We start from the raw sequence: 56,008 nt of genomic DNA, 5'->3' as shown, positions 1-56,008 counted from the left end.
AGGCGTACCTCCGCCTTCGCTCCGGCCATGCGCGGTCAGGGGACGGACTTCGTCCGACTGCGCCTGTCAGGCGTACCTCCGCCTTCGCTCCGGCCATGCGCGGTCAGGGGACGGACTTCGTCCGACTGCGCCTGTCAGGCGTACCTCCGCCTTCGCTCCGGCCATGCGCGGTCAGGGGACGGACTTCGTCCGACTGTGCCTGTTAGGCGTACCTTCGCCTTCGCTGCGGCCGTGTGCGGTTTGGGGACGGACTTCGTCCGACTGCGCTTATTAGGCGAACGCCTGCTCGGTATGCAAGGGGTCGCTGCTTTCGGATAGGTGCCGTCCGGTCCGACCGGACCGGGCGGCAAGCAGTTGCGCGGCGATCGAGACCGCGACCTCGGCGGCGGTCCGTGCGCCGACGTCGAGTCCAGCGGGGGAGTGCAGGCGGGCCAGGGTGGCATTGTCGAAGCCGCCCGCCTGGAGGTCTTCGATGCGCCGGACGTGGGCAGCCCTCGAGCCGATCGCTCCGAGATAACCGAGCTCGGGTAGTCGCAATGCCACTGTCAGCAGCGGGATCTCGAACTTCGGATCGTGCGAGAGCACGACGATCCCGGTGCTGCTGTCGATTTCACCCGCCGCCGACAGGGTGTTGAGATAGCGGTGCGGCCAGTCGACGACCACCTCGGCGCCGGGGAACGCGTCAGGGGTGGCGACGGTGTCACGCGAGTCGCAGATGGTGACGCGATAGCCGAGCAGGTTTGCCTGCACAGTGAGCGCCGCGGCGAAGGCGTTGGCGCCGAAGATGAGCAATCGCGGCGGTGGCGGGAATGAGGCGACGAACAGATCCGATTCGGGCAGCGCGACCAACTCGGTGGCGTGCCGCTTGTCGGTGACCAGATGCTGGCCGATCAGGTCCGCGTCCGGATTCCACACCACCGTGAATACGGTGACCCGGCGCTGGGCCGCGATTTCGGCTGCGACAGTGGGGAATTCGGGAAAATCCCGGCGGGAGAACGGTTCGATGAACACATCGATCATGCCGCCGGAGTCCAGGCCCGCCTCACCGATGGGAACGCCGAAACGGTGTAGCCCGCGCCTGCCCGTGCGGGCGGCCTCGACGGCGGCGTCGTAGATGGTCGATTCGACGGAGCCGCCGAGCACCGAGCCGTAGATGGAGCCGTTCGCGTCGACCAGGATCGCGGAACCCACCGGCAGGGAACCGGAACCGATGGTGCGCACGATGGTGGCCAGCCCTCCGGTACGTCCGGAATGCCATAGTCGCAGTAAATCTTCGACAATGTCACGCATCTGTTAGCTCCGATCACCGTGCGGCCGAGGCCGGGTAATCACGATCGTTCCCCGTCGCCAAATCGTCGCACGTGACGCACACCATATCGTTCTTACCGGACAAATAGGTGCGGGCGCCCGAATCTCCTACGGCTTGCTTACATGCCGTGGTCCAGTGCTTGTGCGCGAGCACAACGGGGTGCCCCGGTGTGCTGTGGAACACAGCGCGGGCCAGGCCGCTCGGTGCGGCGAAGGCGGCGGCGGTGACCCTGGCAACGACATCGGCTCCGACATCGGGGGTGTCCACCGGCATGATCGCCGCGTACCCGGCGGCGGTATCCGCCGCGGCGATCAGCCCGGCCCGGAACGAGGCGCCGAGTCCGGTGGCCCAGTCCGCCGCCCACACGTGGCGCACGCCGGGGGGCAAGTCGACGATGTCCGGCGACGGGCCCGTCGCGCCGAGTACCACGATGATCGGATCGCAGCCGCCATCGCGCAGTGCCGTCACTGCCGCACGCAGCCAGGCGCCGTCTTCGGCGAGCGCCTTCGGCATTCCGTAGCGCGTTCCCGCGCCCGCGGCGAGCACGATGCCTACGCACTCGGGGGTGTCGGCGGCGCCGGCCCGGCCCGCACCACGTGCTGCTTCGGCGCCGTGTTCGGTGCCGGCGCCGTGGTTGGGAACACCCATAGAGAGAACGGTAGTCCGCCACCGTTGCCGGCAGGTTTCCCACAGGTGGTATGCAGCTGTCGAACCATCTCGGCGCGTCTACGCGACACGCCGGACGCGATCTCTGTCGTTCGAGTGGCAACCGGGCTGTTCTTATTCGATGCTGGACCGATGACACAGGACGGGGAGGGCCTCGCGCCGTTCAACGCGCTGCCCGAGACGGACGCCGTCGCGGCATTGCTCGATTGTTGCTCGGCGCCCGCGTGGGCCCGTGCGGTGGCTTCCGGGCGACCGTATGCCACTGTCGAAGTTCTCCTCGAAACGGCCGATGCGGTACTGGCCGAACTGTCCGAATCGGAGATCGACCGCGCACTCGACGGGCACCCCAGGATCGGGGACCGGCCGGACACCGCGGCGTCGGTGCGCGAGCAGGCCGCCGTGGCCACCGCCGGGGATTCGATACGGGACGCGCTTGCCGAGGGCAACCGCGCCTACGAGCAGCGGTTCGGTCACATCTACCTGGTGTGTGCGACCGACAAATCCGGTGCCGAGCTGCTCGAACTGCTGCACGCCAGGCTCGGCAACGATCTGCAGACCGAAAGGCGCGTGATGCGAACAGAATTGGCGAAGATCAATCGAATCCGATTGCGCCGCCTGCTCGGCGCCGCCGCATGAGCACGCTGAGCACCCATGTGCTCGACGCGGTTCGTGGTGCGCCTGCGGCAGGCGTCGGTGTGGCGCTGTACGGCGGCCGGGAGCAGCTCGATGCGGGCGTGACCGATGCCGACGGGCGGATCGGCGGACTCGGCGGGCCCCTCGCCGCAGGCACTTATCGGCTGGTGTTCGATACCGGATCCTATTTCGCGCGGCTGCGGGTCGATTCGTTCTTTCCCGAGGTCTCGATCACATTCGTCGTCACCGAGGAGCGGCACTACCACGTCCCGTTGTTGCTGTCGCCCTTCGCTTTTTCCACCTATCGAGGGAGCTGATCCATTCATGGAACTGACCGGGCCGATCGTGCTGTCCGACAACCGGTACGGCAAGGCCGAGAACCGCGTCGTCCGGATCTACCGCGACCAGGCGCGCCACGAGATCCGCGACCTGAACGTATCCACGGTGCTGCGTGGTGATTTCGCCGACGCCTACATCAGCGGTGACCAGTCGAAGGTGCTGCCCACCGACACCCAGAAGCACACGGCGTACGCGTATGCGAAGCAGCCGGGGATCCAGACCATCGAAGATTATGCGCTCGCGTTGGCCGGGCACTTCGTCGACGATATCGAGCCCGTCGACAGTGCGCGCATCGAGGTCGAAGAGTATGCCTGGCAGCGGGTTTCGGTCGACGGCAGCGAGCACGACCACACCTGGACCAGATCGGGCCCCGAGGTGCGCACGGCAACGGTCACCGTCGCGGGCAAGGGCAGCGACCAGCGGGCCTGGGTGATCGGTGGCGTGCAGGACCTCGTGATCCTGAAGTCGACCGGCTCCGAGTTCGCCGACTTCCTCACCGACGAATTCACCGTGCTCGCACCGACCCACGACCGCATGCTGGCCACCTCGCTCATTGCGCAGTGGCGCTTTGCGACCACCGTCGGCGTCGATTGGGACGCGGTGTACACCGGTGTCCGGGCCCGGTTGGTCGAGGCGTTCGCGACACTGCATTCGAAGGCATTGCAGCAGACGCTGTTCGCCATGGGATCGGCCGCGCTGGAGGCCTATCCGGTGCTCGCCGAGATCCGGCTCGCCGCGCCGAACAAACACCACTTCGACTACGACCTCGGTAGATTCGGGATCGACACGCACGGTGAGGTGTTCCATGCCGACGATCGGCCCTATGGGCTGATCCACGCCACGGTGTCACGCGAAGACGCGCCTGATGGGGGGCCGGCATGGCGGGCATGAGCGAACCTACGCTGGTCATCGACGGGTGTGCTGTCGCGACGGTCGATGCGGCGGGCACGGAGTTCCGCCGCGGCTATGTGACAGTGCATGGCAACAGGATCGGCGCGGTCGCCGCAGGTGATGCCCCCGATTTCGGTGGCGTGCCACACATCGATGGGCGTGGCTGCCTGCTGACTCCCGGCCTCGTGAACACCCATCACCATCTCTATCAGTGGATCACCCGGGGTTTGGCGGCGGACAACACCCTGTTCGAGTGGCTCACCACGCTCTATCCGATCTGGGCGGGCATCGACGAGCAGGCAGTGCGGGTCGCGGCGACCGGAGCGTTGTCGGCGCTGGCGCGCACCGGCTGCACCACCACGACCGACCACCACTACGTCTTTCCGCACGAGGGCGGTGACTTGCTCGGCGCGGAAATCGCGGCCGCCGAGCAGGTCGGGCTGCGCTTCCACCCGTGCCGCGGCTCGATGGACCTCGGCGCGAGTTCCGGTGGGCTGCCCCCGGATCGCGTGGTGGAATCGCTGGACACCGTGCTGGCCGCGAGCGCGGAAGCGATCGCCCGCTGGCATGATCCGTCCTTCGATTCGATGCTGCGCATCGCGCTCGCCCCTTGCTCGCCGTTCTCGGTCACCGCGGACCTCATGCGGGAATCCGCTGCGCTCGCGCGCGATTCCGGGGTGCGCCTGCACACCCACTTGGCCGAGACCGTCGACGAGCAGGATTTCTGCGCGACGCAGTTCGGTTGCACCCCAGCGGAATACATGGAACAGCTCGGCTGGATCGGTCCCGACGTCTGGTTCGCACACGCCGTGCACATCGACGATGCGGCCATCACCTCGATTGCGCGGTCCGGCACCGGCATCGCGCACTGCCCCACCTCCAACAGCCGCCTCGGCGCAGGCATCGCCCGCACCGCCGACCTGGTCGCCGCGGGCGCGGCCGTCGGCCTCGGTGTGGACGGCGCGGCCAGCAACGAGTCCAGCTCGATGATCGAGGAGCCACGCAACGCCCTCCTCTACGCCCGCGCCATCGGCGGCCCGCGCGCACTGAGCGTCCGAACAGCCTTGGCGCTGGCCACCATCGGCGGCGCCCGAGTACTCGGCCGCGATACCGAGATCGGCTCGATCGAACCGGGCAAGCTCGCCGACCTGGCCCTGTGGCGACTCGACACCCCCGCGCACGCGGGCATCGACGACCCGGTCACCGCACTGATCCTCGGCTCGGCCCCACCGCTCGCCACACTGATCGTGAACGGACGCGAGGTCGTTCGCGACGGCGAGGTCCGGACCGTCGACGAGCAGACCGTCGGAGCCCAGGTAGCCCGGGCACAGGCGGCGTTGGTCGCGAAGGCGGGCTGATCCGACCCGGTTGCGCGGGAGCGATGATTCGACGTCGGCTCGGCCTCGAAGCCGAGTATGACCACATCCATCTTCACCGCCGCGATGGTGTCGTGAACCCGGAGTCGGGCCACAATTGCCCAACCATCAAGGCAGCCAGACCGACGATCGCGGCCATCCCCAGCGGTCTGATTAACGTCACCCGAAATCGCACTCATCCGCTGGACCGTCTCGCGTGATCGAGCACCCAGATCAGGACACAGCTATCTCGGTCCGGTCGCCACTGCGAGGACGGCGGCCCGCCAAGACTGTCAGCTGATCGAAGTCGTATCCCACCCAACGGTCCCGGTTGGTCCAGCCGACCAGGTCGTAGTGCCATCGGAACGGACGCACGTGCGCGACTGTGTTGAACAGAACGGTCCCCAGCGCGGCGTAGTCGCCGTGCGCGGACAGCAACGCCCGCTGTCCACGCGGCGAGGCGCTGAAGAAAGACTCGAACATCGCCATCGACTGATCGGTGGTGAGCCTGCCCAGGCCCCACAGCCCGCGCATCCGCATCCAGTAGACCAGCCGGGCCCGCCAGGGCCACAGTGCGGAGACCGGATCACGCTCCTCGCTCACCGCGCTGACCGCGGTGTCCACCAGCGCCAGTGAGTCGGCCACGCTGTAACCGGTGGTCGGGTGCATCATGCCGCCGCGCGAGCCGAACGGAATCGCCCCGACCACGCCATTTTTCGGGGGCGGCTGATCCAGTGGGTAGTGCGGGGCCTCGCTCGGTTCCTCACCTGTAACCCGGATGCCATGAGCGGCGAGCCGATTCAGCAAACGCTCGCGCAGCTCACGCTGAGGCATACCACCGCGCAGGCCGAGGCTGGTCTCCTCGAAGACCACCGTGCCATCGCCAACCGGCACCGCGTACAGAAACGACGGCGGCTCGTCCGGGCCCGCGCCGTTGTCGGGACGCCAATCCAGCAGCAATCCTTCACCATCGGTGACCATCGGCGCCGCTGTTTCGGCGGACACGAAAATGCCGTGCGCGCTGACTGCGAGGCGCTGTTCGACCGGCGGGAGCCCACGGGCATCGAAAACCGTGGTCGCGCGGACGACCGTGCCGTCAGCGAGCTCTACTTTGTGTGCGTTCAGCCGGGTGGCCCGGCCGGTCAGCACAGTAGCGTCGTCGAGCGGCAGGGCGTCGCGCAGTCCCGGTTTGGACAGCACGCAGTAGGGTCGCTCGATGCGGCGCTCGGTGTTGGTCCACACCGTCGGAGCCTCGATGCGGGTGGCAATCGCACTGGGAGGCAGCCACTCCGGTAGTTCATCGACCCAGCAAGCATAGGTCGGCGACCACAACCGCTCCGGCCGCGGATCGATCGCTGTGACGTAGAGCCCGGCACGCATTGCACGATGAGCTAACGCGCGCCCCGTCGGGCCGAGTCCAACCACACAAAGATCTATTTCCAAGCCCACCGGGGCAGTGTGCACAGATCAACCCGGCACCCACGGCTGGAAACTGCCCATCTTTGGGAGGCGCCGGCCCAAGCCCGTCGCCCCGACCGGCGCCGCGCAGCAGGTGCTACCACGCCGTCGGCTTTCACGAACAACACGCCGTTGTGCCGCGCGGCCTCCTCGGCCCCGGGCGATACACGACCTCTGCGCGCCCTGATAACACCCTGTCGCCGTTTCCGGTGTCGTCCGCTCGGTCCGTTGCCTCATCGGCGCCGGAACATCTGCTGTTGGCGCGGGCTGGGCGTGAAGTAGGGCCGTTCGCCGACCGACCGCGGCCGGGCTCAGCTTGCTGGCGCGGTTCTGTCCGTCCCGGCCAAAAGGCAGGCTCTACCGCGGTGTCGAGGTAGTCGGTTGGTGCGGGGCCCGGCCGCATGAAGTCGGACGGTACGACCGGTCGTATCGGTGCCGCGATCGGCGCGGGCTCGTTGACCGTTGCTGTCGCAGACAGTGCGCTTGCGAACAGCACGTTGTGTTCGGACCAGTCGTGCAGGATGACCGGTGCGGTGCGGTGCGGTGCGGTGCGGTGGGAGGCTGGATGTGTCCGGTTCGGGCGGTCGGCTTGGTTGCACTGTGGTGATCTCGGACGGTTGAAAAGGATATTGCGGCATCACGGCTGGGTGAGCTGGTGAATGCGGCGATGCTGGCCGGAAGCCGGCAGCTGGTGGTGTCGCGGTAACGATGACGCAATGTGGAGCGGGTGTCGTGCAACATCGCGGCAACTCTCGGCTTCTACTGTGGCGGCAGAGGTAGTGGAGTGAGGTGAGACGTGGACCTGGATACGATCCGGGCGGTGACGGTGGCGCGCGAGCGGGCTGACCTCGGGGTGGTGGGCGGCTCGTGCGGGGTTCTCGCCGGGGGCACTTTCCTGTTCTCCGAGCCGCAGGAGCGGCTGGAGCGGCTTGTCGACATCACCGGGCTCGGCTGGACCGCGTTGTCGCAGACGCCGGAAGGCTTGGAGATCGCGGCTACCTGCACATTGGCCGAATTCGCCGGTGCGGGGCCCGGCCGTGAACTCGGCTTGCCGATGCTGCGTAACGAGTGGCCGGGGACGGCGCTGTTCGCGCAGGGCTGCCGGGCGCTGCTCGCCTCACACAAGATCTGGCGGACCGCGACCGTTGGCGGCAATGTGTGCTTGGCGTTGCCCGCGGGTGGGGTACTCGGTGCGGTGACCGCACTCGACGGGGTCGCACTGGTGTGGTCGCCGGACGGAACCGATCGACGTATCCCGTTGCGGGAGTTCGTTATCGGCCCGGGCCTCCAGGCATTGCGGCCCAACGAGGTGTTGCGATCGATCACCATCCCGATGCGAAGCCTGCTGTCGCGCACTGCTTTCCGGAAGATCGCATTATCGCCGCTGGGTCGCTCCGGGGCGGTGGTGATGGGTCGGCGCGAGCCAGGCGATCGGTGCGCGCTCACCATCACCGCGGCAACCAGCCGCCCGATTGTGCTGGATTTCGCCGAACCACCGAGCTCTGCTCAGGTGCACACAGCCATCGAGTCGATCGATCCGGCGCTCTGGTTCGACGACCCGCACGGCGCACCGGACTGGCGCTGCCACGTCACCGGCCGTCTGGCCGCGCAGGTCGCCGTGGAGCTGTGCCCCGAAACGGGTGAGCCACTATGAAATTCGAGGTCGACGGCAAGCTCGTGCAGGCGGACCCCCGCCCCGGCCAGTGCCTGCGCACCCTGCTCCGCGAAACCGGCAACCTGGCCGTGAAGAAGGGCTGCGACGCAGGTGACTGCGGCGCCTGCTCGGTGCAACTCGACGGCATGACCGTCCACTCCTGCATCATCCCCGCCTACCGCGTCGCCGACCGCACCATCACCACGGCCTCCGGCCTCGGCACCACTACCGACCTACACCCCGTGCAACAGCAATTCATCGACGCGGCGGCTTTCCAATGCGGCTTCTGCACCGCAGGCATGGTGGTCACCGCCGCGGGCCTCGGCTGCGGCAGTCCATCGACAACGCCCGACACCGCCGACCTACCCGAGCTGATGAAGGGAAACCTCTGCCGCTGCACGGGATATCGCGCCATCACCGACGCGCTGACCGCCGCATCCGCGAAACCCGAGCCGGCAGCACATGCGGTGCCTGCCGAAGCTGGATCCGACACTCGCGCCCAGCATCGGGTCGACCCCGGCGCGGCCGCTGACCTGTGCGCACCCGCTGCCACCGGTACATTTCCTGACCGCGGCTCGGGGCAGATCGGGACGGGAACCGCCGCACCGGCGTCCGCTCGTGTCGTGACCGGTACGGAAGCATTTACCTTCGACGTCCGTGCCCTCGATGCCGACCCCACGGCCGACCCGGCGATGGCCCCGCCGACCGCGCCATTGCATATCGCGGTGCTGCCGAGCCCGCACCCACATGCGCGGATCGTCTCGATCAATACCTCGGCCGCCGAAGCCCTCCCCGGCGTGCATGCGGTGCTCACCTGGGCCGACGCACCGGATGTCGCGTTTTCGACTGCGCGCCACGAGTTCCGGATGGACGATCCCGATGACACCTATGTGCTGGACCGGACGATGCGCTTCGTCGGGCAGCGAGTGGCCGCTGTCGTCGCCGACAGCATGGATATTGCCAGGGCGGCGTGCCGGGCATTGCTGGTGGAGTACGAGCTGCTGCCCGCGGTCTTCGAACCGGCGCAGGCGCTGAGCCCGCGGGCACCGAAACTGCATGGTGATAAACCGAATTCGGCTCGGATCGCGGATGCGCAGCGAAATCTGATCGCCGAGGTGCACGGCGAGGTGGGTGATGTGGCTGCGGGGCTGGACGCGGCCGCCCATGTGGTGCACGGGGTGTGGCATTCGCCGCGCGCCCAGCATGTGCATTTGGAGACGCACGGTGGCATCGGCTGGTTGGACGAGCAGAGCAGGCTGGTGATCAGGTGCAGTACACAGGTGCCGTTCTTGGTGCGGGACGAATTGTGTGAAGTCTTCGGTCTGCCTCGAGAACGGGTGCGGGTGTTCGCGACCCGGGTCGGCGGCGGTTTCGGCGCCAAGCAGGAGATGCTGGCCGAGGATCTCATCGCCTTGGCGGTGCTGCGCACCGGGCGGCCGGTCCAGTACGAGTTCACCAGGTCCGACGAGTTCACCGCGGCGACGAGTAGGCATCCGATGCGCGTCGAGGTGACGGCCGGCGCCGACGCCGACGGCACGTTGACCGCCCTTGCTGTCGATGTGCTCTCCGATGCGGGCGCTTACGGCAATCACAGCGTGGGCGTGATGTTCCACGGTGTGGGCGAGTCGGTGGAGGTCTACCGCTGCGTCAATAAACGGGTCGACGCCCAGGCGGTGTACACCAACAACATTCCGTCGGGCGCGTTCCGCGGGTACGGCCTCGGGCAGATCATCTTCGGGGTCGAGTCGGCGCTCGACGAGCTCGCGCGGGCTACCGGCATCGACCCGTTCGAGTTCCGCCGCCGCAACGTGGTGGTGCCAGGAGATCGGCTCGTCGGTGCGGAAGTCGACGACAGCGACCTGATGTTCGGCAGCTACGGCCTGGACCAGTGTATCGACCTGGCCGAACGAGCACTGCTGCGCGGCAACGGTATTGCGGCTCCGGGCCCGGAGTGGCGCGTCGGCGAGGGCATGGCGCTGTCGATGATCGCCACCATCCCGCCGCGCGGACATTGCTCCGAAGCAACGGCCACTCTGCTGGCCGACGGACGCTACGAGATCCGGGTCGGCACTGCGGAATTCGGCAATGGCACCACCACGGTGCACGCGCAGCTCGCGGCCACGGCGCTGAATGCCGATGTGCGGCAGGTGGTGATCCGGCAGTCGGACACCGATCTGGTCGGACATGACACCGGTGCGTTCGGATCGACCGGGATAACGGTGGCGGGCAAAGCCTGCTACTCGGCGGCGCTGTCGCTGCGTGACCGGATGCTGGCCAGGGCATCCGAGCTGTCCGGACTGCCCGCGTCGGAATGCGAACTGCGCCCCGGTGGTGTCCGCTGCGGTGATCGGCTGCTCGTCGCGGCGGAACTCCTGGCCAATGGTGAGCTGTCCGGCCGTGGCGATCATGACGGCAGCCCACGTTCGGTCAGCTTCAACGTGCACGCCTTCCGGGTCGCGGTTCACCCGGACACCGGATCAGTGCGCATCCTGCAGTCCATCCAGGCCGCCGACGCGGGCACCGTGCTCAACCCGGTGCAGTGCCGCGGGCAGGTGGAGGGCGGCGCGGCGCAGGCCATCGGCACCGCGCTCTACGAGGACATGCGCAGCGACCGCGGTGTGGTGACCACCCGGACATTGCGGCACTACCACATCCCACAGTTCGCCGACCTGCCCCGCACCGAGGTGTACTTCGCCGAAACCGCCGATGACCTTGGCCCGCTCGGTGCCAAGTCGATGAGTGAATCGCCGTACAACCCGGTCGCCCCCGCCCTGGCTAATGCCATCCGCGATGCTGTCGGAGTACGACTGGACCGGTTGCCGATGACGGCCGACCGGATCTGGCATGTCATTCAGAAAGGAGCGCAGGGGTGACCCGGCTACCCGAGGACGTTCGTGCCCGAATCGACGCGATGCTCGACCCGGTCGACGCCGAACTGCTTGTGCGTTATCCAGGCCCCGACCGCCGGGCACAGCCCATTCACACGGCATACGTGTCCGCCGATCGCGTCACCGCCGAAACACCCGTGGCATGGGGTGCGGCGGCAACGGAACTGCTCGACCGCCACCACGACCTGCTCGCCGAGCTCGACAGCACCCGGTCCCTGCCCGCCGTGCGCGACCGCCTCCAGCACAACCCGATCCAGGATCTGCGCATCGACTTCGAGGACGGCTACGGATTCCGTTCCGACGATGAGGAAGACAAGGCCGCCATCACCGCAGGCGCGGTGTTGGCTGCCTGGGCGGAACAATCCGACGGCCCGGCAAGTTTCGGTATTCGGACGAAGGGTCTCGCGGGCGCGGAACGCCACAGAGCCCTGCGCACCCTCGAGTTGGTGCTCGACGCGGCGGGCGGCGTGCCGGCAGGCTTTGTCTTTACCGTGCCCAAGATTAGAGCAGCAGAACAGGTTTCGGCTCTCGTCGCCCTCTCTGAAGCCTTCGAGCGGGGCTATGGCCTGGCTGAAGGCACCTTGCGTTTCGAGCTCCAGATCGAGAGCCCGCAGGCCGTCATTGCTGCCGACGGCACCACACCGATAGCAAGAATGATCGGCCTTGCCGGTGGTCGCTGCAGCGGATTGCATTTCGGCACATACGATTACACGGCCGCCTGCGGTATCGCCGCGCCCGATCAGGCGCTCGATCATCCGGCCGCGGACTACGCCAAGTCCGTCATGCAGGCGGCCGCGGCGCAAACGGGTGTGTGGATCTGTGACGGCTCCACCCAGATCGTGCCCGACACCGAACCCGAAGCCGCACTGCGCAACCATCATCGGCTGGTCACCCGATCGCTGCGTCGCGGATACTACCAGGGCTGGGACATGCACCCCGGGCATTTGATCACCCGCTGGCTGGCCACCTACGAGTTCTTCCGGCAGGCCACAGCCATCGCGGTCCCACGCCTGCAGGCTTATCTCGAACGGCGATCAGGCGGGGTCATGGACGAGCCCGCCACCGCGGAAGCCCTGGCCGCCACCGTCTTACGCGGCGTGAACTGCGGCGCGCGCGGCGCGGGTGAGCTCGGCGACCTGACCATCGAGGTGCTGCAAGCGCTGGTCTCGCGCGCGCCGATCCCGCAGGGGGCGTAGATGAACAACCAGGCTCAGGCCCGAACGGGAGGCGTAGTGCACGACGCGGACTTCACGCTGCTGCCGGACCTGGCGGTCCGACCCCTCGGCGGGGCGGTGATCTGGGCCGATGACGAATTCTTCGCGGAGAAGGAGAATTTGATCAACCCCGGTTCCGCCGAATACCGCCCGTCGACCTTCGGGCACAAGGGCCAGATCTATGACGGCTGGGAGACCCGTAGGCATCGGGGCAAGTCCGGTGACGATTCCGCGATCGTGCGGCTCGGCGTGCCCGGCCGCATCCGGGGCATCGTGGTGGATACCGCCTGGTTCAAGGGCAACTATCCGCCCGCCGTGTCGGTGTCGGCGCTGGAGATCGAGGGCTACCCGGACGCCGAGACCATCGCCGAACGCGACGACTGGGTGACCCTGGTCGACCGTGCCCCGGTCGCAGGCGACAGCCGCAACCCCTTCTCGATCGAGAGCGAAAAGCGTTGGACCCATGTGAAACTCACCATGCATCCGGATGGCGGCGTGGCTCGGCTGCGGGTGTACGGGGAGGGTCGCCCCGATCCGAGGCTGCTCGGTCTCGGCCCGCTGGATCTGGCCGCGCTGGAGAATGGCGCGCTGGTGATCGACTGCTCCAACCGCTTCTACAGCTCGCCCAACCAGCTGCTCTATCCCGGCCTGGCCGGGAAGATGGGCGACGGCTGGGAGACCGCCCGTCGCCGCGACGACGGCAACGACTGGGTGCACATCCGCCTCGCCGGACCGGGCCTGATCCGGCTCGCGGAGATCGACACGTCGTACTTCCTCGGCAACAGCCCCGGCGCGGCCCGGCTCACCGGCCGCACCACCGACGGCACCGAGCTCGAGCTGCTGCCACGCACCGCACTGCTGCCCGACACCAGGCACCGCTTCGCGATCGCGCCGATGGGCGCTTCGGTCGAGCAAGTGCGCCTGGACATCTACCCGGACGGCGGGCTCGCGCGCCTGCGGCTGTACGGAGAGTTGGGCGAATGAGCAAGCGGGACTTTGTCGGCTACGGATCGACGCCACCGGATCCGAAATGGCCGGGTGGCGCACGGATCGCGGTCCAGTTCGTGCTGAATTACGAAGAGGGCGCGGAGAACAGTGTTCTCGACGGCGATCCGCACTCGGAGACCTTCCTCTCGGAAATGACTCCGGCGGAAGCCTTTCCGAATCGGCACATGAGCATGGAGTCGCTCTACGAGTACGGCTCCCGTGCCGGTCTGTGGCGGGTGCTCCGGGTCTTCGAGCGCCGTGCCCTGCCGCTCACCATCTTCGCGGTGGCCAGGGCCATGCAGCGAAATCCCGAGGCGGTAGCGGCTTTTCGCGAGCTCGGCCACGAGATCGCCTGTCACGGCCTGCGCTGGAAGTCCTATCAGCTCGCCGACCGCGAGACCGAGCGGGCGCATATGGCCCAGGCGGTTCGCATCCTCACCGAATTGGCCGGCGCTCCACCGCTGGGCTGGTACACCGGGCGCGACTCACCGAACACCAGGCAGTTGGTGGTCGAGCACGGCGGATTCGTCTACGACTCGGATTCCTACGCCGACGACCTGCCCTACTGGGTCACCGTCCACAACCGCGATCACCTGGTGGTCCCGTACACGTTGGACACCAACGACATGCGTTTCGCCTCGCCTGCGGGTTTCCCCAGCGGTGAGCAGTTCTTCGCGCACTTGCGTGACGCCTTCGACGTGCTCTACCGCGAAGGCGCCGAGGGCAGCCCGAAAATGCTTTCGGTGGGTCTGCACTGCCGCATAGTGGGCCGCCCTGCCCGCACCGCGGCCCTCGAACGCTTCCTGGACCACGTCCAATCCCACGATGATGTGTGGATAACTCGACGCATCGAGATCGCCGAACATTGGCACCGAACCCACGCTCCTACGGGGCTATCGACACGCTGAACGCGGTCGAATTCTCGGGATGCGTGTGCCGGAAGGCGAGATCAGCCGCCTTGCTTCCGAGATGCGGTGGAAGGATCGCTGCTCGCGGCTGTGCGCGGGTGGCTCGGGCGTAGTTGCCGAGCGAGTAATTCCAAAGCGGTGAGGACTTCGTTCACCAACTCAGGGTCGTCGGTGCCGAGTGCAGCCGCCAGTGCGGCGTCGATCGTGGTCGCCCGAACCTGCGCGACGCGGGCCGAGATTCGGTCGGCCTTGCGAATCAACGATCGACGTCGGTCGCGTGGGTCGGTGGTTGTGGTGATCGAGCCTGCTTCTTTCAGGCGGGCTACTGCGTTCGATACGGCGCTCTGCGGAAGGCCAGTGCGCGAGGCTATTTCGCTGACGGTGCTGTCTGGATGCTCCAGAATGTCGCTGGTCACGATCAGCACCGGCCGGTGGCCGCCGCCGAGACCTGCCGTGGGCAGCGCGTCTTCGCCGAGCTTCATCAGCGTTCGGCCCAATAGGAAAAGCTCCACACCATCCATGCGGCAACAGTACATCAAATCTGATACATCACTATTGATGTATCAGATTTGATGGGTTATCGTTCTCGGTATGACCACGATTTCGAACGCCACCCTTGCGGTGCCCGGTGCCGACCTCTACTACGAGGTCCGGGGAACCGGCCCGGTCCTGCTCATTTCGCAGAGCGGCGAGGGGGACGCGCGCCGCAGCGAGGGCCTGGTCCGCCAGCTGGAGCAGACCTACACCGTCATCACCTACGATCGAAGGGGACTGTCGCGCAGCACGATTCACGACACGACCGAGCCGGTGACAATGGCGACGCATGCCGATGACGTGCATCGTCTGCTCACCGCGCTGACAGATCAACCAGCCCGCATGCTCGGTTGCAGCATGGGTGCGGCCATTGGACTGCACCTGGCTGTCGAACACCCGGAGCAGCTGCACACCCTGATCGCGCACGATCCGGTCACGCCGTGGCTTCTTGCGGCGGCCGAACGCGCGCACCATCTGCGCGAACTCGAACACTGCCAGCAGGTTTTCCGGGACAGTGGTTGGCAGGCCGCCTTGGCGCCCATGGTGAAAACCCTCGGCATCGACCCACGGAACCAGGAATTGGAGCCGGGTGTGGAGCTGCCCTCGATTACTCCAGCGCGTGCCGCGAACTTCGCATTCTTTATCGGCGAGGACTTCACCGCCGTTCGCACCGACAACCTCGATGCCGCCGAACTGCAGCGATCAGCTGTCCACATCATTCCGGCTTCCGGGCGTAGCACCCCGCATGAGGTTTTCGACCACAAATGCGCGCAGGAGTTGGCCGTGTTGCGTGATACCCCGGTGGTCGAATTCCCCGGTGGCCACAACGGCAATATGACCCACCCGTCGGCCTACGCCGCTCGCCTCCGTGACCTGCTCACCGCGGTGTGAGTCGGGTTCGCGACCGGCCGGGGTGCGGTTCAGGCGAACAGGTTGTGCACGAACGGCAGGGAATCCGGCAGTGAAGCGTTGACCGTCCCGCTGTGGTCGGTGGGATAGGTGTGCAGCGTGACCGGCTGGCCGTTCGCCTTCAGCACGGCTGCCCAGCGCAGGGATTCCGGCGTGATGACATCGGTGTCGCGCAGGCCCTGTCCGATGAAGAGCGGCTTGTTGTAGCCGGATTCGGGCAGTGCCATGTAGCGGGCGAGGAACCCGTGCAGGTCGGGGATCTCCAGCAACGGCCGGGAGAACAGATCGCCCAGCACGACGCCGCGTGCGGCGAGCTCGTCACCGAGCGGCCCGATGCACGCATCGCGGGCGCGGGTCAGCCACTCCCGGCCGGCGTCGGTGAGGAAGGACTCGATATTCAACGCTGGGTACGTCGTGCGCAGCCCGTTGAGGATGTACAGCACGTAGGCGGTGCTGTGCGGGCTCAGCTTGATGGGTGGCATATGCGGAGCCAGCGGCAGCAGCACGTCCTCGATGTAGGCGGGCACGCCAGTGGTGACCGCGCCGCGGTAGTCCAACTCGGGACCGCCGAATTCGGTGGCGTAGCGCGCGGTGTAGGCGGCCGCGCCCGCGCCCTGCGACTGGCCGACGACGACCCACTTCTTCGCGAGTGACGAGTACTGCCTGGTCGCGGCCTGTACTGCGTCGACCACGTTGTGTGCCATGACCATCCCGTTGAGATAGGGATGCTCGTCCGGCGTGCCGAGCCCGGCATAGTCGGCGGCCACGATGGCGTAACCCTGTTGCAGCCAGGTGCCCAGGTAGGCCCAGTCGCGCTCGGCGGCGCTCGGTCCGGTGATGCTGTAGGCGCAGTCGTCGCCGAGTCCGACGGTGCCGTGCGCCCAGGCGATCACCGGCCAGCCGCCCGCGGGCGCGGGACCCGGCGGGAAGTAGACGGCGGCGCTCGCCTCGGTCGGCACGTTGTTCGCGGTGCTGGTGCGATAGATGATGCGGGTGGAGTTCACCGACCCCGGCAGGGTCGCGACCGCGGCGAGTGGCGCAATAGAAGTGACGGTGCCCGGTCCGCCCGCAGGGTCGGCGGTCGCTGCGGACAGTGTCAGTAGGCTCGCGGCACAAGTGCAGGCGATCGCCGTGGTGAACCACAGTTTCCGCATGGTGCTCCTGTCGGGTTGATCGAGCGCCCGATGCCCGCCGCGGATGGCCGAGGCAGCTGGACGCGTGTCCTGGGGTGAATTCGACCCAGTCTGCCCGACGGCGCACGGCCCGTCCCGCTCGAAGGTGGCCCAGCCCACACCGAAGGCACCCGCCCGAAGCTGTGAAGGTCCTCACAGGACGGAATGTCTGCGCGAGTCGATGGCAGCCCACTCGAAGATCGCTAACAGTACGAGCGTTACGCTAAAACCGCATGTCAGAGCTACCCGTCGGTAGGTTTTATGTGCGCAATTCACCGGCAAATTTCGCAAAGTTAGCAAACACCTGTGGAAACCTAGCTGAGATTCACACTAGCAACAGGTAGACGGCTATTTCCTGGTGTGCCATCGTGTGGAAGTACACCCCATGGGCCTAGCAAGCCTGCAAATTGCCGCTCCAGCAGTTCGAGCCAGACTCGACCGTGGGGCATACCCGACCAAACGAGGAAGTGGAGTCAGAGATGACCACCGGCACCCCGAAGACAGCCGCGGAAATCCAGCAGGATTGGGACACCAACCCCCGCTGGAAGGGCATCACCCGTAACTACACCGCAGAGCAGGTGTCGAAGCTCCAGGGCACCGTCGTCGAGGAAGCCACCCTCGCGCGCCGCGGCTCGGAGATCCTCTGGGATCTCGTCAACAACGAGGACTACATCAACTCCCTCGGCGCCCTGACCGGCAACATGGCCGTGCAGCAGGTGCGCGCCGGCCTGCAGGCCATCTACCTGTCCGGTTGGCAGGTCGCCGGTGACGCGAACCTCTCCGGCCACACCTACCCCGACCAGAGCCTCTACCCGGCCAACTCGGTCCCGGCCGTCGTGCGTCGTATCAACAACGCGCTGCTGCGCGCCGACGAGATCGCCAAGGTCGAGGGTGACACCTCGGTCAAGAACTGGCTCGCCCCGATCGTCGCCGACGCCGAGGCCGGCTTCGGTGGCGCCCTGAACGCCTACGAGCTGCAGAAGGCCATGATCCAGGCCGGCGCCGCGGGCGTGCACTGGGAAGACCAGCTCGCCTCGGAGAAGAAGTGCGGCCACCTCGGTGGCAAGGTGCTCATCCCGACCCAGCAGCACATCCGCACCCTGACCTCGGCTCGCCTCGCGTCCGACGTCGCCGACGTGCCTTCGGTGATCATCGCCCGCACCGACGCCGAAGCCGCCACCCTGATCACCACCGACGTGGACGACCGCGACAAGCCGTTCCTCGACGGCACCCGCACCGCAGAGGGCTTCTTCGGTGTGAAGAACGGCATCGAGCCCTGCATCGCCCGCGCCAAGGCCTACGCCCCCTACGCGGACCTGATCTGGATGGAGACCGGCAAGCCCGATCTCGAGCTGGCCAAGCAGTTCGCCGAGGCCGTCCGCAGCGAGTTCCCGGACCAGCTGCTCGCCTACAACTGCTCCCCGTCCTTCAACTGGAAGGCGCACCTGGACGACGCGACCATCGCGAAGTTCCAGAAGGAGCTCGGCGCGATGGGCTTCAAGTTCCAGTTCATCACCCTGGCCGGCTTCCACTCGCTCAACTACGGCATGTTCGACCTGGCCTACGGCTACGCCCGCGAGGGCATGACCGCCTACGTCGACCTGCAGGAGCGCGAGTTCGCCGCCGAGGAGCGCGGCTACACCGCCACCAAGCACCAGCGTGAGGTCGGCGCAGGCTACTTCGACCTGATCGCCACCACCGTGGACCCGAACACCTCGACGGCCGCCCTGAAGGGCTCCACCGAAGAGGGTCAGTTCCACTGAGACATGGCGGTGCCTCCGCGCCGCGTGTCCGCGGCCCCCAAGGCTCGCTTCCGAGCACTCGAGACTCGCGCCTTCGGCGCATGCGCTTCGAGTACTCGGAAGCGAGCCGGCCGCGAACGGGGGTTCGTCGGGCTCACCCCGTACGGGGTTGCGAAAGCATCCGACGTCACCAACCGTGATTCGAACAAGGGAATCGTGATTCGCACAAGGGAATGAGGTTCCCGACGTGAATACCTTTAGCCCTCTACTCCAGTAGGGGTGTACCGCCCTCCCCGCCGAACAGCCCTCGGCGGGGAGGGCATATCCCTATACCTTGGACCATCGAAGGCTCGCCGCGGACCGCGTCGCTCCTTCGCCACCAGCCACCCGATTGCCAGACAAACCAGCAGGAGCGGGACGTGAGCAGCGAGAAGATTCAACGCGTCGGCATTATCGGCGCCGGACAGATGGGTGCCGGAATCGCGGAGGTGTGCGCTCGCGCGCATATCGACGTGCTCGTCTTCGAACAGACTCGGGAACTAGCCGCAGCAGGCCGTTCCCGCATCCTGCGGTCGCTCGACCGTGGCGTCAGCAGCGGCAAGATCACCGAGCGGGAGCGCGAGCAGGCCGCCTGGCGGCTGCGGTTCACCTCCGACCTCGGCGACTTCGCCGACCGCCAGCTGGTGGTCGAGGCGGTGCTCGAGGACGAGAAGGTGAAGACCTCGATCTTCAGCGAGCTCGACAAGGTTGTCACCGACCCCGATGCGGTGCTGGCCTCCAACACCTCCTCCATCCCGATCATGAAGATCGCGGTCGCCACGGCGAACCCCGAGCGCGTGGTCGGCATGCATTTCTTCAACCCGGTTCCGGTGCTGCCGCTCGTCGAGCTGGTGACCACGCTCAAGACGAGCGAGTCGGTGTCCAAGCGCGCCGAGGCTTTCGCGGGCGATGTGCTCGGCAAGCAGGTCGTCCGCTCGGCCGACCGCTCCGGCTTCGTGGTGAACGCGCTGCTGGTGCCGTACCTGCTGTCTTCGATCCGCATGGTGGAGTCCGGCTTCGCCACCAAGGAAGACGTCGACAAGGCGATGGTGCTCGGCTGTGCCCACCCGATGGGCCCGCTGGCGCTGACCGACCTCGTCGGCCTGGACACCGTCAAGTCGATTGCCGACTCCATGTACGCAGAGTTCAAGGAGCCGCTGTACTCGGCCCCGCCGCTGCTGATGCGCATGGTCGAGGCGGGCCTGCTCGGCAAGAAGACCGGCGCAGGTTTCTACCAGTACCGTGCTTGATTTGCAGCGCCTGCGGCGCTGCGTGTTCGCGGCCCCCAAGGCTCGCGTCCGAGCGGCCGAGACTCGCGACTTCGTCGCATGCGCTTCGGCCACTCGGACGCGAGCCGGCCGCGAACGTCGCTCGTAAGACTCGCTCCGTGGTGGGTGGGTCAGCTGAACACCATCGGGCCTCAGGAACGGCCGGGTGGCTGGGGTTATCGGCATAAGCTGCAAGAAGGCGAGTCGTGGTTACGACTCGCTCGAACACCGAGAGCGCAGCGCTGTGCGGCGTTCCACCGTTCGGCGGTGGGCGCCAGCGCAGGTGATCGAAAGGGAGCATCCCGCGCATGGTCAACGTCACCGATGGTTACGGGTCGAGCATCCTCGGGTACCCGAGGATTGGACCGCACCGGGAACTCAAGCGGGCCCTGGAGGCCTATTGGCGCGGCGGGGCATCCCGCGACGAGCTGCTCGCAGTCGGGCGCGACATCCAGGAACGGCAGTTCAATGAGCTGGCCGCCACCGGGCTCACCCAGGTTCCCGGCAACACCTTCTCCTTCTACGACCATGTGCTCGACAATGCGCTGCTCTTCGGTGCGGTGCCGACCAGGTTCAAGCCGCTCCAGGATGAACTGGACCCGCTGGACTTCTATTTCCTGATGGCACGCGGTCGTCCCGACCTGCCGCCACTGGAGCTGGTGCGGTTCTTCGGCACCGCCTATCACTACCGGCAGCCCGAACTCGATGAATCCACCGAGTTCTCACTGCATCCCGAGGCGTTGCTCGACGAATTCGACCGGGCCAAGGAACGCGATATCGAGCTGCGCCCTGTGGTGCTCGGCCCGCTGTCGCTGCTGCTGCTGTCCAAGGCCGGTCACGTGCCGGGTGAGGCGGAATTCGACACCCTCAGCCTGCTCGACAAGCTGCTGCCGGTGTACGAGCAGCTGTTCGAGATTCTCGCCAAGCGCGGTGCCACCTGCGTGCAGCTGGACGAGCCCTGCTTCACCGGTGAGCGCAGCCCCGCCGAGCTCGCCGTGTTCGACAAGGCCTACCAACGACTTTCGAAGGCGCCGCTGCGCCCGCGCATGCTGGTCACCGGTCAGTACGGCGACTTCGGCGAAGCGCTGACCATCCTGGCAGGCACCAACGTCGAGGCCATCGGCCTGGACCTGGCGAGTTTCCGGATCGACCCCGAGGAACTCGCGAAGGTTCCCGGCATTCGTCGTAAGCGTTTGTACGCGGGCGTGATCAGCGGCCTGAATGTGTGGCGCGCGGACCGGTTCGTCACGCTGTCCTACCTCAACGAGCTGGCGAAGGTCTGCCCCGACCTGGTCGTCTCCACCGGTGCGACGCTGCTGCACGTGCCCTACGACGTGCTCGCCGAATACGACATCGAGGGTAATGTCGCCGATCGCCTCGCCTTCGCGAAACAGAAGGTGGGCGAGGTGGTTTCGCTCGCGAAGGCGCTCACCGAGGGGCCATCGGAGAAGTGGCGCAAGCGGCCGACCGAGGTGCACTTCAAGCAGAAGCACGCAGTGCGGCAACGGGTTTACGCGGTCACGCCGGGTATGCGTGAGCGTGCGCCCTACGAGGTGCGCCGAGAAGCCCAGCAGCGCAAGCTGAATCTGCCGCCGGTGCCCGCGACAACGCTGGGTTCCTTCCCGCAGGCCACACGGATTCGGCAGGCCCGCCACGATCTCGGCGAGGGCAGGTTGTCCTATGCGGAGTACCGCAAGAAGATCGAGGCCGAGATCGAGGCCACGATCCGCCTGCAGGAGGACATCGGCCTCGACGTGCTCGTGCACGGCGAGCACGAGCGCAACGACATGATCCAGTACTTCGCCGAGCTGCTCGAGGGCTTCGCGACCACCCGCTTCGGCTGGGTGCAGGTGTACGGATCCCGCTGTGTCCGACCGCCGATCATCTACGGCGATGTGTCGCGTCCGGCCCCGATGTCGGTCGAATGGATCACCTACGCCCAGTCGCTGACCGACAAACCGGTCAAGGGCATGGTCACCGGTCCGGTCACCATGATCGCGCGCTCGTTCGTCCGCCAGGACCAGCCGCTGTTCGAAACCGCAGACCAGGTGGCGCTGGCGATCCGCGACGAGGTCGTCGACCTGGAGCGCGCGGGCATCTCGATCATTCAGGTCGACGAGCCCGCCATTCGCGAAATGTTGCCGTCGCGTCCCGTCGGTCGTGCCGAATACCTGCGCTGGGCTGTCGGGGCATTCCGCCTCGCCACCTCCGGTGTGCGGCCGGAAACCCAGATCCACACGCACATCAACTATTCCGGTCGCGCCGAGGTGGTCGAGGCGATCGAGCAGCTCGATGCCGACGTCACCGCGCTGGTCGCGACCCGCTCCATCGAATGGGTGCTCAAGGCGCTCAAGGACGACTGCGCCTCCGGCCACGGCCTGAGCCACGGTGTGGGACCCGGTGTCTACGAGAGCCGTTCGGCGCGTATCCCGGATATCGATGAGCTCGACGAATTGCTCACGGCCGCAGCCGAAGCGGTTACGCCGGAACGACTATGGGCAAACCCGGACGGTGGTTTGAAGACGCGACACTACTGGCAGCTCGAGCCGTCGCTGCGCAATATGGTTGCGGCCGCGCGCCGGGTTCGTCGGCGGGCGACGTCGGCCGAATAGGCAAAAGTTGAGGCCGCCCTTCATGTCCGAGTGATGTGGGGGCGGCCTTTGCTATTCCGGCGGCTGTCGGAGTGTTCAACCGCGGGCTGCCCGGGTCGGTGCATCTTCCGACCGGTGAATCGGCGAAATGGTCTCCAGAAATCGGTACAGTACGTACCGTATCGTTGAATTATGACCGATACGACCGAGACCTGGCCCGAGTCGTTGCCTGTGGCGCAAGTTCGGATTGCCCGACCCACCGATCGTTTGGCGGCGGTGGTTCGGTTCTACGTCGAAGGGCTGGGGCTGCGGGAGCTGTACCGATTCGAGAACCACGCCGGCTACGACGGAGTGATGCTCGGGCTGCCAGGGGCTGGATACCACTTGGAGTTCACCACGCACGCGGACGGCAGCCCCGGCGATGCGCCCAGTGCGGAAAACCTACTGGTGCTGTACTTCTCGGGCGAATCGCAGATGTACGACGTGGCGCAGCGGCTCGGTGATTTCGGTGTGGAACCGGTGGCTGCGGAGAATCCGTACTGGGCCGAGCACGGCGGACTGACCTTTCCGGATCCGGACGGCTGGCGGGTCGTGCTGATGCCGCGACCGGTGTTCTGATGGCGGGCAGGGCGCGCGAAGACCGGATCGATGCGGCGGTGCTGGCGGCGGCTCGGGAACTGCTCGACGAAACCGGCTACGCAGACCTGTCCATCGGCCAGATCGCCACCAGGGCCGGCATCCATCGACCGGCGATCTACCGCCGCTGGCCATCGAAGCGGCACCTGGTTGTCGACGTGGTCGCCGACCTGCTCGGTCGCCAGCCGACCCCCGACACCGGCGACCTCCGCGCCGATCTGACCATCGCAATGCGCAATCTCGTTGCTGCACTACGAGATACCTCGTTACATCAAGTCCTCCCGGCCCTGGTCGCCGATCTCGCCAACGATCACCCCCTGCGAGATCACTTCCTGGCCACCGTCTTCGAGCCGCGCAGGCACACCACCGCAACCGCGCTCGCATCGGCAATCCGCCGCGGCGAGATCGACCAGAACCTCGATATGGACTTCGTCCTCGACGCCATTGCTGCCCCCATCTACTATCGCGCCCTCTTCGGTCACCTGCCCCTGACCGACACCCTCGCCGACCAATCCGTCGCCGCCGTCCTCCGGATCGTCACCCTCGCAGCTTGACTCGGGGTGTGCGTCCATCGGGCGAGTGGCACACAATGATGTCGGGTCTCTCGGCCGCAGCCGTGTGCCACTCGTCGGGCTCCACCTGGATGGCGGTGGTGGATGGCGAAGGCGGGCCGGGCGAGATCGGGTCGGATGGATCGGGCGTCGAACGTTGTCGACCGGGTGAGGCGCACACGCGACAGGAAGCAGGGCCGACAGGATGCACGTGGACGAGTCCGTGGAAACGAGCGACGGGTTGCGCCTCGGTATCGGCCCGCACCGGTTGTGGACGGATGCGGAGGTCGAGCTGGACAACGTGGTGGAAACTGCGTGCACCGCAGAGCAATTGGGGTTCGACCATGTGATCGCGGGCAGTCATGTGCTGGCGGGGGAGTTGGGCGTCACGCCCGATCCGCTGGTCATGTTGTCGGCGATCGCGGGGGCGACATCGCGGATCGGCCTTGCGACGAGTGTGCTGATTCTGCCGCTGTACAACCCGATCGTGCTCGCACACCAGACCGCGACGCTCGATCGGTTGTCGCGCGGTCGGTTCACCTTGGGCGTCGGGACCGGTTGGGACCGAACCGAATTCGACGCCGTCGGGGTACCGTTCGAGGCGCGCGGGAAGCGCACCGACGAGTACTTGGCGGAGCTCGGCGCGCTGTGGCGTGGCGAGGATCCCGGCAGGCGAATCGGTGTCGCGCCGTGCACGGCCGGTGGACCGCCGGTGTGGGTCGGCGGGCAAAGCGACGCTGCCTTGCTTCGCGCGGTGCGATTCGGCGCGGCGTGGTACGGATCCATTTCCGGGCCTGCCGAACTTGCCCGGATACGCGGCCGGCTAGCGGAACTCGCCGCCGCCTCCGGCATCGAACGCGAACTACCGCAGACGAATTCGGTGGCATTCGTGGTGCCCCCGGGATTCCCCGCGATCAACCGAGATCCTGGCCGACTGCTCGGCGGCCCACAGGCCTCGGCCACGAGCATCGTCGACGAACTCGGTGCCCTGCGGGAAGCCGGCTTGGGCGCCTGCTCACTGTGGCTGCCGGTACCGACGACCGCATTTGCCGACGCGATGTCGTGGGTCGCGCAGGAGGTTATGTCACAGCTGAAGGGGCACTGATACGGGACTCGGGCGCGGGTGTCGGTTGCGGCCGCAGCACTATGCAACCCGCGACCGACGCACAGCGGGTCGGCACCCCTCGCACACGGGCCGAGAGCACCAGGCCACCGGAGGTGCCGACCCGCGGTACGGACATTTGCGGCAATGTTGCATGGCCTTCGATGACGAAAGTCACCTTCGCGGAGTGGCTGACGGGTGCGCAATGGTGAAATCGCAGGCAGTGGTACAGGTGCCGTGCGGGGGTGTGGTGTCGGAAAGCGGGTTGTCAGGGCGCGGCGTCGGCTTTCCGGTAGTGACCTACGACGCCCGTGCCGCAGAAGGCGCGGAACTGCGCTATGGTTGCTAGTCGGCGATTGTTGATCTTGCACGGTCGCCCTATGTCCGTCGTGGATGTCTTTCTTTCGCGTCGGCCCCGCAGCTGGGTGTCATAACACCGAACGCAGGTATGGACACACCATCCTGCGTGCCGCTGCGGTACAACCCCCGATGCCGGAAAGGCACCTGTACTTCTTATGACGACTCGTTCCTCGAGCTCTGCCCCTGTGACCTCTTTTGCCGCACTCGGCGTGCGCAAGAAGCTGGTCGACGCCCTCGCGGCGAACGGGATCACCGCACCGTTCCCGATCCAGGCCGCCACCCTGCCCGATTCGCTCGCCGGACGTGACGTGCTCGGCCGCGGCAAGACCGGTAGTGGCAAGACGCTGGCCTTTTCCATCCCGATGGTCGACCGGCTCGCGGGCGGTGTGCGTAAGCCGGGCCGGCCCACCGGCCTGATCCTCGCCCCGACGCGTGAACTGGCCACCCAGATCACCGCGACGCTCGAGCCCATGGCCGTGGCCTGCGGGTTGACAGTGACGACGATCATCGGCGGTGTCTCCCAAGTGCGGCAGAGCCGCGCGCTCGCCGCCGGCGTCGATATTGTCGTGGCCTGCCCGGGCCGGCTGGAAGATCTGATGCGTCAGCGCGTGGTGCACCTCAACGAGGTGCAGGTCACCGTGCTCGACGAGGCCGATCACATGGCCGACCTCGGCTTCCTGCCTGCGGTGACCCGGATCCTCGCGGCCACCCAGCCGACCGGCCAGCGCCTGCTGTTCTCCGCCACGCTGGACAACGGCGTGGACAAGCTGGTCAAACGATTCATGCGTGATCCCGCGTCGCACTCCGTCGACGAGGCCAACTCGCCGGTGGCCGCGATGACCCACCACGTCTTCGAGGTCGGCGGCGTCGACGCCAAGAACGCGCTCGTGCGCACCCTGGCCTCCGGCGGCGGACGCCGAATCCTGTTCATGCGCACCAAGCATCAGGCGCGCAAGCTCGCCAAGCAGCTGACCACCGCGGGCATCCCGGCGACCGATCTGCACGGCAACCTCTCCCAGGTCGCCCGTGATCGCAACCTGGCCGCGTTTACCGATGGCTCGGCGCGCGTGCTCGTTGCCACCGATATCGCCGCGCGCGGCGTGCACGTCGATGATGTCGAGCTGGTCGTGCACGTCGACCCGCCCGCCGAGCACAAGGCATACCTGCACCGCTCCGGGCGGACCGCCCGCGCGGGCAGCGCTGGTGACGTGGTCACCGTCGTGCTGCCGGAGCAGCGCAGGGACGTCGCCGGACTGCTGCGCAAGGCAGGCATCCAGGTGAGCCCGCAGCGCGTGACCGCGGACTCGGCGCCGGTGACCGACCTGGTCGGCGAGATCGCCCCCCTCGTCGCACCGACCTACAACCCGACCGCCTCCACCCACACCGGTGGTCAGGCCCGTAACCGGAACAGCCGCCCCAGCAGCGACGGACGCGGCGCCGCAACCGGTGGTACCCGTACCCGTGGTGGTCAAGGCGCAGGCGGACAGTCCCGTCGGGACGCGGTGGCCGGTGGGTCGTCGCGGAGCCGCAACGGGCGTGGCGCGAGCGACTCGTTCGATCGCGGCACCGGCTTCGACGGCCGCTCCGAGCGTGGTGCCGGTTCGTCGCGTAACAGCGATGGTCGTGGTGCCGGCTTCGATGGTCGTTCGAGTGGCCGCTCCGAGCGTCCTGCCGGTTCGTCGCGTAACAGTGATGGTCGTGGCGGCGGCTTCGACGGTCAGTCGCGTGGCCGCACCGACCACGGTGCCGCGACCGGTGGGCAGCGCAGCCGGAACCCCCGTGGCGCAGGCGTTGCCGTTGCCCGTGGCACCGATGCCGCAGGTCGGTCCCAGGGCCGACCCGCCCGCACGGGCACCTCGCACGTTCGCTCGACCTCCCGCGACCAGGCGGCCCCGCCCCGCGCAGGCCGCCGCTGATCACCCGATAGGTCCATTGCGGCCGACATCTCGACGAATCACCTTCTGGCACAACCGAACGGCCCCTCGAGCTCGCGCTCGTAGGGGTCGTTCGGCTATCGATCCGAGATGAATGCGCCCGGCTGGTGTCCGGTCCAGATCCGGCGGTTGTCCGTCGCGGATCTGCAGGTCTTGACGATTTGTGTTCTGGCGCAACCGAATGGCCCTCGAACCATTCCGTGCGGGGGTGTTCGGCTGCTGCCCCGCGACGGACCACTACGCCGGTTGTCACCATGTTCACGCCGACGTCCGAACTTGTGTGCACCCACGTCGTGAATCCATGGGCGGCGCCATCATCGCAGCGCGCCCGGGCAGACAGCACAGCCGCCGATCCGTTGCGACTACCGTTGCGGGTTGTGTCTACTTTCGAAGCGCGGCAACCATTTCCCGGGATCGAGCCCTATGAATCGGGGCTGCTGGAGGTCGGTGATGACAACCGGATCTACTGGGAGAGCAGCGGGAACCCGCACGGCCGGCCTGCTCTGGTGGTGCACGGTGGCCCCGGCAGCGGCGGCCGGCGCGGTGCACGCACGCTGTTCGACCCGGACGCATTCCGGATCGTGCTGTTCGATCAGCGTGGATGTGGCGAGAGCCTGCCCCACGCCTCCGACCCTTCCATCGATATGGCGCACAACACCACCGAACGCCTACTCGCCGACATGGAACTGCTGCGCGAGCACCTCGGCATCGAACAATGGCTGCTCTACGGCGGCTCCTGGGCTTCCACCCTGATCCTCGCCTACGCCCAGCGTCACCCGCACCGTGTCACCGGGATCGTGCTGGTCGGAGTGACCATGACTCGCCCGCAGGAGATCGACTGGCTCTACCACGGCCTGCGGTTGCTGCTTCCGGTCGAGTGGGAACGCTTCCGCACCGGGGTTCCGCTCGCGGACCGCGACGGGAACCTGGTCGAGGCGTACCGGCGATTGATGGAGCACAGGGATCCGGGCGTGCGCGAGACGGCTGCGCGGGAATGGTGCGCGTGGGAGGACGCCGTGATCGCGCACGAAACCCTCGGCGCACCAGGCCAATACAGCGCCAAACCGGATGCGGCACAGTTGGCGTTCGTGCGGATCTGCACCCACTATTTCGCCCATGCCGCCTGGCTCGACGACGGCCAGTTGCTGCGTGACGCGCACCGCCTCGCCGGGATCCCCGGCATTCTCATCCACGGTCGTCTCGACCTGTCCGCACCTTTGCTCACCGCCTGGGAACTCGCCCAAGCCTGGCCCGACGCAGAACTGCGGATCATCGACGACTCCGGGCACACTGGCAGCCCCGCCATGCGAGCCGCGATCCTGGACGCCGTCGCCCGATTCGCCGGCTGAGCGACTCCGGGCATCAATGTCCAATTGGGGTACACCCCAGACCGACAAACGGCGAGACCGTGCAATCGCGTCGGAATAGCACGAACCAGGAGCACCGCCATGTCCGTTGTTTTTTCGGCGACTACTACCGGAACCCCTACTACCGAGACCCCGATAAGTGGCGGTCTTTTCGCGATGTCAGGTGGCGCCGATTGAGACCCGATGCAGGTTCGTGGCCTGAGCCGCTAGATATGCCAGCGGCTGTCTCCTTACGTTGCGTAAGGTTATGACCCTGGAAACACAATCGGGGTGGGTGGTGCTTCGTGGACACGCACGACAATGACGCAATCTCAGGATCTCCGACGCCTGAACCTCTGCCTCCATGGTTGGCTGAACCTCTGCCTCCATGGTTGACCGATCATCCCGCTGCGTCGACGGAGGCGACCCACGCCGCAACCCCACGCGGCCCATACACAGATGAATCTGGACCACGCGGGCGCCCGCCGATATCTCCCAGCGGTCTGCCTGAACTCGGCGAATGGGCATTCACCGCCGTAGTCCCCCTAGCCGCGATCTATGCCAAGACCCTGATAGAGGCCCTGGCAACACGCAGCGCCGATGGCATCACAGCGTGGCCGGGCAAAGTCCGTCAACGCTGGTTTCGCCACGGCGGCATACACCGCGTCGCGGTCGTCCTGGAACCGGAGAACGGCCACAGCGCTGCCATCCTGGTAACCGCAGACCTCACCGACGAAGCCCGCCTCGCCCTACTGGACCTAGACCTCACCCACGAATCGATGCGCGGCAAAATCCTGACATGGGACGAGAACGACCGACGATGGGTTCCTACCGAGCCACCGGGCTGGCCGATCCCCGGACCTGACCGCCCATAACCCATGTTTTCGACGGTCAGGCGTGCACCTGGATGCGCGCTGATGTCCCTCAACCCCGTTTTCGGCCACCAGAATCGGTATGTTTCCGCTTCTCATAGGGCCAACCGGCACTAGCGCCGGATCGGGCGCATTTGCTCCTTGCCCCCGTTTACGGGAGTCGGAGCGAGGCCCCGCAGCCGTCAGTGGCTCAACGCCGAGACCGCCAGCATGAATGCGGCGCCTCCCACGGTGCAGGCGAGGGTCAGTCGGGAGGGGTGTTGCGCGTGGGCTTCGGGGAGGATGTCGGCGGTGGCGAGGTACAGCAGAAAGCCCGCGAAGTAGCCGAGATAGAGGCCGGCTGCTTCGGCGGGCACGCGGATGAGGGTGCCGATTATCGCGCCGACTACGGGGGCTATGGCGTCCAGGGCGAGCAGGGTGAGTGCTCGTTTGCGGGCACTGCCGTAGAGGGTCGTGATGGTGAAGGTATTGAAACCGTCGGCGAAGTCGTGACTGATCACCGCGATGGCGATGGCGGTGCCGACGGTCGCTCCGGCCTGGAAACCGAGTCCGATCCCGAGACCGTCGAGCGTGCTGTGAAAGATCAACCCGGCCGCCGCAAGCAGCCCCACGGACTCGAACCCGTGCTTGTGCGTACCGAATTCGTGTTCATGACCGGTGTGAACGGCAACCGCCCGCTCGATGACATGGATGGTGAGAAACCCGAACACTGTGGCGATCAGTGCGTCGGGCACCCCGAGCACAATGTGCGCGGACTCCGCTAATGCCTCCGGCAGCAGATCGAAGAAAACCACCCCGAGCATCACCCCCGCCGCCACCCCGAGCACCAAATGTCTCCGGTCCCCGATCCGCACCGCCACCAGCCCCCCGACCAGCGTCGAACACATAGACGCCAACGCCAGCAGGATCGCCATCGATCCAGCATGTGCCACCCCCGCCGCACTGACAAATCTGCCCGGCGAGTTGGCCCCGTGCTCGGCCCTCGGGCAATGAGGTGCGCGCGGGCGCGGCGAAGAGGCTTGCCGGCAGCCACTCGGCCCGCGGCGAGCGGGATATGACGGAGGGACCACGCGATAACCGCATTCGTGTCCCGCGCGTCGGTCAGGCCAGCGTGGCCAGGGTGCGGAGGCCGGTGGTGATGTCGGCGGCGGTGGGGGCGTGGTCGGGGTCGACCAGCCATTGGACGAGGAGGCCGCCGATCATGGTTTGCAGGACCGCGCCCAGGTGGGAGTCCTTGCCGGTGCGGGCGAACAACTCGCCGAGTTCGGTGCGGGCCAGGGCTTGGGCGTTACCGAGTTCGGCGCGGATCTCGGGGGAGTGCAGGGCCTGAGCCAGGCTTTCGACGTTCGCCGACCAGAGGGCGCGGTTTTCGGTGAACGAGGTGATCAGCTGCTGGAGAAAGGTGTGCAGGCGGGCCGCGGGGTCGTCGGTGTCGGTGTCGGTGTCGGGCAATGACGCGAGGATCTGCTGGACCGCGGTGGCGCTGGACTCCATCATCGCCTGATTCAGGAGCTTGTCGCGGGTGCCGAAGTGGTAGTTGATGGCCGCCAGATTGGTGCCGGAGGCGGCCACGATGTCGCGCACGGTGGTGCGCGCGTAGCCGCGTTCGGCCAGGCATTGTTTGGCCGCGGCCAGCAGATCTTCTCGGGTTCCCACCTCCGAACCATAGCAGTGGGGCATACATCTGTTTGTGACATTTGTTTCAAACAAGCGTCAGTGATGGATGTTCAACATCTGTATGGCCGAGCGCGACCGCCCCGATCTACGAAAGTGGCCACGCAGTCCGACCTGACTTCGTGCCCGAACCGCCCGCGAGCACAGTGCTCGATTGCGCCTCCGGCGCGGGGACTTCCCTGCCGTTGCGGAGAACGCGCATCCCGTCGAGTCGGCGCACGCAGTCGGGTCGCGCGGTCCGCGATCAGTCCGTCGGCGCTCGTCGGCTCCCGGTGAGCCGAATGGCCAACTGCCTGGTCCACTTCGGGCGATCCTTCTTGGGTGGCACCGGCAGGTCGTCGTGGATATCGGACTCGACCTCGTATCGACGGACATACGCGCCGGCGAAGGCTTGGACAGTGGCTGTCACCGGAATGGCAAGCAGCGCACCGGTTGCCCCGAGTACCGCCGCGCCCGCAAGCACCGCTCCGAAGGCGACGGCGGGATGCATATCCAGGGTGGTCGCGGTGATTCTCGGTTGCAGCACATAGTTTTCGAACTGCTGGTACACGATGATGAAGCCCAGGATCCACAGCGCCGTGCTCGGGCTGTGCACCAGCGCGACGACCACCGGCAGCGCACCGGCGAGGTAGGTGCCGACCGTCGGAATGAACTGCGAGACAACGCCGACCCAGAGCGCGAGCGCGAAGGCCGACGGCACGTCGAGCACGCGCAGTGCCGCGTAGTGCGCAATGGTCGAGCAGAGTGCGAGCAGCCCGCGCGAAAAAATGTAGCCGCCGGTCTTCTCGACAGCGATGTCCCAGGCGCGCAACACATGTCGCTGGCGATGCGGCGGTAGCAGTGAGCAGACGGCGTGGCGGAAGCGCGGACCGTCGGCGGCGAAGTAGTAGGTGAACAACAGCACGCCGAGGGCTTGGAAGAGCACGCCGACCGCGGTGGTTCCGATACCCCAGACATTGCCCGCCAAGCCGTCGAGGTAGCCCTCGATGGTGGCGCTGCGATCCTTGGCGATCTTCCCGATGTCGGTGCCGGACAGGTCGGTTTTGAAGGTGTGGTTGATCCAGTCGACCGCCTGGTCGGCGTATTGGGGCGCGTTCTTGACCAGCGTGGTGACCTGCTCGACGAGCAGCGCACCGAGCGTCCACACGAAGGCGACGGTGAGCACGGTCAAGGCGAGGAACACCAGTCCGGTCGCTGGTCCACGGCGCAAGCCACGGGCCGCGAGCCAGTTCACCGCGGGTTCGATCGCGAAGGCGAGGAACAGCGAAATCAACAGCACCGTCAGCAGCCCTTGCAGCCGGGTCAACAGCCAGAAGCCGCCGACCAGACCGGCCACCGTCGCCGCGGCGAGCAGGAACGCACGCAACAGCCAGGGCGGTGGTCCCACCGTCACATCGTCGGTGACCACCGCATCGTCGGTGTTCGCCGGAGCATCGCTGCTGGCAGCCTTGTCGATCGGCGAGCTGTCTTCCTCCGCAGGCACAACGCTCCTCCGCATCTTTCAGCAGGCAATCGGGGTGCGCCGAGTCCACCTTCGAGGGTCCGCTGTCGAGCGGCCTCGGCTGCTGGGTGCACCGGTGAGTCACCCGTGTGCATCCTAGATCCGTTGTTCCGCCGGTAATCCGAAGAACTGCCGGGGCGGTCGACCAGGTGGATGGGCCGGGACCGCTAGATCGTTGCGGCGTCTATGACGAACCGGTAGCGCACGTCGCTCGCGACGACCCGGTCGTAGGCGCCGTCGATCTCGTCGGCCGAGATCAGCTCGATCTCTGCGCCGATGCCGTGCGCCGCGCAGAAGTTCAGCATTTCCTGGGTCTGTGCGATGCCGCCGATCATCGAGCCCGACAGCGAGCGCCGGTAGGCGGAGAGGCTGAAAGTCCTGACACTCATCGGATTCTCGGGCACGCCGAGCTGCACCAAGGTTCCGTTCACCCCGAGCAGGCGCAGGTAGTTGTCGATCGGCAAGTCGGCCGAGACGGTGTTGAGGATGAGATCGAAGCGGTTGCGCAGCTCGCGGAAGGTCTGCTTGTCGCTGGTCGCGTAGTAGTGGTGGGCGCCGAACCGCTTGCCATCGTCCTGCTTTCCGAGCGAGTGGCTGAGCACCGTGACCTCCGCGCCCATCGCCGCCGCGATCTTCACCCCGACGTGTCCGAGGCCGCCCATGCCGATGATCGCGACCTTCTTGCCCGGTCCCGCCTCCCAATGCCGCAGCGGGGAGAACAACGTGATGCCCGCGCACAGCAGCGGCGCGGCCACATCGAGTCCGATGCCCTCGGGGATGGCGAGCACGAAATGCTCGGTCACCACGACCTGTGTCGAGTAGCCGCCCATCGTGTAGCCGCCCGGCTGGACGGCCGGGTCGACCGGCGTGTTGTAGGTCATGGTGGCGCCGGCTTCGCAGTACTGCTCCTCATCGGCGAGGCAGGGGCCACAGACGCCGCAGGAGTCCACCATGCATCCGACGCCGACCCGATCCCCGACCTGATGCATTGTCACCGCCGAGCCGACCGCGGCGACAATGCCCGCGATCTCGTGGCCCGGCACGCAGGGGTACTTGGCGCCGCCCCACTCGTCGCGCGCGGTGTGGATGTCGGAGTGACAGATACCGGCGTATTTGACGTCGATCAATACATCGCGCGGCCCCAGTTCGCGGCGCTCGATGGTGACCTTCTCGAAGGCGCCATCGGGCGTGGGCATGGCGTAAGCGGCAGCGGTGCTCATGCTTACATGCCTACCGCTGCATGAGCATGTTTGCCAAACTCCTCGCCGGACCTGCCCGGGGCGCTGGGGTGTTCATGGAATCTGCCCGGCGGGATGATGATCTCCAGCCACAATGGAATTCATCAGGTCTAGCGGAGCGGGAGACGATGGACGACGAATGGCATCGCGTGCCCGAGCGACATCGGGCGGCAGGCGGTGGGCGCGCGCTCGCGCTGTTCGTCGCCGCGATGCTTGCGGTTGCCGCTTTCCTGGGGTTCCATGGCGAACTGCCGGGTTGGCCGACCGGCGAACCGGACACCTCGCCGCCCGCTTTATCGGCCCCGGTACCGCCGCTCGACCCGGTGGCGGTCGCGCACATCGTCCAACCGGCACTGGTGAACATCAGCACCTCCAGCCACGCCTTCGGGCTCGGCGCGGCCGGGTCGGGAATTGTGCTCACTCCCGACGGGCAGGTGCTGACCAGCCATCATGTGGTGAAGGGCGCGGAGACCGTCACGGTGACCGATGTCGGCAACAGGCTGGAGTACGACGCGACAGTGCTCGGTTACGACTCGGGCGCCGACATCGCGCTGCTGGAACTCGGCAACGCGGCCGACCTGGCGATCGCGACTATCGGCACTTCGTCGGACCTGCGAATGCGCGACCAGGTGCTGGCGATCGGCAATGCGGGCGGCACGGGCGGCACCCCGACCGCGATCGCCGGAAGTATCACCAATCTGAACAGCACGATCGTCGCGCTCAACTCCGCCGACCTGTCACGCAAGCCGCTGTCCAACATGCTCGAGGTCGCAGGGGCGGTCAGTTCGGGGCAGTCCGGCGGCGCGCTGGCGGATCGGAATGGCGCCGTGGTCGGCGTGATTACCGCCGCGTCGGGTGAGCCGGCGCGTGAAAGCGGGAGCACCGCGAACGGCTATGCGGTACCGATCGATACCGCGATGCGGGTGGTGCAGCAGATCCGATCCGGTACGCCGACCGACACCGTGCACATCGGGCCGACCGCCACCCTCGGCATTCTCATCTCGAACGCAGAGCCTGCCGGCACGGGCGCTCGCGTTGACGTCGCTATCTACGGAATGCCCGCCTACGCCGCAGGCATCGTTTCGGGTGAGGTGATCACCGCGATCGACGGGCACCCCGTCACCACGGCCCAGTCCCTACGTGCGGCACTGAACCTGCGCCGACCGAACGACACCGTGGGACTGGCCGTCACCGGTTCGGGCCACCTCCAGCGCACGGTCCCCGTGGTACTGACGGTCGGGCCGCCGAACTGAACAGTGCCCGAGAACGATGACAGCCGACGGCGCCGGGCACCGTCGGCCGTCGAATCGGCTTGCCGGACTATCGAATTCAGGCCAGCGACAGCCAGTAGTCCTGGAAACGCAGGAAAACAAGCAGCAGCACCACCGCGTAGAACACCGCCACAAACGTCCAGCGCCACTCCGCGATGATGCCGAGCGGTCCGCGCGAGCGACCCCACAGTTGGTCGGTGACCACCGCGAGCAGTGGTGTGATGATCGCCCACACCACCATGCAGTACGGGCACAGCGCATTGATCCGGTACAGGCTCTGGAAGATCAGCCAGCCGATGAAGGCGACGCCGAGCACGGTGCCGAGCCACAGCCCGCCCCAGATCCAGCGCGGAAACCGCACCCCGGCGACCGCGAGGACGCCGAGAGTCACCACCACGGAGAAGCCGACGATGCCGATGATCGGGTTCGGGAACCCGAACGCGGCAGCCTGATCGGTCGCCATCACCGACCCACAGGACAGGATGGGGTTGATGCTGCAGGACGGCTTGTAATCGGGATCGGTGAACAGCTTGAAGCGCTCGACGGTCAGCGTGACCGAGGCGATCCAACCAGCGAGCCCGCCGATCAGCAGCACCCACGCGGACCGCGCCGCTGCTGCGTCGTTCACTGACCCGCGGCGGCGGCTATCGCGGGTGCGAGTCCGCCCGGTCCGAAGATCTCCTGGCTGGAGTCGATCTGCTTACCGTTGACGAACACCGACGGGGTGGACTTGATCCCGCTGTTGAGCACGTCCTTGGTTTTGTCCTGGATGTACTTGTCGTACTTGCGATCGGTGATGCACTGGGCAACGGCCGGATCGGTGTAGCCGGCGTCCTTGGCGATCTGGATCAGCTTGTCGTCGGGCAGTCCGGTGCCGCCCTCGGCGGGCTGCTGGGCGAACATGCCGGCCAGCCAGGGCAGGTACTTCGACGAATCGGACTCCGCGACGCAGTACGACGCGTTCGCCGCACGCGAGGAGTACTGGGTGGTGGATGCCTTGTCCAAGAAGGCGATCACGTTGTATTCGACCACGGCCGTGCCATTGCTTACGGCATCCTCGAGCACCTTGGAGTTGGCAGCCTCGAAGCCCTTGCACGCCGGGCACTGCAGGTCGGCGACCACGCGGACGGTGACCTTGGCTTCCGGCTTGCCGATGCGGATCGCGCCGTTGTCGGTGATGGAGCCTTGCACCGCGCCGGAACTCTGGCCGGAGGTCGCGATGGCCGGAGTGGCGCCGGGCGCGTTCTTGCGATTGTTTTTCACCGCGATGCCGATGCCGATGGCCGCGACGAGACCGATCAGCACGACTGCAACGCCGACCTGAATGAAGATCTTGCGGTTGCGGTCGGCGCGCTCCGCCGCCGCCAACGGATTCTTCTTGCCACCAGGGTTGTTGCTCACCGTGCGTTCACCACGCCTTTCGCTAGCCTGCCGGTTTCCTGCCGCCACGATGGTAGTTCCGAAGCTCTGCCGGGCGTGGTCTGGCACGGCCCACATCATCCTGGGTGAACCTGAGAGATTCCGAAATTTCGCCGCAGGCGGGCCGTTTCGCGCGATATGTTGGCAGTCGCCTACGGCGAAGCGGTCAGGCCTGTTCGAGGCGGCGCTTCTGCTCCTCGACTTCGAACTTGGCGGTGGGCCAGTCCAGTTTCAGCTGGTCGAGTGCATCGATGAGCAGCTCGGTGACCGCGAGGCGGGAGAACCATTTGCGGTCGGCGGGAATCACGTGCCACGGTGCGAACTCGGTCGAGGTCCGATCCAGCATCACCTGGTAGGCCTCTTGGTAGGCGGGCCAGTAGGCGCGCTCGTCGATATCGGCGGGGTTGAACTTCCAGTATTTGTCCGGTCGCTCGAGGCGTTCCATGAGCCGTTGCTTCTGCTCGTCCAGCGACACGAACATGGCTACCTTCACCAGCGTGGTGCCCTGGTCGACCAGCTCCTGTTCGAAGGCGTTGATCTCGTCGTAGCGCGGTTCCCATACCTCCGGCGGCACCAGGTTGTGCACCCGCACCACGAGCACGTCCTCGTAATGCGAACGGTCGAACACGCCGAGTTGGCCGCCGCGTGGCAGCGCCTTGCGGATGCGCCACAGGTAATGGTGCTGCTTCTCCTCCTCGGTCGGTACCCCGAACGAGGCGTGATCGACACCCTGCGGGTCCACTGAGCCGATGACGTGCCGGACGATGCCGCCCTTGCCCGCGGTGTCCATGCCCTGCAGAACCAGCAAGACATTGCGGGAGTCGCCGGAACGGCCGTTGGCATACAGCTTCTCCTGCAGGCCCGACAGGACTTCGGCGCGTTCGGCCTGCAATGCGGCGGCCGTCTTCTTGTCACCCTTGAATCCGGGCGTGCCGGAGGTGTCCAGATCAGCGATCCGCAGGCCATCGGCCCGCAGGGCGTTGGTGGGCGGAAGAGACCAGTGCTTCGCCATCGGTCCAGCTAACCACGGCGAACTCCCGACGACGGGTCGTCTGCTCAGCTCGTGTCGGATCGGGACGTAGTGATACCAGCGACTTGCAAGCCACTGCGGTGTTGCTTCGAGCAACCTGCAAGCAGTCGCTACGGCTGTCAGCGGATCTGCGCGAGACGCAGGATCTGGTCGGCGAAATCCTCGTCGGAGACCGGGGTGAGCACCAGGTCGTTGGAGGAGGCGAGCAGGTAGCGGCCGTCGCTGGTGAAGTCGAGCCAGCTGCGGTGGCGGGTCGGCGGGGACATGGGATGGTCGGGCTCCACGGTCACGGTGATGAAGCCGCGGCCATCGACCGGTTTTCGGAGCGTTTGGCGGAAACGTGCGGCGCCGCGGTGGCCGTTGGTGACGAAGGGTTCGGTGCGATCCGGACTCAACACCGCGTCCTGTGGCTCCCGCATCGGGCCGAGCCTGCCCGCTTGCGCCGGGCCGATGATCTGGACCAGGCGCTGGCCCAGGGTGCGGGCGTGGCACATCTGCACGATCACCTTGTCGGTGGTGGCGACCAGGATGCCTGCGTGATTGTGCACCACAGCGGCGAAGGCGAGGATCGGGTCGGTGTCGCTGGAACCGCCGTTGCGCGGCGCGACGGTGCGCTCGCCGGAGACGGTGATGGTTGTCGCGTCGGTGCGGGCGCACATCATGAGCGCGGCGGCGAGGTCCGGGTCGGCTTGGCGGGCGAAGCGCTGCGGCAATCGCAGTGCGGCGTATTCGGTTTCGGTGCGGGTGGTGGCCGCGGGCATCATGTTGACGGGGTAGGGCCGCCGGTCCAGGCTCGTTTCATTTTCCCAGACGTGGGTGAATTCGTCCGGAGTGAGAATCCATTTCACTGCGCGCCGCCCCCGCCGACTGACGTGGGTCGGGCAGGGGTGCCCTCAGTCGAGCCCGCGGGCACCTCTGGCGGCAGCGTGAAGCGGGGGACATGGTCGCCGGAGGCGGGCATGGTCGGGGTGTAGACGTAGGTCATCGTGTCCTGGACGTCGGCCTGGGTCGTGGCAGCCGCGATGTCGTATTCCATTCTGCGCTGACCCCCGTGCACGGCCTCCGCGGCCGGGTCCTCCAGCGGACGGTACTCCACCGGCGGTGGTATGGCAGTCCGAATGGTCTGCGCAGCTTCGCAATTCAACTCCATCAGGCGCTGCACCGTCCGGCACACCTCGTGTGCTTCGGTGCCGACCTGCACGAATGCGCGGGTGGCCTGCAATGCGGCGTCGGCCGATCGGCCGGACCAGCGTGCGAATTCGCGGTTGGCGACGTCGGAGAAGATCTGGAATGCCTCGGCGAGCGCGACGGCGTTGGACTCCCACCCGGCCGCGACCTCGCCGAGTGCGGCCGGATCCAGGGTCTCGTGCACGAGGTCCCAGATCTCGCGATGGGTGTAGGCACCGAACCGCTCTCGTTCGGGGGCGAATGCGGGATCTGTTCCGGCGCTTGCTGTTGCGGCGTCGTTCGTCAGCAGCTGCTGTCGGGTGCGGATGTCAGCGGCGGCTGCTCGTGCCGCATCCCGCGGCGCGGTCACCGTGGCTCCAGGTATTCGGTGACCAGTGCGAGGGCTGCCTTGTTCGCGGCGTCGGCGTCCTCGAACTTCTTGCCTGCCGCCAGGTATGCGGCCTTGTACAGCAGAGCTGTTTCCTGGAGGGCGGTCACCGTGTCCAGGTATTGCCTGCCCTTGTCGTCGAAACCACGCGTAAGGCCATGTCCTGTCGGCAGATTGGGGAAGCCGGCGACCTCGGTGACGAGATATCCTGTGCTCGTGGCCTTTTGCAGGTCATCGACGAGTTTGTCGCAGGCCGCGGCGAGGTTTTCGGCGACGTCTTCGGCGAGCACGAACGGCTCGCCGCCGCCACCGGTGGCCGCCGCATAGAGTTGCCTGGCCATCCGCTGCCCGGTATCAGGTACCGCCATCTGGGTCGCCCCCTTCTGCTCGGTCCACACCCACCGCACGTGTCGGTCCACACCCACCGCACGTACTGGTTTCGTACTCTACCGGGCGGTAAGTCACGGGGTGAGCTCCTTGCCTGCGGTCGGCTGCGCCGCGCAGTGTGATGTGTGGCACGCCTGCCCGGCTACACTGGCCAGTGGTCTAGGGAGGTTTCGAAAGGGAAGGCGTCCGGTGCCCGAAATCGAAGAAGTACTCCCGAAATATCTCCAGATCTCGGGGTATATCCGCAATCAGATCGAGCGCGGCGAACTGGCTCCCGGTGCCGAAGTGCCGTCCGAGCGGGAGCTCGCGGCGAGCTGGCATGTCGCGCGTCCCACGGCGGCGCGGGCGTTGAATGAGTTGCGGCAGCGGGGGATTGTCGAGTCGCGGCGCGGATCCGGCACGTACGTGGTCGATCGCAGTGCGCTGCCAGCAGCGCGGGAGCGGGGCGATCGGGCACGGCAATACGGTTCGGCGTACTCCGAGAACGCGTCGGTGACGGTGTTGGAAGCCGGGATGGTCGATGGGCCGGTGTGGGTGCGCGAAGGCCTCGCGGTGGCGGTCGGCGGCTCGGTACTCGTTCGGAAGCGGTTGGTGTCCAACGATTCCGGTGTGGCCGAGCTCGCGACATCCTGGTTTTCGGCCGCGCTCGCCGAGATCGCACCGCGGCTGCTCGACGCCGAGCGGCTGCCGGGTGGCACCGTCGGATACCTCGAGTCCGTCACCGACCATCGCGTGTCCTACGCCCGCGATCGAGTGAGCGCGCGTCTTGCCACGGCCGACGAACGTCGCCACTTCGACCTGCCCCGTCCGGCCGCGGTGCTCGTCTACCGGTTGGCGCTACACGAAGCCGATGACGCCGTCCTGCAATTCGACGAGGTGGTCTACCCGTCCGACCGCTGGGAGTTCCAGCAGGAGTATTCCACCCGCTCGTAGCCGGTTTCTGCATTGACAGCCGACCAGCAAAACTGGCATAGTCCACTTGTCCGGAGTGGCATAGGCCAATGGGTGGGAGGGCGCGATGTTCGATCAACTGACCATCGGTAGCTGGGTAGTCGTGGGGGAGCACTGCTCCGTCCGCCGTGCACCCTTGCGGCGAGACAACTACCTGGCCTTCATATTCGAAAGTGGCGGAAGCGAATTCGAATTCGCCCTCACGCCGGAAATGCTGCGCCGCATGGTCGACCTCGGTGCCGCGCCGCTGCCCCGGCCGGATGAACCGGACTGAACGGCGGTCGCTCCGAATGTCCTTGCGGCGGTAGTGAAATGGTGGCCACGCCCGCTGTGAAAACTGCCATTCCCTGCTGATCCCACATCTTGTTTCGTAAACCGGACACCCGCTGCGACAAAGAATGTGAAGCGGTGTCGTTCGGCTGGATCGCCGTAGGCGCATCGTTCGCGCTCGGCGACGACTTTCCCCATGGCTTTGGTGTGTAATGCGGTGTACGCGCTACGCTCCCCATCATGACGACGATCACACCTGTGATGGCGGAGGAATTCGACGGACCACCCGCGTCAATGCCCGGTGCGTCCAATGTGAACTGGCGGCGCTGGCTCAGGCCGCGTCCGGCGCATGCGTCGCTGGTTGTAACTGCTGTTGTCGCGGTCAAGGCATTCGAAATGTCCTTTGCCGCTTTGCACGGACTAGCCATCACAAACCACGTCCTACCCGATCTAGCCTCCAACGTGCCGATCGCGATCGACGGTTTGGTGATCGGCTCCATGATTGCCACTGCCTCGTTCCGCAAACTGAGTGCCGGTTGGTGGTACGCGACTGGGCTGTTCGTGCTGTCGACGCTGGTATCGGTCGCCGGGAATATCGAGTACGCACGTGAGATCGGCGGTGGCGCAGTGTCGGTGGCCATCTACGCCGGCATGCCGCTGGCCTTGCTCTTCGCTGTGCATCTCACGCTGATGCTGTGGGAGCAGGGACGCACGGACGGACGCGCCGAACTCCTTGCTGTGGCGCAGCAATCCAGCGCATCGGCGTCGGCCCGGCCCGACCGCGAAGCTGACACCGCCCCGATGCGGCTCGATCCGATCGACATCGTCACGAATTCCGAACTGATCGCCGCGCCGTTCATCACCGAGCAGCCGGTGCAGGCTAAGATCACCTCGATCAAGGCGACCGAGGGCCGTCACCTGGTCCCGGCATCCGTCCGTGCGTGATCGTACGAGTTCGAATACCTCAGTCATGCTCGAATTCTTCGATGGAGTAGCTATGCCTTTTATCATTTGGCAAGACCAGGGTATTGATCAGTTCCGGGAAATAGGAGGCCGATTGGCGGCGGTCATCCTCAGTACCGTCGATCGATCCACAGCCTTGAATCAGCTCACCGAAGCGGCGGATAGCGCGGAAGCGTTCACCGATCTGTTGATCGAATATTCCAGCCGATGGTTCCACGAGAGCGGTGGGCAATCGATTCTGATCGGACCCGAGCTTTTCTGGATGCTGTCGGAGCCCACCGCACGGCAGGGGGGCAATGCCATTCGAAGCCACGAATCGCACCCGGTCCTCGAGTACACGGTGAGCCAGCGTGGCCGCAAGTTATTGGTGACCTGCGTTTTCGAGGCGCTGGCACAAAGCCAGTGGATGCCGGCGAACATGAGCGAGAGCGGTGATTTCAGTATGTCCGGATGACGGACTGGCCCATCATCTTCCAAAACGGGTGGCGCGAGGCAATGCCGCCGCCTCGTCCGGTGCGAGCAGCCGACTCACTCCGGGCGACTTGCGCTCACATACTGCAATAGGCGATGGATCTGCTGGTCGATGTCGATCAGCCCGTGCTCGGCGAACAACGTCGGGAAGATGTCGTTGTCGAAGACCCGTAGGCCACTCCAGCTGCCCACCATGCGGCTGGCGTGGCCGAACGGGTTGTCGGCTCGGTGACTGGTGGTGATGGCTATCCGGCCGCCGGGTGCCAGGACGCGGATCATTTCGCGGGTGGCGGCGATCGGGTCGGGAATGAGATAGAGGGCGCCGAAGCAGCAGACGGCGTCGAAGGTGCCGTCGGCGAAGGGGAGTCGGCGGGCGTCGCCGCGAAGATAGCCGACGCGGGGTCCTGCGTTGTCGGTGACGGCGCGGGCGAGCATCGGTGCGGAGTAGTCGAGGCCGATGGCGTAGCCGTCGCCGTCGAGTGCGCTGCTCAGATATTTGGTGAAATTACCTGGGCCGCAGGCGATATCGAGGACTTTCTTGGAGCCCTCGAGGCGCAGGGCGGTGACGGCGTCGCGGCGGTCGGCGGCGGTGGTGCGGCCGCTGGCCAGGTAGAAAAGAGTTGGCCGCCAGGCCCTTTCGTATACCGCTGCCAGTGCGGGGGCGTTCATGGTGCGTCTGGCGAGGTTCACGGGGTCATCCTCGGTTCGGTCGCTATCGATGCGATGTCTGATCGAGGACGGCCGCGCTGATCAGTTGGAAATTCCATGGGCGCTCCTCGTCATCGGGGGAGTCGGAGCGGGCGATTCGGGCGGTGACCATGCCTCGATCACCGCCCGCCGCAACCGAACTCAGGTTCGGTCGACCTCGATGGTGATTCCCGCCGCGCGCAGCCGGTCGGTCAGTGCGTCACCCATGGCCGCCGCGGGGGTGAGGATGCCTGCCAGTTCGGGCTGCTTGTCGCCGTCGAAGGCCAGGCACAGGCCTGCTTCGCCGAGCATCACCGCGGTCGCCTGGTAGCCCGGGTCGCCGCTGCCTGCGAAGGTCGCGACGTACTTGGCTCCCGAGGAGGTACGCGCGAAGGTCTTCATGGTGAACCAGCCACTGGTGCGGGCCTTTTCACTCGGCCCGGTGCCGGGCTTCGGCAGCACCCGGTCCAGCAGCTTGCGGCCCATCGCGCCTCGCGACAGCACCGCGCCCGCCGCCATGGTGGCCACGATGCCGCCCGCCATGCCCGCCGCAACCAGCGGAGCGACCGGAGATTTGCCTGCGCTCATCACCTCGCGGTAGCGGAAGTTCTTGCCGTACACCCAGCCGAGCAGGCCGTTGGTACGGCGGACGATCTTGGTGTTGTGCGCGCCCATGATGAAGGTCGCGACCCACCCGTCCAGGCTCGGGTCGATGCTGCTTGCCCGCTGCAGGGCCTGATCGGACTGGCGGCCCACATCGGGATCCATCGACTTGTCAGGGCTCAGCGAGTACGGATGCGACAGCACTCGGCCCTTGGACGGGTCTTCGGCGATGGCTTCCATCATCGCGCGGCCGGAGTCGATGGTGCCGCCGCTCGCGCCGCCCTTGAGCCAGGCGACGAGCGTGGTCTCCTCCAGTTCGCCGGTGTTGTCGGCGACCGAACGCTTGTAGAGCTGGTACACGCTGATGTCCGACGGAATCGAGTCGTAGCCACAGGAATTCACGATCTTCGCGCCGGTGGTTGCGGCCTGGTCGTGGAACTGGTCGATCGCATCCCTGATGAACAGCGGCTCGCCGGTGAGGTCGGCATAGTGAGTACCTGCCTTCGCGCAGGCGGCCACCAGTGGCAGGCCGTAGCGCAGGTACGGGCCGACGGTGGTGACCACGACGGTGGTCCGCGCGGCCAGCGCATCGAGCGCGGCTTGATCGGTGGAATCGGCCACGACCAGTTCCCAGCCCGCGGCGGCAGGGCCGAGTTCGTCGCGCACCTTCGTCAGCTTGTCCAGCGATCGCCCGGCCAGCGCGATGCGCGCCGACTCGGGCGCGGCGCCTGCCAGGTACTCCGCGGTGAGCTTGCCGACGAAACCTGTTGCGCCGAATAGCGTGAGGTCGAATTCTCGTGTGTCTGCCATCGTTACCTGCTCCCGATCAGTGCTGTGTGCGTTATGCCTTGTCCCGTATGGGCTTCTTCGCCCGGGCCCGAGGCTTTTTCGGCGGAACCGGCGGGTGCTCGGCGAGCCATTGGTGATGAATCTGTCCGAGTTCGGTGACCGGTGGTTCGTCGTAGATCCACTCGCGGGAAATGCGATGCCAGTTCGCGGTGCATTCGAGCTGCCCGAGCATGCCGAAGGTCAGGAAGTCGGCGCGGCGCGAGAACAGGTGCTCCGGCGGCAGGTTCTGCTGCTTCATCCCGGCGAACTCGCTGGCCCTCGGGTCGACAGCGAGCAGGAACGCGCCGCTGGCCAGTTCGGGTGTGATCGTCAGCTCTTCGTCGATCAGGCACCATTCCGACGCGGCGAGCACATATTCCAGACATTCCTCTGCGCCGATCTCCTCGGGCGAGTCGATGACGCCGCGCTCGATCATCAACTGCCGCAGGTCTTCGGCGCGATCCTCGGCCGCCGCGCGCAGGCAGATCGTCTCGAAGCGCACGTGCTCCGGATCCATCCGGTTGAACAGGCCGAAATCCAGGAACGCGACTTTGCCGTCGGTAGCGAGCAGCACGTTGCCCGGATGCGGGTCGCCGCAGAACTCGTTGAAGGTGAACAGCGAGCCGACGTAGAACCGGTAGATGATCTCGGCGATCCGGTTGCGCTCCGCATCGGGCAGCCGGCGGATGGCGTCGAAGCCTATGCCCGCCACGTATTCGCTGACCAGGACCCGGGTGGTGCTGAGTTCCGGCATCGAGCGTGGCACCCGGATGAACGGGTGGCCTGCATAGACCTCGGCAATCTGCAGCTGGGTGTTGGCTTCGGCCTGATAGTCGAGTTCGCTCTCCATGTTCAGCCGCAGTTCGTCGAGCACGGCCGGGGTCACCCACGGCATCGCCGATTGCAGTACCCGCCGGAACATGGCCAGGTTCTTCAGGTCCGCGCGCACCGCCGCGTCGATGCCGGGGTACTGCACTTTCACCGCAACCTGCCGACCGTCGTGCAGCGTGGCGCGATACACCTGGCCGATGGAGGCCGCCGCGATCGGCGTCGATTCGAATTCGGCGAACACCCGATCGAGCGGTTGCCCGAAGTCTTCCTCGATCACCCGGCGCATCGATTCGAAAGACACCGTCGGTGCGGCATCGCGCAGTACGGCGAGGCGCTTCTGGAAGCGTTCCCGGTGGTCTTCGGGCACCAGGTCGAGATCGAGCACGGACATCATCTGGCCCAGTTTCATGGCCACGCCCTTCATGGTCCCCAGGACCATGACCACCTGTTCGGTAGTGCGGATCATCGACTCTTCGGCCATTTTGGCCCGCACGGCGTCGGACCTTCCTCGCATCGATAGCCGCGTGCGCTGCGTCCGGATGACCGAGCCGGCTGCGACCGCACCCAGCTTGGTGCCACGAGCAAGCCGGGAAGTCGGCACTTGCTTCGCCATCGAGGTACCTCCATTGGTGCCAGCGCGCGGGCGGTGACGCAGCCCACTCGGCGCACCGCTCGGGTTCAGACTAGCCAACGAATCCGCAAAGTCGAGCACAGCGGTGAACTTCAGCTAGCGGCTCAGCTAGCACCCTGTGGAGGTACCCGAAGTCGGGCGGTTGATCAGTTTCCCGAGTCGGTATCGAAGGTCGGCAGCACATGCGGCTGCGCGTTGAAAACCTCGCGCGACCCGTTGGCCCGCGCCATTCCCTCGATGGCGCTCCAGGCCATCATCGTGAGGTAGTCGATGACCTGTTCGCGGGACATCGACTTGTTGGTCGTCCACCAGTGCGTGGCCAGCTGGATGCCGCCGACCAGCACGTAGGACCACAGCAGGGCGCCTTCGGTGTCGATACCCTTCGCGCCGGCGCGGTCGGTGATGACCACGGAGACGACCTCCGCGAAGAGCTTCTCGAACTCCGCGAGCGAGGACTGGTCGGCCGAGCCGTTGCCCATGATGAAGCGGTAGACCTCGGGGTCCTCGTCGACGGTGCCGACGTAGGCCGAGAGGGCCGAGCGCACCAGCTGGTACTCGTCGGCGTCGAGGCTGATCGCCTCGTAGACCCGCGGCATCAGCGTGGTTTCGATGAACCGCTGCATGGTGGCGTGGACCAGGTCGTTCTTGTCGGAGAAGTACCGGTAGAGCACGGTTTTGGAGACACCGATCTCGGCGGCGATTTCGTCCATGCCGGCATTGCTGCCCCGGGTGCGAATCGCCGCGAGGGTGCCGTCGACCAGCTCTTCGCGCCGGTCGATCTTGTGCTGCCGCCATCGGCGCTTGCGGCCGTCCGTCCGGCCGGTGCGCACCGCTGCCGGTCGCTCGGCGAGCTCGCCGACGTCGACAAGGTCTTCGGTGGACAGCGTGAGCTCCCTCGTTCGTAGGGGTTCGGGCTTCGAGCCATTGGGCTCCTCGGACCACAAGCTTAGGTCCAGGCAACCGGTGAGATGTGCGTTTGGGTCGCTGATGCGGCAGGAACCACATATTTGCCGACCGGAACGGGCGCGGCGTGGGTGTGTCGTCACACGCTGCCGGTGCTGTGCCGAGTATGGCCGAGTGCCGGGCACCGCAGAATGGAAGGCATGGAGAAAGCTCCCGGCAACATCGCGGTTCTCGACACGCGCACCCAGCCTGCCGCAGCGGCACCCAGTACCTTCGCGGCCTTCGTGGACGAGGAAGGCAAGAAGCGGGACCTGTTCCGGATGAAGGCACTGGCTACCGGGCTGCTGGCCTTTGCGACGGTGATCTATCTGCTCTGCCGTTGGCTGGAATCACGCGGTTCGGGCGGCGAGTGGGTCGGCTATGTGCGCGCGGCCTCGGAGGCGGGCATGGTCGGTGCGCTCGCCGATTGGTTCGCCGTGACCGCGCTGTTCCGGCATCCGCTCGGCCTGCCGATTCCGCACACCGCGATCATCCGCAAGAAGAAGGATCAGCTCGGCGCGAGTCTGGGTTCCTTCGTCGGTTCGAACTTTCTTGCTCCGGATGTGGTCTCGGCGAAGGTGACCTCGGCGCAGATCTCCTGGCGGGTCGGGCGCTGGATGGCGGACTCCGGCCATGCCGCGCGGGTGGCCGAGGAGAGTTCGACCATCCTGCGTGCGGTGGTCGGCGTGCTGCGTGACGAGGACGTCGAGCAGATCATCGACAACACGATCGTCAAGCGGATCGCGGAACCACTGTGGGGTCCGCCGATCGGCAGGGTGCTTGCCGAACTGTTGGCCGACAATCGGCAGCTTCCGCTGCTCGACATGCTTGCCGAGCGTGCCCATCAGTGGGCGCTGGGCAGCCAGGAGACGATCGATCGGATTGTTTTGCGCGATGCTCCGCAATGGGCTCCGAAATTCGTAAACATTCTGCTTTCAGAAAAGATCTATCGGGAACTGGTCGAGTTCACCTGGAAGGTCCGTTCGAATCCCGAGCATGAGGTGCGCCTCGCGGCGAATCGGTTCCTCGAGGAATTCGCCTACGACCTGCAGCACGACGACGCGATGATCAAGAAGGCCGAGCGGATCAAGGCGCAGGTGATGGGGCGCGAGGAGATCACCGGCATGGCCGAGGCGACCTGGCGCGCTGCCAAGCGGCTGATCCTGGAATCAGCGGATGATCCCAGCAGTACGCTGCGTAGGAAGGTTGCCGAGAACGTGCAGCAGCTCGGTGAGCGGCTGCGTGACGACGACGAGATGCGCGCAAAAGTCGACGGCTGGATCGACAGGGGGGCGCGCTATCTGGTGGGAAACTATGCAGGAGAGATCACGACCCTGGTCACCGACACGGTTGCCAGGTGGGATGCCGAGGAGGCGAGCAAGAAGATCGAATTGCAGGTTGGGCGCGATCTGCAATTCATTCGCATCAACGGAACGGTGGTCGGATCGCTGGCAGGGCTTGCGATCTACACGATTTCGCAGCTGCTGTTCCACGGCTGAAGGGTAGAGCGCCGAATGTTTGCTGGAAGAGTGCTAACAGAGTGCTTGCAATAGCAAGCACCCTCATTTAGAATTGATACCGTACAACCGCCAGAAGGTGAGTGATGGCAGACCAGCCCGAGGTTTCCGCCGAGTACACCGACAGTTCGGCCGAGCAATCGGCAGGCGTCGGAGAAAAGGCGGCCCGCGTCGTGAACGCGGCGCACGACATCGGAGGGTTCATCAGGGCACAGCGAGAGGCTGCGCAAGTCTCGCTGCGTCAGCTCGCCACCCTTGCGGGAGTGAGCAATCCATACCTCAGTCAGATCGAGCGCGGATTGCGCAATCCGTCCGCCGAGGTACTCACGCAGATCGCCAAGGCACTGCGGGTGTCCTCGGAGGTGTTGTACGTACGGGCTGGCTATCTCGAGCAGCGGCCGCACAGTCCGATCCGGGATGCCCTGCTTGCCGATACGTCGATCAGCGAACGGCAAAAGCAGGTCCTGCTGGACATCTATGAATCGTTTCGCCGCGAAAACGGAGGGAACGAGTCAGGGGGGGATCAATGGGACAGCGAAGTTCCGCTTACGACAACCGACACTCCGCCACGCCAGGAGAACGAAGAATGACCGAGAAGAACCAGACCACCAAGCCACTGTTCGCCACCGTCGGCGCAGGCGACGCGGTCTACGCCGCGGTGCTCGACGCTGTCACTCAGGTGCGTGAGCGTGCCACCACCGCCGATGTGACCGGCCGCGTCGAAGAGGCTCGTGAGCGCTTCGCAAACGTGCCCGCCGACGTGCAGGCTCAGTTCGAGACGCTGCGCGAGCGGTTGTCCGGGCTGCCTTCCGAACTGCCGGAGGACCTCGCCGAGCTCCGCGAGAAGTTCACTCCGGAGGAGCTGCGCACGCTCGCCGAGAAGTACTACGCCAAGGTCCTCGACCTGTACGCGGACCTGGCCGTTCGCGGCGAGGAGACCGTCGAGCGGCTGCGCGCCAACCACCTGGTCGAGGATCAGATCGAGCGCGTGGAATCCCTCTACACCGACGCGGTCAGCCGCGCGGAGGACGTGCTCGGCAAGGTCAACGACCTGCTCGGCCGTCCGGCCAAGGACGAGGACGAGGACGAGGTCGTCGCCGAGCCGGTCGTCGAAGCCGAGGTGCTGACGGTGACCACCGAGACCGCGCCCGCCGCGGCCGAGGAGCCCGCTGCGGCCGAGGAGCCCGTTGCCGTGAAGGCCCCCGCCAAGAAGGCCCCCGCCAAGAAGGCTCCGGCCAAGAAGGCTGCTCCCAAGAAGGTGTAATCGCCTGACGCACAAACGACGACCCCGCGCACCCGTGGTGCGCGGGGTCGTTGCTTCTATGATGGGTGGGGTGAATGTGGCGCAAGATTTAACCGGCATGATCTTGTTCGTGCTGCGGCTGGTAGCACTCGGTGCGACGATCTTCGCGCTGATTCACGCCATTCGTCAGCGTCCGGACGCCTTCACTGCGGTGGACAAGCTGACCAAGCCGATCTGGATCGCGATCCTCGCCGCGGCGCTGTTGTTCCTGCTGCTTTCGCTGACGGTGACGAGTCTGCTTGCGCTCATTGCGATCATTGCGACCGGCATCTACCTGGCCGATGTGCGGCCGAAGGTGGACGAGATTCAGCGCGGTCCGCGCTGGTAGAGCGGAATTCGGCAGTAATTGGGCAGAGCCGGACGGTGTCCGTCCGAAGCCGCGCCGGGGTGGTGAAGGCGCAGCGGTCGCACTTTCTTGGTGCTAGCTCTAGCTAGCAGCGCGAATCGGGGTTACTGTATCGGGCAGTAACACAAAGGAGTGTCCGATGCGTGCAATGCTGCCGTCTGCGTTGGGGAACCTCCCGGAACATATCCGGGGCTTGCTCGACGTACACCGCGCCAATCTGCGGAACCGTACCTATACGACCGCGGCGTTGAACCCGCCGAGCGTTGTGCATCAGGTCGTCCCCGTGACCACCGCCGACGGCGCCAAGCTGCGTGTGCACGCATACGGACCGGCCGACGGACAGGTGATCGTGCTCGTGCACGGCTGGACCTGCGCCATCGAATACTGGAACGCACAGATCAACGCCTTCGCGGCCGAGTACCGCGTGATCGCCTATGACCAGCGCGGGCACGGAGAAAGCGAACTCGGTTCCAGCCCGCTGACCACTGATCTGCTCGCCGACGATCTGGCCGCTGTGCTCGCGGCCACTCTGCGTCCCGGCCGCAAGGCCGTGCTGGTCGGGCACAGCCTCGGCGCAATGACGCTGCAAGCCTGGGCCGGACGGTATCCCGAGCGGGTCGCCGAGCAGGCGCTCGCCGTGCTGCTGACCAATACCGCCCTGCACGGGCTGGTCGCAATGACCACGGTCGTGCCGTTGTTCAACCGACCGCTCCCGCTGCTGAAGCTCCGAATTCCCTTGCCCGCCTTCATCGGCCGCCTCGGACTCGGCACCCCCATCCTCTTCCCGCCGCTTGCTCCGGTGCGCTGGGTCTTCGCCAGGCAGATCATGACCCTCGCCGCCACCGACGACGAGATCGCCTTCAGCATGGCCATCGTGCGCTCCTGCCCAGCCCGCGTGCGCGCTAAGTTCGGCATCCTGCTCGCCGAGATGGACCTCGGCGAATCGGCACGAAACCTGGTGGTGCCCACAACGGTGCTCGCAGGCTCCCTCGACGACATGACACCACCCGCACACTCGGAGCTGATCGCCGAAATGCTCAGCGAAACAGGCAGCCTGGCCAAGTACGAGGTACTGAACACCGGCCATCTCGGCAACACCGAGGCCCACGACCGCTTCAACGAAGAACTAACCCAGGTCCTCGAATCCACCCGCACCCCAGCAGAAGCCGTAGGCTGACCGCCCAACGAACATCGACGGTAGTCGAATGGTGGTTGCGGACTGCCTTCGCAGCCACCATATGACTACCGTCGATGCCGAAACTGGCTGGAATGCAACCACAGCCAGTCCGGACGCTGGAAGCCGTTGCCTGTCTACCCAGGCTGCGGAAGAGAAAGCTGGGTACGGCATACGACGTACCCAGCACTGCCCGGTACACCGCTGGGAGGTGAGTTTGCTCGTCGAGCCGGGGCACGCCGGTTGTGTAGTGGGTGGGGTTTGTCAGTTGAAGACGACTGTGCGGCGGCCGTGGACCAGGACTCGGGCTTCCAGGTGCCAGCGGAGGCCGCGGGCCAGGACTACGCGTTCGATGTCGCGGCCCTGGCGGACCATGTCGCGGACCTCGTCGGCGTGGTCGATGCGGATGACGTCCTGTTCGATGATCGGGCCCGCGTCCAGTTCTGCTGTGACGTAGTGGCAGGTGGCGCCGATCAGTTTGACGCCGCGGGCGAAGGCCTGGTGGTAGGGGCGGGCGCCGACGAACGACGGCAGGAAGCTGTGGTGGATATTGATTGCCCGGCCTGCCCAGTGCTCGGTGAGCTCGGGCGGAAGCACCTGCATGAACCTGGCGAGCACCACCGCGTGCGGGTCGTGGGCGTCGACGAGCGCACGCACTTCCTCGAATGCGGGGCCGCGTTCGGCCGGGTCCTTCGGGAACGGCACGTAGTGGAACTTCACGCCGTGCGCCTCGGTCATGCCAGCGAGGTCGGGATGGTTGCCGATGACCGCCTCGATGGTGGCGGGCAGCTCACCGCTGGCGGCGCGTCCGAGCAGGTCGTGCAGGCAGTGTCCGTCCTTGCTGACCAGCAGCACCGCGCGCCGCCGCTCCCCGGAATCGAGGAGCTGCCATTCCGTCTCCGGCCCCAGCTCCGCGGCCACTCCCGCGAACCGGTCTCGTAGTTCGGCGATCCCGAACGGCACCGTCGAAGCCTTGATCGCCTGCCGGGTGAAGAACCACCCACTGTCGACATCGGAGTGGTAGCCGGCCTCCACGATCGACCCGCCGAACTCGGCGATGAACGAGGTGATTCGAGCAATGATGCCCGGGCGGTCCGGGCAGCCGAGGCTGAGCACGAAACGACGGTCGTCGAGAGCGGATGGAGCGGAACTCATCGACACATCCTCCCAGGTCGCTCCTCGCCCCATCCGCCCGCCTCACGCAAGGCGAGTACTTCCACCAAAGGCGCGAGCATCACCGTCGACGCCCCAACCCAACAGCGAGTTCTTCAAGTGGGGGAGCCACCATCACCGCACACAAACCGACGCGGATCCACCAAGGTCGCGACAATCACTACCGCTACACCCGCTGGGCACGATGATGTCCTTCGGGCGCAGCGAGATCGAGCACTAGAGTTCGGGGCCCGTCTCGCATCCGAGCCGTCGAAGCGCATGTGCCGCAGTCGCAACTATCCGCGCCGTGGCATCTTCTCGGCGTGATGGCTCCTTCCGGAGCCCAGCAAGGACCTGGCACCAGAGTTCGCAGCCCTGTCCCACCTGCACAGCAGTCCAAGACGTCCACTGCAGTCGCAAGCTCAGTTACCGACGCCCCCGCTCGGCACGATCTCTTTCGAGTGCAGCCAGATCGAGCACTATGTTGGCGGCCTGTCTCGCTTCCGAGCGGCCGAAGCGCATGTGCCGCAGTCGCAACTATCCGCGCCGTGGCATCTTCTCGGCGTGATGGCTCCTTCCGGAGCGCAGCAAGGACCTGGCACCAGAGTTCGCAGCGGCGTCCGACCCGCACAGCAGCCCAAGACCATCCATCGAAGTCGCAAGCTCAGCTACCGACGCTCCCACTCGGCACGATGATGTCTTCCGAGCGCAGCGAGACCGAGCACTAAAGTTCGCGGCCCGTCTCGCTTCCGAGCCGTCGAAGCGCATGCGCCGAAGGCGCGAGTCTCGACGGCTCGGAAGCGAGACCAAGGGGGCCGCGAACACGCGGCGCCGCAGGCGCCGCCAATTCAACACAGCGAACACGCAGCGCCGCAGGCGCTGCCAAAAAACACAGCAAATCAAACACCATAAAACGGTTCGGCGTAATGGAATTCGCCGACTATCTGCGATTCGTATGCGGTCAGGGGGCGGACCTGGAAGTGGGAGACCCAGGCGGGTTCGTCCGGGGTGATGCCGAGGCGGGCGGCGGGGACGAAGCCGAACTGGGGGTAGTAGTCGACACTGCCGAGCAGGGCGACGAGGGGTTCGTCGAGAGCATCCGCCGCGCCGAGGGCGGCGTGTACGAGGGCCGCGCCGACGCCGCTGCCCTGGTGTTCGGTGTCGACGCCGAGCGGGCCGAGCGCGAGGACCGGAAATGGGCCGACAGCCGCGCGGGTGAGGCACACATGTCCGATGACTATGTCGTGCTCGATGGCGACCAAGGACAGCGTGGGGATCCAGCCTTCGTCGCTGCGGAGGCGGGCGACGAGATCGACCTCGGGCGGGTCGCCGGCGCCGTCGTCGGAGGCTTCGCCGGTCATCTCCGCGATGTCGGCGTCGGCGAGGGTGTATCGCACGTCGCCGTCGGCGTACTGCGGTCCGAAGGCGCTGCGATGCACCGCCGCGATGGCAGTCACATCATCGGCTCGTTCGCGACGGATCAGCACGGTGTCGTCTCCTCCCGAACGAGTAGGGCCATCCGTACATGCTCCTGCGCTTGAGGCGGAGTCGTGCACGCGCTCGTGTTCGATGCAATACCCGTACTCCACCGACAATAACGAGTGTGCGGGAAGCACCGGAGGCACGCAACGGAATTCGCCGCCGGTATGCCAGACTCTCACCCCATGGCAAATTCCACGTCGCTGACCCGGGCCGCAGTGGCCGCCATGATCGATCACACCTTGCTCGCACCTGAGGCGACGACGGCCGATGTCGACGCACTCATCGCCGAAGCGCGTGCGCTCGGCGTGTATGCGATCTGTGTATCGCCGTCCATGCTGCCGGTGCGCGCACCGGGCGTGGCGATCGCGACGGTCGCCGGATTCCCTTCCGGCAAACACCATTCGCTGGTGAAAGGCGCGGAGGCTCGCCTTTCCGTCGAGCACGGTGCGGCCGAGGTGGACATGGTCATCGATGTCGGCGCGGCGCTTGCCGGTGACTACAACGCCGTCCTGGCCGACATCGTCACCGTCCGTGAGGCAATGGGCGAGCGGGCGGTGCTCAAGGTGATCATCGAATCTGCCGCGTTGCCCGACGCCGCGATCGTGGAGGTCTGCCGCGTCGCCGAACGTGCGGGTGCGAACTTTGTGAAGACCTCCACCGGATTTCATCCTGCGGGTGGTGCGAGCGTACACGCGGTCGCGTTGATGGCCGACACGGTCGGTGGGCGTCTCGGAGTGAAAGCCAGCGGTGGGATCCGGACCGCCGAAGCCGCAGCGGAACTGATCGCCGCGGGCGCGACACGGCTCGGGCTGTCCAAATCCCGTGCGGTGCTTGACGGTTTCCCCGCCTGATTCGTCCGGAGCGCGAATTCCTCCAGCGAGGACACGATTTCGGTGGTGATCAGCAGCGGGCCTCGTCCGGGGCGGTCTCGAGCTCGGTGCGGCCGCCCTCCAGCTTCACCGCGATACCGTCGTCGGTCACCTTGATGTCGGTCGCCTTCAGACCCATTGGGTAGCTCTGCAGGCTCTGGGTGAAGACATCGACAATGCCCTGCACCAGATCGGTGGGCAGGCCCATGCCGAGCAGCTCCGCCGACATGGTGTCCACCTGCACCACCCCGTTCGTCACCCGCGGCTGTACCTGCAGTTGGGCGAGCCCGCCGAGCACGTCGAGGGTCAGCATGCCGGTGCTCGAGGACGAGTGCACGCCGCTGACCAGGCCGCCGAGCGTCTGCCGGATACCGTCGTTGTTCCAGGTGACATCGGCCGACGAACTATTGATGGTGCCGCCGCCCTGTCCGGCGTTCTCGACATGGAGGTCTTTGAACCTGGCGTGCACCACCATGCCGACGGCCGGGCCGAACTTGGAGTCGGCGCTGTCCACCGTCACCCGGGAGACCTTGCCGTCGATCAAGGTGAGCAGCATCGGCCGCCAGCCGAAGCCAACGTCGATCTTCGAGCCCATGTCCTTCTCGAATTGCGTGCTGATGCACCGCGAGAACTTGTGCCTGGCGTAGGCCTCGCCGGCGACCAGCGCACCGATGAGCAGCGTCACGACCACGACCAGGGCAATCACGAGGGTGCGTCGGGTGGAGGTCACGGTGGCAGGAGGCTTCTGACTCATGAGCCCGATTCTTCCCGACATTTCTGTGTTCGCTCTGAGGGCGCGGTGAGGGGATCGATTGTGACATGCGACACAAGTTTCGAGCGTAGCCTGGTGGCCATGGCTGGGGATGCTGCGGCCCGCGCACTCGATTCCGCGGAGCAGGGATGGCGGGTGCTGCGACGCCTGGCCGGGCGGCATGCCGGATTTTTCACCACCAGGCAGGTGCTGCGCACCGGTTGTGAGGTGCGGGTGCGGGTGGCGCTCGGGGACGGGTCGGTGACGCGGGCGGGAGTGGGTCTACTTCGGCTGGCCGATTGGCCCGAAGGCCCGCTCGACGAGTACGCCATGTGGGCGGCCTGGTTCGATGGCGCCGCCGCGGTGTCGCATCAGAGCGCGGCCGAACTGCACGGGCTCGGTCGGCTGCGGCCGCGATTCCTGCACCTGTCGGTCGGTGCTGGGCGTCGGCCGGTGACGCCGCGCCTCGTGGTGTTGCGTCGTCCACTGATCGCCACCGATGTCGAGTCGGCGGGCTCGTTCCTGGTCACGACGCCGGTGCGGACGGTGCTCGATCTGGCGGAGGCGGACATCGGACAGACCGCCCTGGACGAGGTGGTCGGCGATGCGGTCGCCATCGACCGTTGTGCGCGCGACGAAATCCGTTCGGCCAGTGTCCGACTGCCCCCGCGTGCGGCCGCCCGAGTGTATCGGGCTCTCACCGGCGTATGAGCCGTGTGGTGAGCGGGTGCGAGGTGATTCGTTTCGGCTATGAATTGCCTTGGCGTCCGGTTTTGTCGGGCGCGCGATCATGGCAGGGTGACT

53 protein-coding genes are annotated in these 56,008 nt (G+C 66.3%); 31 read left to right on the top strand and 22 right to left on the bottom strand.

The features are described from left to right. Positions 1–270 precede the first annotated feature (270 nt). Both ACLMAL_RS10260 and ACLMAL_RS10255 read right to left on the bottom strand, forming a co-directional pair. Positions 271–1,290, bottom strand: a complete 1,020-nt coding sequence (locus ACLMAL_RS10260; RefSeq protein WP_328406712.1) for an XdhC/CoxI family protein — start codon at positions 1,288–1,290, stop codon at positions 271–273. A 13-nt stretch (positions 1,291–1,303) separates the two neighbouring features. Next, the gene (locus ACLMAL_RS10255; protein WP_411998823.1) at positions 1,304–1,957 is read right to left on the bottom strand and encodes an NTP transferase domain-containing protein; all 654 of its coding nucleotides are present in this window, start codon (positions 1,955–1,957) and stop codon (positions 1,304–1,306) included. A 150-nt stretch (positions 1,958–2,107) separates the two neighbouring features. Between ACLMAL_RS10255 and uraD the strand changes: the two genes are divergently transcribed. From uraD to ACLMAL_RS10235, 4 genes are read left to right on the top strand one after another with little or no spacing between them, the layout of a single operon-like run. Further along, positions 2,108–2,611, top strand: a complete 504-nt coding sequence (gene uraD, locus ACLMAL_RS10250; RefSeq protein WP_411998822.1) for a 2-oxo-4-hydroxy-4-carboxy-5-ureidoimidazoline decarboxylase — start codon at positions 2,108–2,110, stop codon at positions 2,609–2,611. Next, complete coding sequence (uraH, locus tag ACLMAL_RS10245) at positions 2,608–2,925, top strand: hydroxyisourate hydrolase (protein WP_411998821.1); 318 nt, start codon at positions 2,608–2,610, stop codon at positions 2,923–2,925. The genes uraD and uraH overlap by 4 nt, the downstream gene beginning before the upstream one ends. A gap of 7 nt (positions 2,926–2,932) precedes the next feature. Beyond that, on the top strand, positions 2,933–3,838 hold the full coding sequence (pucL, locus tag ACLMAL_RS10240) for a factor-independent urate hydroxylase (RefSeq protein ID WP_328406708.1): 906 nt from the start codon (positions 2,933–2,935) through the stop codon (positions 3,836–3,838). Further along, the gene (locus ACLMAL_RS10235; RefSeq protein WP_411998820.1) at positions 3,835–5,196 is read left to right on the top strand and encodes an 8-oxoguanine deaminase; all 1,362 of its coding nucleotides are present in this window, start codon (positions 3,835–3,837) and stop codon (positions 5,194–5,196) included. Before pucL ends, ACLMAL_RS10235 begins: the two co-directional genes overlap by 4 nt. Before the next feature lie 231 nt (positions 5,197–5,427). Here the strand turns inward: ACLMAL_RS10235 and ACLMAL_RS10230 are convergent, their stop codons facing one another. Beyond that, positions 5,428–6,618, bottom strand: coding sequence for a lycopene cyclase family protein (locus ACLMAL_RS10230; protein ID WP_411998994.1), 1,191 nt, complete (start codon positions 6,616–6,618; stop codon positions 5,428–5,430). An 829-nt stretch (positions 6,619–7,447) separates the two neighbouring features. Between ACLMAL_RS10230 and ACLMAL_RS10225 the strand changes: the two genes are divergently transcribed. Genes ACLMAL_RS10225 through puuE form a run of 5 tightly spaced genes read left to right on the top strand, consistent with a single transcriptional unit; the run spans position 7,448 to position 14,302 of the window. Next, positions 7,448–8,305, top strand: coding sequence for an FAD binding domain-containing protein (locus ACLMAL_RS10225; RefSeq protein ID WP_411998819.1), 858 nt, complete (start codon positions 7,448–7,450; stop codon positions 8,303–8,305). Continuing rightward, positions 8,302–11,178, top strand: coding sequence for a molybdopterin-dependent oxidoreductase (locus ACLMAL_RS10220; RefSeq protein ID WP_411998818.1), 2,877 nt, complete (start codon positions 8,302–8,304; stop codon positions 11,176–11,178). Before ACLMAL_RS10225 ends, ACLMAL_RS10220 begins: the two co-directional genes overlap by 4 nt. Before the next feature lie 38 nt (positions 11,179–11,216). Continuing rightward, the gene (locus tag ACLMAL_RS10215) at positions 11,217–12,389 is read left to right on the top strand and encodes a DUF6986 family protein (RefSeq protein ID WP_411998993.1); all 1,173 of its coding nucleotides are present in this window, start codon (positions 11,217–11,219) and stop codon (positions 12,387–12,389) included. Then, positions 12,390–13,391: an allantoicase gene (alc, locus tag ACLMAL_RS10210; protein ID WP_411998817.1), complete on the top strand. Its 1,002-nt coding sequence runs from the start codon at positions 12,390–12,392 to the stop codon at positions 13,389–13,391. After that, positions 13,388–14,302: an allantoinase PuuE gene (gene puuE, locus ACLMAL_RS10205; RefSeq protein ID WP_411998816.1), complete on the top strand. Its 915-nt coding sequence runs from the start codon at positions 13,388–13,390 to the stop codon at positions 14,300–14,302. The genes alc and puuE overlap by 4 nt, the downstream gene beginning before the upstream one ends. Positions 14,303–14,343: 41 nt before the next feature. On the opposite strand, the gene ACLMAL_RS10200 is transcribed toward puuE, so the two are convergent. After that, positions 14,344–14,823, bottom strand: coding sequence for a MarR family winged helix-turn-helix transcriptional regulator (locus ACLMAL_RS10200; protein WP_411998815.1), 480 nt, complete (start codon positions 14,821–14,823; stop codon positions 14,344–14,346). A 70-nt stretch (positions 14,824–14,893) separates the two neighbouring features. On the opposite strand from ACLMAL_RS10200, the gene ACLMAL_RS10195 reads away from it, so the two are divergent. Next, positions 14,894–15,727, top strand: coding sequence for an alpha/beta fold hydrolase (locus tag ACLMAL_RS10195; protein ID WP_411998814.1), 834 nt, complete (start codon positions 14,894–14,896; stop codon positions 15,725–15,727). A 29-nt stretch (positions 15,728–15,756) separates the two neighbouring features. Here the strand turns inward: ACLMAL_RS10195 and ACLMAL_RS10190 are convergent, their stop codons facing one another. Continuing rightward, entirely contained in the window at positions 15,757–16,899 is a 1,143-nt protein-coding gene (locus ACLMAL_RS10190) for a lipase family protein (RefSeq protein WP_411998813.1), read from the bottom strand. A gap of 497 nt (positions 16,900–17,396) precedes the next feature. Between ACLMAL_RS10190 and aceA the strand changes: the two genes are divergently transcribed. From aceA to ACLMAL_RS10145, 9 genes are all read left to right on the top strand, one after another. After that, positions 17,397–18,680, top strand: a complete 1,284-nt coding sequence (gene aceA / locus ACLMAL_RS10185) for an isocitrate lyase (RefSeq protein WP_328406698.1) — start codon at positions 17,397–17,399, stop codon at positions 18,678–18,680. 398 nt (positions 18,681–19,078) lie between these two features. Then, on the top strand, positions 19,079–19,948 hold the full coding sequence (locus tag ACLMAL_RS10180; RefSeq protein WP_406233790.1) for a 3-hydroxybutyryl-CoA dehydrogenase: 870 nt from the start codon (positions 19,079–19,081) through the stop codon (positions 19,946–19,948). A gap of 326 nt (positions 19,949–20,274) precedes the next feature. Further along, on the top strand, positions 20,275–22,578 hold the full coding sequence (metE, locus tag ACLMAL_RS10175; protein ID WP_411998812.1) for a 5-methyltetrahydropteroyltriglutamate--homocysteine S-methyltransferase: 2,304 nt from the start codon (positions 20,275–20,277) through the stop codon (positions 22,576–22,578). Positions 22,579–22,749: 171 nt separating this feature from the next. Beyond that, entirely contained in the window at positions 22,750–23,175 is a 426-nt protein-coding gene (locus ACLMAL_RS10170; protein WP_411998811.1) for a VOC family protein, read from the top strand. Further along, positions 23,175–23,747, top strand: a complete 573-nt coding sequence (locus ACLMAL_RS10165; protein WP_411998810.1) for a TetR/AcrR family transcriptional regulator — start codon at positions 23,175–23,177, stop codon at positions 23,745–23,747. The genes ACLMAL_RS10170 and ACLMAL_RS10165 overlap by 1 nt, the downstream gene beginning before the upstream one ends. A gap of 208 nt (positions 23,748–23,955) precedes the next feature. Continuing rightward, the gene (locus tag ACLMAL_RS10160; protein WP_411998809.1) at positions 23,956–24,849 is read left to right on the top strand and encodes an LLM class flavin-dependent oxidoreductase; all 894 of its coding nucleotides are present in this window, start codon (positions 23,956–23,958) and stop codon (positions 24,847–24,849) included. A gap of 512 nt (positions 24,850–25,361) precedes the next feature. Beyond that, the gene (locus tag ACLMAL_RS10155) at positions 25,362–27,122 is read left to right on the top strand and encodes a DEAD/DEAH box helicase (protein ID WP_411998808.1); all 1,761 of its coding nucleotides are present in this window, start codon (positions 25,362–25,364) and stop codon (positions 27,120–27,122) included. Positions 27,123–27,517: 395 nt separating this feature from the next. After that, complete coding sequence (gene pip, locus ACLMAL_RS10150) at positions 27,518–28,489, top strand: prolyl aminopeptidase (protein ID WP_411998807.1); 972 nt, start codon at positions 27,518–27,520, stop codon at positions 28,487–28,489. Positions 28,490–28,878: 389 nt separating this feature from the next. Then, positions 28,879–29,361, top strand: coding sequence for a hypothetical protein (locus ACLMAL_RS10145; protein WP_411998806.1), 483 nt, complete (start codon positions 28,879–28,881; stop codon positions 29,359–29,361). A gap of 179 nt (positions 29,362–29,540) precedes the next feature. Here ACLMAL_RS10145 and ACLMAL_RS10140 read toward each other — a convergent pair whose 3' ends face one another. The 4 genes from ACLMAL_RS10140 to ACLMAL_RS10125 form a co-directional block, all read right to left on the bottom strand. Further along, positions 29,541–30,272, bottom strand: coding sequence for a ZIP family metal transporter (locus ACLMAL_RS10140; RefSeq protein WP_411998805.1), 732 nt, complete (start codon positions 30,270–30,272; stop codon positions 29,541–29,543). Positions 30,273–30,459: 187 nt separating this feature from the next. Next, on the bottom strand, positions 30,460–31,014 hold the full coding sequence (locus tag ACLMAL_RS10135; protein ID WP_411998804.1) for a TetR/AcrR family transcriptional regulator: 555 nt from the start codon (positions 31,012–31,014) through the stop codon (positions 30,460–30,462). A gap of 262 nt (positions 31,015–31,276) precedes the next feature. Further along, a complete protein-coding gene (locus ACLMAL_RS10130; protein ID WP_411998803.1) occupies positions 31,277–32,515 on the bottom strand; it encodes an AI-2E family transporter in 1,239 nt (412 codons plus the stop codon). 185 nt (positions 32,516–32,700) lie between these two features. Beyond that, positions 32,701–33,753 (bottom strand): NAD(P)-dependent alcohol dehydrogenase, encoded by a 1,053-nt coding sequence (locus ACLMAL_RS10125; RefSeq protein ID WP_411998802.1) that lies wholly within the window; start codon positions 33,751–33,753, stop codon positions 32,701–32,703. Positions 33,754–33,899: 146 nt separating this feature from the next. On the opposite strand from ACLMAL_RS10125, the gene ACLMAL_RS10120 reads away from it, so the two are divergent. Continuing rightward, positions 33,900–35,024 (top strand): S1C family serine protease, encoded by a 1,125-nt coding sequence (locus tag ACLMAL_RS10120; protein WP_411998801.1) that lies wholly within the window; start codon positions 33,900–33,902, stop codon positions 35,022–35,024. A 76-nt stretch (positions 35,025–35,100) separates the two neighbouring features. Here ACLMAL_RS10120 and ACLMAL_RS10115 read toward each other — a convergent pair whose 3' ends face one another. From ACLMAL_RS10115 to ACLMAL_RS10090, 6 genes are all read right to left on the bottom strand, one after another. Then, on the bottom strand, positions 35,101–35,670 hold the full coding sequence (locus ACLMAL_RS10115; protein WP_328406682.1) for a vitamin K epoxide reductase family protein: 570 nt from the start codon (positions 35,668–35,670) through the stop codon (positions 35,101–35,103). Continuing rightward, complete coding sequence (locus ACLMAL_RS10110) at positions 35,667–36,443, bottom strand: DsbA family protein (protein ID WP_411998800.1); 777 nt, start codon at positions 36,441–36,443, stop codon at positions 35,667–35,669. Before ACLMAL_RS10110 ends, ACLMAL_RS10115 begins: the two co-directional genes overlap by 4 nt. Positions 36,444–36,627: 184 nt before the next feature. After that, on the bottom strand, positions 36,628–37,473 hold the full coding sequence (locus ACLMAL_RS10105) for a polyphosphate kinase 2 family protein (RefSeq protein WP_411998799.1): 846 nt from the start codon (positions 37,471–37,473) through the stop codon (positions 36,628–36,630). Between the two features lie 137 nt (positions 37,474–37,610). Continuing rightward, a complete protein-coding gene (locus tag ACLMAL_RS10100; RefSeq protein ID WP_411998798.1) occupies positions 37,611–38,339 on the bottom strand; it encodes an ESX secretion-associated protein EspG in 729 nt (242 codons plus the stop codon). Further along, a complete protein-coding gene (locus ACLMAL_RS10095) occupies positions 38,336–39,028 on the bottom strand; it encodes a hypothetical protein (protein WP_411998797.1) in 693 nt (230 codons plus the stop codon). Before ACLMAL_RS10095 ends, ACLMAL_RS10100 begins: the two co-directional genes overlap by 4 nt. Continuing rightward, positions 39,025–39,414 carry a hypothetical protein gene (locus ACLMAL_RS10090; RefSeq protein ID WP_328406677.1) on the bottom strand — a complete coding sequence of 130 codons (390 nt, stop codon included), beginning with the start codon at positions 39,412–39,414 and terminating at the stop codon, positions 39,025–39,027. The genes ACLMAL_RS10095 and ACLMAL_RS10090 overlap by 4 nt, the downstream gene beginning before the upstream one ends. A gap of 208 nt (positions 39,415–39,622) precedes the next feature. On the opposite strand from ACLMAL_RS10090, the gene ACLMAL_RS10085 reads away from it, so the two are divergent. The 4 genes from ACLMAL_RS10085 (at position 39,623) to ACLMAL_RS10070 (ending at position 42,071) form a co-directional block, all read left to right on the top strand. Beyond that, positions 39,623–40,366, top strand: coding sequence for a GntR family transcriptional regulator (locus ACLMAL_RS10085; RefSeq protein WP_411998796.1), 744 nt, complete (start codon positions 39,623–39,625; stop codon positions 40,364–40,366). An 85-nt stretch (positions 40,367–40,451) separates the two neighbouring features. Further along, on the top strand, positions 40,452–40,658 hold the full coding sequence (locus ACLMAL_RS10080; protein ID WP_411998795.1) for a hypothetical protein: 207 nt from the start codon (positions 40,452–40,454) through the stop codon (positions 40,656–40,658). A gap of 236 nt (positions 40,659–40,894) precedes the next feature. After that, the gene (locus ACLMAL_RS10075) at positions 40,895–41,599 is read left to right on the top strand and encodes a DUF2637 domain-containing protein (protein ID WP_411998794.1); all 705 of its coding nucleotides are present in this window, start codon (positions 40,895–40,897) and stop codon (positions 41,597–41,599) included. Between the two features lie 25 nt (positions 41,600–41,624). Then, the gene (locus ACLMAL_RS10070; protein WP_411998793.1) at positions 41,625–42,071 is read left to right on the top strand and encodes a hypothetical protein; all 447 of its coding nucleotides are present in this window, start codon (positions 41,625–41,627) and stop codon (positions 42,069–42,071) included. A 74-nt stretch (positions 42,072–42,145) separates the two neighbouring features. Here the strand turns inward: ACLMAL_RS10070 and ACLMAL_RS10065 are convergent, their stop codons facing one another. The 4 genes from ACLMAL_RS10065 to ACLMAL_RS10050 all read right to left on the bottom strand — a co-directional run bounded on the left by ACLMAL_RS10065 (position 42,146) and on the right by ACLMAL_RS10050 (position 46,498). After that, entirely contained in the window at positions 42,146–42,778 is a 633-nt protein-coding gene (locus ACLMAL_RS10065) for a class I SAM-dependent methyltransferase (RefSeq protein WP_411998792.1), read from the bottom strand. A 159-nt stretch (positions 42,779–42,937) separates the two neighbouring features. Continuing rightward, positions 42,938–44,188 (bottom strand): saccharopine dehydrogenase family protein, encoded by a 1,251-nt coding sequence (locus tag ACLMAL_RS10060; protein WP_411998791.1) that lies wholly within the window; start codon positions 44,186–44,188, stop codon positions 42,938–42,940. Between the two features lie 31 nt (positions 44,189–44,219). Further along, entirely contained in the window at positions 44,220–45,650 is a 1,431-nt protein-coding gene (locus ACLMAL_RS10055) for an ABC1 kinase family protein (RefSeq protein ID WP_411998790.1), read from the bottom strand. Between the two features lie 164 nt (positions 45,651–45,814). Beyond that, positions 45,815–46,498 (bottom strand): TetR/AcrR family transcriptional regulator, encoded by a 684-nt coding sequence (locus ACLMAL_RS10050; protein WP_411998992.1) that lies wholly within the window; start codon positions 46,496–46,498, stop codon positions 45,815–45,817. 273 nt (positions 46,499–46,771) lie between these two features. Here ACLMAL_RS10050 and ACLMAL_RS10045 point away from each other — a divergent pair, with 273 nt between their 5' ends. The 5 genes from ACLMAL_RS10045 to ACLMAL_RS10025 all read left to right on the top strand — a co-directional run bounded on the left by ACLMAL_RS10045 (position 46,772) and on the right by ACLMAL_RS10025 (position 50,953). Continuing rightward, a complete protein-coding gene (locus ACLMAL_RS10045; RefSeq protein ID WP_411998789.1) occupies positions 46,772–48,109 on the top strand; it encodes a DUF445 domain-containing protein in 1,338 nt (445 codons plus the stop codon). A gap of 104 nt (positions 48,110–48,213) precedes the next feature. Then, positions 48,214–48,717 carry a helix-turn-helix transcriptional regulator gene (locus ACLMAL_RS10040; RefSeq protein WP_328406668.1) on the top strand — a complete coding sequence of 168 codons (504 nt, stop codon included), beginning with the start codon at positions 48,214–48,216 and terminating at the stop codon, positions 48,715–48,717. Further along, positions 48,714–49,391, top strand: a complete 678-nt coding sequence (locus ACLMAL_RS10035) for a heparin-binding hemagglutinin (RefSeq protein WP_411998788.1) — start codon at positions 48,714–48,716, stop codon at positions 49,389–49,391. The genes ACLMAL_RS10040 and ACLMAL_RS10035 overlap by 4 nt, the downstream gene beginning before the upstream one ends. Positions 49,392–49,452: 61 nt before the next feature. Further along, positions 49,453–49,758 carry a DUF2516 family protein gene (locus ACLMAL_RS10030; protein WP_328412448.1) on the top strand — a complete coding sequence of 102 codons (306 nt, stop codon included), beginning with the start codon at positions 49,453–49,455 and terminating at the stop codon, positions 49,756–49,758. 157 nt (positions 49,759–49,915) lie between these two features. After that, entirely contained in the window at positions 49,916–50,953 is a 1,038-nt protein-coding gene (locus ACLMAL_RS10025) for an alpha/beta fold hydrolase (protein WP_411998787.1), read from the top strand. 261 nt (positions 50,954–51,214) lie between these two features. Here the strand turns inward: ACLMAL_RS10025 and purU are convergent, their stop codons facing one another. Beyond that, positions 51,215–52,105 carry a formyltetrahydrofolate deformylase gene (gene purU, locus ACLMAL_RS10020; RefSeq protein WP_328406665.1) on the bottom strand — a complete coding sequence of 297 codons (891 nt, stop codon included), beginning with the start codon at positions 52,103–52,105 and terminating at the stop codon, positions 51,215–51,217. Positions 52,106–53,001: 896 nt separating this feature from the next. Further along, entirely contained in the window at positions 53,002–53,589 is a 588-nt protein-coding gene (locus tag ACLMAL_RS10015; protein WP_411998786.1) for a GNAT family N-acetyltransferase, read from the bottom strand. Between the two features lie 177 nt (positions 53,590–53,766). Here ACLMAL_RS10015 and deoC point away from each other — a divergent pair, with 177 nt between their 5' ends. Continuing rightward, positions 53,767–54,435 carry a deoxyribose-phosphate aldolase gene (gene deoC / locus ACLMAL_RS10010; RefSeq protein ID WP_411998785.1) on the top strand — a complete coding sequence of 223 codons (669 nt, stop codon included), beginning with the start codon at positions 53,767–53,769 and terminating at the stop codon, positions 54,433–54,435. Positions 54,436–54,484: 49 nt separating this feature from the next. Here deoC and ACLMAL_RS10005 read toward each other — a convergent pair whose 3' ends face one another. Further along, on the bottom strand, positions 54,485–55,207 hold the full coding sequence (locus ACLMAL_RS10005) for a DUF2993 domain-containing protein (RefSeq protein ID WP_411998784.1): 723 nt from the start codon (positions 55,205–55,207) through the stop codon (positions 54,485–54,487). A 99-nt stretch (positions 55,208–55,306) separates the two neighbouring features. Here ACLMAL_RS10005 and ACLMAL_RS10000 point away from each other — a divergent pair, with 99 nt between their 5' ends. Continuing rightward, a complete protein-coding gene (locus ACLMAL_RS10000) occupies positions 55,307–55,915 on the top strand; it encodes a type IV toxin-antitoxin system AbiEi family antitoxin domain-containing protein (protein ID WP_411998783.1) in 609 nt (202 codons plus the stop codon). The last annotated feature ends 93 nt before the right edge of the window (positions 55,916–56,008 follow it).

The sequence above is a fragment of the Nocardia sp. CWNU-33 genome, assembly GCF_046764895.1.
In the GTDB taxonomy this organism is placed as follows: domain Bacteria; phylum Actinomycetota; class Actinomycetes; order Mycobacteriales; family Mycobacteriaceae; genus Nocardia.
The sequence above is the reverse complement of the archived record's forward strand: the minus strand, read 5'-3'. Positions and strand labels throughout refer to the sequence as shown.

Bases quoted from the DNA above. Each gene is read 5' to 3' on its own strand.
- ACLMAL_RS10260 (WP_328406712.1), bottom strand. From the start codon at position 1,290: ATGCGTGACATTGTCGAAGATTTACTGCGACTATGGCATTCCGGACGT.
- ACLMAL_RS10255 (WP_411998823.1), bottom strand. From the start codon at position 1,957: ATGGGTGTTCCCAACCACGGCGCCGGCACCGAACACGGCGCCGAAGCA.
- uraD (WP_411998822.1), top strand. From the start codon at position 2,108: ATGACACAGGACGGGGAGGGCCTCGCGCCGTTCAACGCGCTGCCCGAG.
- uraH (WP_411998821.1), top strand. From the start codon at position 2,608: ATGAGCACGCTGAGCACCCATGTGCTCGACGCGGTTCGTGGTGCGCCT.
- pucL (WP_328406708.1), top strand. From the start codon at position 2,933: ATGGAACTGACCGGGCCGATCGTGCTGTCCGACAACCGGTACGGCAAG.
- ACLMAL_RS10235 (WP_411998820.1), top strand. From the start codon at position 3,835: ATGAGCGAACCTACGCTGGTCATCGACGGGTGTGCTGTCGCGACGGTC.
- ACLMAL_RS10220 (WP_411998818.1), top strand. From the start codon at position 8,302: ATGAAATTCGAGGTCGACGGCAAGCTCGTGCAGGCGGACCCCCGCCCC.
- ACLMAL_RS10215 (WP_411998993.1), top strand. From the start codon at position 11,217: ATGCTCGACCCGGTCGACGCCGAACTGCTTGTGCGTTATCCAGGCCCC.
- alc (WP_411998817.1), top strand. From the start codon at position 12,390: ATGAACAACCAGGCTCAGGCCCGAACGGGAGGCGTAGTGCACGACGCG.
- puuE (WP_411998816.1), top strand. From the start codon at position 13,388: ATGAGCAAGCGGGACTTTGTCGGCTACGGATCGACGCCACCGGATCCG.
- ACLMAL_RS10200 (WP_411998815.1), bottom strand. From the start codon at position 14,823: ATGGATGGTGTGGAGCTTTTCCTATTGGGCCGAACGCTGATGAAGCTC.
- ACLMAL_RS10195 (WP_411998814.1), top strand. From the start codon at position 14,894: ATGACCACGATTTCGAACGCCACCCTTGCGGTGCCCGGTGCCGACCTC.
- ACLMAL_RS10190 (WP_411998813.1), bottom strand. From the start codon at position 16,899: ATGCGGAAACTGTGGTTCACCACGGCGATCGCCTGCACTTGTGCCGCG.
- aceA (WP_328406698.1), top strand. From the start codon at position 17,397: ATGACCACCGGCACCCCGAAGACAGCCGCGGAAATCCAGCAGGATTGG.
- metE (WP_411998812.1), top strand. From the start codon at position 20,275: ATGGTCAACGTCACCGATGGTTACGGGTCGAGCATCCTCGGGTACCCG.
- ACLMAL_RS10170 (WP_411998811.1), top strand. From the start codon at position 22,750: ATGACCGATACGACCGAGACCTGGCCCGAGTCGTTGCCTGTGGCGCAA.
- ACLMAL_RS10165 (WP_411998810.1), top strand. From the start codon at position 23,175: ATGGCGGGCAGGGCGCGCGAAGACCGGATCGATGCGGCGGTGCTGGCG.
- ACLMAL_RS10155 (WP_411998808.1), top strand. From the start codon at position 25,362: ATGACGACTCGTTCCTCGAGCTCTGCCCCTGTGACCTCTTTTGCCGCA.
- ACLMAL_RS10140 (WP_411998805.1), bottom strand. From the start codon at position 30,272: ATGGCGATCCTGCTGGCGTTGGCGTCTATGTGTTCGACGCTGGTCGGG.
- ACLMAL_RS10125 (WP_411998802.1), bottom strand. From the start codon at position 33,753: ATGAGCACCGCTGCCGCTTACGCCATGCCCACGCCCGATGGCGCCTTC.
- ACLMAL_RS10120 (WP_411998801.1), top strand. From the start codon at position 33,900: ATGGACGACGAATGGCATCGCGTGCCCGAGCGACATCGGGCGGCAGGC.
- ACLMAL_RS10105 (WP_411998799.1), bottom strand. From the start codon at position 37,473: ATGGCGAAGCACTGGTCTCTTCCGCCCACCAACGCCCTGCGGGCCGAT.
- ACLMAL_RS10090 (WP_328406677.1), bottom strand. From the start codon at position 39,414: ATGGCGGTACCTGATACCGGGCAGCGGATGGCCAGGCAACTCTATGCG.
- ACLMAL_RS10080 (WP_411998795.1), top strand. From the start codon at position 40,452: ATGTTCGATCAACTGACCATCGGTAGCTGGGTAGTCGTGGGGGAGCAC.
- ACLMAL_RS10075 (WP_411998794.1), top strand. From the start codon at position 40,895: ATGACGACGATCACACCTGTGATGGCGGAGGAATTCGACGGACCACCC.
- ACLMAL_RS10070 (WP_411998793.1), top strand. From the start codon at position 41,625: ATGCTCGAATTCTTCGATGGAGTAGCTATGCCTTTTATCATTTGGCAA.
- ACLMAL_RS10060 (WP_411998791.1), bottom strand. From the start codon at position 44,188: ATGGCAGACACACGAGAATTCGACCTCACGCTATTCGGCGCAACAGGT.
- ACLMAL_RS10055 (WP_411998790.1), bottom strand. From the start codon at position 45,650: ATGGCGAAGCAAGTGCCGACTTCCCGGCTTGCTCGTGGCACCAAGCTG.
- ACLMAL_RS10045 (WP_411998789.1), top strand. From the start codon at position 46,772: ATGGAGAAAGCTCCCGGCAACATCGCGGTTCTCGACACGCGCACCCAG.
- ACLMAL_RS10040 (WP_328406668.1), top strand. From the start codon at position 48,214: ATGGCAGACCAGCCCGAGGTTTCCGCCGAGTACACCGACAGTTCGGCC.
- ACLMAL_RS10035 (WP_411998788.1), top strand. From the start codon at position 48,714: ATGACCGAGAAGAACCAGACCACCAAGCCACTGTTCGCCACCGTCGGC.
- ACLMAL_RS10030 (WP_328412448.1), top strand. From the start codon at position 49,453: ATGGGTGGGGTGAATGTGGCGCAAGATTTAACCGGCATGATCTTGTTC.
- ACLMAL_RS10025 (WP_411998787.1), top strand. From the start codon at position 49,916: ATGCGTGCAATGCTGCCGTCTGCGTTGGGGAACCTCCCGGAACATATC.
- purU (WP_328406665.1), bottom strand. From the start codon at position 52,105: ATGAGTTCCGCTCCATCCGCTCTCGACGACCGTCGTTTCGTGCTCAGC.
- deoC (WP_411998785.1), top strand. From the start codon at position 53,767: ATGGCAAATTCCACGTCGCTGACCCGGGCCGCAGTGGCCGCCATGATC.
- ACLMAL_RS10005 (WP_411998784.1), bottom strand. From the start codon at position 55,207: ATGAGTCAGAAGCCTCCTGCCACCGTGACCTCCACCCGACGCACCCTC.
- ACLMAL_RS10000 (WP_411998783.1), top strand. From the start codon at position 55,307: ATGGCTGGGGATGCTGCGGCCCGCGCACTCGATTCCGCGGAGCAGGGA.